The 57,671-nt window shown below is 51.2% G+C and carries 47 protein-coding genes and 1 pseudogene (2 of these 48 running past the window's edge); 10 read left to right on the top strand and 38 right to left on the bottom strand.

Annotation, left to right across the window (positions count from 1 at the left end):
* The 5 genes and pseudogenes from LGV68_RS14525 to LGV68_RS14505 all read right to left on the bottom strand — a co-directional run.
* Positions 1–16: the 5' portion of a DJ-1/PfpI family protein gene (locus tag LGV68_RS14525; protein WP_020329780.1), read on the bottom strand. The gene continues 587 nt to the left of window position 1, outside the view; the window shows 16 of its 603 coding nt (coding positions 1–16); its start codon is at positions 14–16; the stop codon falls past the left edge of the window.
* A gap of 61 nt (positions 17–77) precedes the next feature.
* Positions 78–578 (bottom strand): annotated as a pseudogene (locus LGV68_RS14520) (GNAT family protein); the annotation flags it as partial.
* A complete protein-coding gene (locus LGV68_RS14515) occupies positions 575–1,012 on the bottom strand; it encodes a GNAT family N-acetyltransferase (protein ID WP_238829391.1) in 438 nt (145 codons plus the stop codon). The pseudogene LGV68_RS14520 and the gene LGV68_RS14515, both read right to left, overlap by 4 nt.
* A 35-nt stretch (positions 1,013–1,047) precedes the next feature.
* Positions 1,048–1,446 (bottom strand): SRPBCC family protein, encoded by a 399-nt coding sequence (locus LGV68_RS14510; RefSeq protein ID WP_252535543.1) that lies wholly within the window; start codon positions 1,444–1,446, stop codon positions 1,048–1,050.
* Positions 1,447–1,522: 76 nt separating this feature from the next.
* On the bottom strand, positions 1,523–1,855 hold the full coding sequence (locus tag LGV68_RS14505) for a YggL family protein (RefSeq protein WP_020329775.1): 333 nt from the start codon (positions 1,853–1,855) through the stop codon (positions 1,523–1,525).
* A gap of 236 nt (positions 1,856–2,091) precedes the next feature.
* Here LGV68_RS14505 and LGV68_RS14500 point away from each other — a divergent pair, with 236 nt between their 5' ends.
* Positions 2,092–2,511, top strand: coding sequence for a universal stress protein (locus LGV68_RS14500; protein WP_024374906.1), 420 nt, complete (start codon positions 2,092–2,094; stop codon positions 2,509–2,511).
* Between the two features lie 94 nt (positions 2,512–2,605).
* On the opposite strand, the gene arfB is transcribed toward LGV68_RS14500, so the two are convergent.
* Together arfB and LGV68_RS14490 are read right to left on the bottom strand one after the other, a co-directional pair.
* Positions 2,606–3,019 (bottom strand): alternative ribosome rescue aminoacyl-tRNA hydrolase ArfB, encoded by a 414-nt coding sequence (gene arfB, locus LGV68_RS14495; RefSeq protein ID WP_020329773.1) that lies wholly within the window; start codon positions 3,017–3,019, stop codon positions 2,606–2,608.
* Positions 3,020–3,023: 4 nt separating this feature from the next.
* Positions 3,024–3,239, bottom strand: coding sequence for a DUF3820 family protein (locus tag LGV68_RS14490; RefSeq protein WP_222776902.1), 216 nt, complete (start codon positions 3,237–3,239; stop codon positions 3,024–3,026).
* Positions 3,240–3,345: 106 nt separating this feature from the next.
* Here LGV68_RS14490 and LGV68_RS14485 point away from each other — a divergent pair, with 106 nt between their 5' ends.
* Complete coding sequence (locus LGV68_RS14485; protein ID WP_222772145.1) at positions 3,346–3,750, top strand: cystatin domain-containing protein; 405 nt, start codon at positions 3,346–3,348, stop codon at positions 3,748–3,750.
* 48 nt (positions 3,751–3,798) lie between these two features.
* Here the strand turns inward: LGV68_RS14485 and lhgO are convergent, their stop codons facing one another.
* The 8 genes from lhgO to mngA form a co-directional block, all read right to left on the bottom strand.
* Positions 3,799–5,034: an L-2-hydroxyglutarate oxidase gene (lhgO, locus tag LGV68_RS14480; RefSeq protein WP_252535541.1), complete on the bottom strand. Its 1,236-nt coding sequence runs from the start codon at positions 5,032–5,034 to the stop codon at positions 3,799–3,801.
* A 9-nt stretch (positions 5,035–5,043) separates the two neighbouring features.
* A complete protein-coding gene (locus LGV68_RS14475; protein ID WP_020329769.1) occupies positions 5,044–7,164 on the bottom strand; it encodes a TRAP transporter permease in 2,121 nt (706 codons plus the stop codon).
* A gap of 101 nt (positions 7,165–7,265) precedes the next feature.
* The gene (locus LGV68_RS14470; RefSeq protein ID WP_020329768.1) at positions 7,266–8,273 is read right to left on the bottom strand and encodes a TAXI family TRAP transporter solute-binding subunit; all 1,008 of its coding nucleotides are present in this window, start codon (positions 8,271–8,273) and stop codon (positions 7,266–7,268) included.
* 363 nt (positions 8,274–8,636) lie between these two features.
* Positions 8,637–10,025: a sigma-54 dependent transcriptional regulator gene (locus tag LGV68_RS14465; protein WP_020329767.1), complete on the bottom strand. Its 1,389-nt coding sequence runs from the start codon at positions 10,023–10,025 to the stop codon at positions 8,637–8,639.
* 193 nt (positions 10,026–10,218) lie between these two features.
* Positions 10,219–11,406, bottom strand: coding sequence for a mannose-6-phosphate isomerase, class I (gene manA, locus LGV68_RS14460; protein WP_222734555.1), 1,188 nt, complete (start codon positions 11,404–11,406; stop codon positions 10,219–10,221).
* A 1-nt stretch (position 11,407) separates the two neighbouring features.
* Positions 11,408–12,556, bottom strand: a complete 1,149-nt coding sequence (locus tag LGV68_RS14455; RefSeq protein ID WP_252535539.1) for a glycerate kinase — start codon at positions 12,554–12,556, stop codon at positions 11,408–11,410.
* A 43-nt stretch (positions 12,557–12,599) separates the two neighbouring features.
* The gene (gene mngB, locus LGV68_RS14450; protein ID WP_252535537.1) at positions 12,600–15,239 is read right to left on the bottom strand and encodes a mannosylglycerate hydrolase; all 2,640 of its coding nucleotides are present in this window, start codon (positions 15,237–15,239) and stop codon (positions 12,600–12,602) included.
* A gap of 134 nt (positions 15,240–15,373) precedes the next feature.
* The gene (mngA, locus tag LGV68_RS14445) at positions 15,374–17,311 is read right to left on the bottom strand and encodes a PTS 2-O-a-mannosyl-D-glycerate transporter subunit IIABC (RefSeq protein WP_222744511.1); all 1,938 of its coding nucleotides are present in this window, start codon (positions 17,309–17,311) and stop codon (positions 15,374–15,376) included.
* A 241-nt stretch (positions 17,312–17,552) separates the two neighbouring features.
* On the opposite strand from mngA, the gene LGV68_RS14440 reads away from it, so the two are divergent.
* Positions 17,553–18,272 (top strand): GntR family transcriptional regulator, encoded by a 720-nt coding sequence (locus tag LGV68_RS14440; protein WP_252535536.1) that lies wholly within the window; start codon positions 17,553–17,555, stop codon positions 18,270–18,272.
* Positions 18,273–18,340: 68 nt separating this feature from the next.
* Complete coding sequence (locus LGV68_RS14435) at positions 18,341–20,422, top strand: ATP-binding protein (RefSeq protein ID WP_252535534.1); 2,082 nt, start codon at positions 18,341–18,343, stop codon at positions 20,420–20,422.
* Between the two features lie 48 nt (positions 20,423–20,470).
* Here the strand turns inward: LGV68_RS14435 and LGV68_RS14430 are convergent, their stop codons facing one another.
* Positions 20,471–21,640, bottom strand: coding sequence for a lytic polysaccharide monooxygenase (locus LGV68_RS14430; protein WP_252535532.1), 1,170 nt, complete (start codon positions 21,638–21,640; stop codon positions 20,471–20,473).
* Positions 21,641–22,036: 396 nt separating this feature from the next.
* On the opposite strand from LGV68_RS14430, the gene LGV68_RS14425 reads away from it, so the two are divergent.
* Positions 22,037–22,384: a DUF3316 domain-containing protein gene (locus LGV68_RS14425; RefSeq protein WP_020329758.1), complete on the top strand. Its 348-nt coding sequence runs from the start codon at positions 22,037–22,039 to the stop codon at positions 22,382–22,384.
* A gap of 70 nt (positions 22,385–22,454) precedes the next feature.
* On the opposite strand, the gene LGV68_RS14420 is transcribed toward LGV68_RS14425, so the two are convergent.
* Positions 22,455–24,002, bottom strand: a complete 1,548-nt coding sequence (locus tag LGV68_RS14420) for a PAS domain-containing methyl-accepting chemotaxis protein (RefSeq protein WP_032081823.1) — start codon at positions 24,000–24,002, stop codon at positions 22,455–22,457.
* 303 nt (positions 24,003–24,305) lie between these two features.
* Here LGV68_RS14420 and LGV68_RS14415 point away from each other — a divergent pair, with 303 nt between their 5' ends.
* From LGV68_RS14415 to glpQ, 3 genes are all read left to right on the top strand, one after another.
* The gene (locus LGV68_RS14415; protein WP_233939779.1) at positions 24,306–25,547 is read left to right on the top strand and encodes a diguanylate cyclase; all 1,242 of its coding nucleotides are present in this window, start codon (positions 24,306–24,308) and stop codon (positions 25,545–25,547) included.
* A gap of 312 nt (positions 25,548–25,859) precedes the next feature.
* The gene (glpT, locus tag LGV68_RS14410) at positions 25,860–27,230 is read left to right on the top strand and encodes a glycerol-3-phosphate transporter (RefSeq protein ID WP_020329755.1); all 1,371 of its coding nucleotides are present in this window, start codon (positions 25,860–25,862) and stop codon (positions 27,228–27,230) included.
* 167 nt (positions 27,231–27,397) lie between these two features.
* A complete protein-coding gene (gene glpQ / locus LGV68_RS14405; RefSeq protein WP_172566600.1) occupies positions 27,398–28,453 on the top strand; it encodes a glycerophosphodiester phosphodiesterase in 1,056 nt (351 codons plus the stop codon).
* 86 nt (positions 28,454–28,539) lie between these two features.
* On the opposite strand, the gene xapA is transcribed toward glpQ, so the two are convergent.
* A complete protein-coding gene (gene xapA, locus LGV68_RS14400) occupies positions 28,540–29,370 on the bottom strand; it encodes a xanthosine phosphorylase (RefSeq protein ID WP_171934567.1) in 831 nt (276 codons plus the stop codon).
* Between the two features lie 107 nt (positions 29,371–29,477).
* Between xapA and LGV68_RS14395 the strand changes: the two genes are divergently transcribed.
* Positions 29,478–30,383 (top strand): LysR family transcriptional regulator, encoded by a 906-nt coding sequence (locus LGV68_RS14395; protein ID WP_222738293.1) that lies wholly within the window; start codon positions 29,478–29,480, stop codon positions 30,381–30,383.
* Here LGV68_RS14395 and LGV68_RS14390 read toward each other — a convergent pair.
* The 6 genes from LGV68_RS14390 to rbsD form a co-directional block, all read right to left on the bottom strand.
* The gene (locus LGV68_RS14390; RefSeq protein ID WP_020329751.1) at positions 30,380–31,384 is read right to left on the bottom strand and encodes a substrate-binding domain-containing protein; all 1,005 of its coding nucleotides are present in this window, start codon (positions 31,382–31,384) and stop codon (positions 30,380–30,382) included. The two genes, LGV68_RS14395 and LGV68_RS14390, sit on opposite strands and share 4 nt — an antisense overlap.
* 16 nt (positions 31,385–31,400) lie before the next feature.
* Positions 31,401–32,318: a ribokinase gene (gene rbsK, locus LGV68_RS14385; protein ID WP_044363153.1), complete on the bottom strand. Its 918-nt coding sequence runs from the start codon at positions 32,316–32,318 to the stop codon at positions 31,401–31,403.
* Between the two features lie 173 nt (positions 32,319–32,491).
* Positions 32,492–33,370 (bottom strand): ribose ABC transporter substrate-binding protein RbsB, encoded by an 879-nt coding sequence (gene rbsB, locus LGV68_RS14380; RefSeq protein WP_252535530.1) that lies wholly within the window; start codon positions 33,368–33,370, stop codon positions 32,492–32,494.
* Positions 33,371–33,431: 61 nt separating this feature from the next.
* A complete protein-coding gene (rbsC, locus tag LGV68_RS14375) occupies positions 33,432–34,415 on the bottom strand; it encodes a ribose ABC transporter permease (protein WP_020329748.1) in 984 nt (327 codons plus the stop codon).
* A complete protein-coding gene (rbsA, locus tag LGV68_RS14370; protein ID WP_032081818.1) occupies positions 34,412–35,917 on the bottom strand; it encodes a ribose ABC transporter ATP-binding protein RbsA in 1,506 nt (501 codons plus the stop codon). The genes rbsC and rbsA overlap by 4 nt, the downstream gene beginning before the upstream one ends.
* Before the next feature lie 31 nt (positions 35,918–35,948).
* Entirely contained in the window at positions 35,949–36,368 is a 420-nt protein-coding gene (gene rbsD / locus LGV68_RS14365; RefSeq protein WP_024375408.1) for a D-ribose pyranase, read from the bottom strand.
* A gap of 409 nt (positions 36,369–36,777) precedes the next feature.
* Between rbsD and LGV68_RS14360 the strand changes: the two genes are divergently transcribed.
* Entirely contained in the window at positions 36,778–37,044 is a 267-nt protein-coding gene (locus LGV68_RS14360; protein WP_024375407.1) for a DUF3012 domain-containing protein, read from the top strand.
* Positions 37,045–37,152: 108 nt separating this feature from the next.
* Here the strand turns inward: LGV68_RS14360 and LGV68_RS14355 are convergent, their stop codons facing one another.
* The 14 genes from LGV68_RS14355 to tssF form a co-directional block, all read right to left on the bottom strand.
* Positions 37,153–37,536, bottom strand: coding sequence for a hypothetical protein (locus LGV68_RS14355; protein ID WP_206384114.1), 384 nt, complete (start codon positions 37,534–37,536; stop codon positions 37,153–37,155).
* Positions 37,533–40,571, bottom strand: coding sequence for a type VI secretion system tip protein TssI/VgrG (gene tssI / locus LGV68_RS14350; protein ID WP_252535528.1), 3,039 nt, complete (start codon positions 40,569–40,571; stop codon positions 37,533–37,535). Before tssI ends, LGV68_RS14355 begins: the two co-directional genes overlap by 4 nt.
* A 186-nt stretch (positions 40,572–40,757) precedes the next feature.
* On the bottom strand, positions 40,758–42,035 hold the full coding sequence (gene vasL, locus LGV68_RS14345) for a type VI secretion system protein VasL (protein ID WP_222738297.1): 1,278 nt from the start codon (positions 42,033–42,035) through the stop codon (positions 40,758–40,760).
* A gap of 52 nt (positions 42,036–42,087) precedes the next feature.
* Entirely contained in the window at positions 42,088–45,588 is a 3,501-nt protein-coding gene (gene tssM, locus LGV68_RS14340; RefSeq protein ID WP_171934570.1) for a type VI secretion system membrane subunit TssM, read from the bottom strand.
* Between the two features lie 63 nt (positions 45,589–45,651).
* Positions 45,652–47,052, bottom strand: a complete 1,401-nt coding sequence (tssA, locus tag LGV68_RS14335; RefSeq protein ID WP_252535526.1) for a type VI secretion system protein TssA — start codon at positions 47,050–47,052, stop codon at positions 45,652–45,654.
* Between the two features lie 9 nt (positions 47,053–47,061).
* On the bottom strand, positions 47,062–47,673 hold the full coding sequence (gene vasI / locus LGV68_RS14330; protein ID WP_233921442.1) for a type VI secretion system protein VasI: 612 nt from the start codon (positions 47,671–47,673) through the stop codon (positions 47,062–47,064).
* A gap of 44 nt (positions 47,674–47,717) precedes the next feature.
* Entirely contained in the window at positions 47,718–49,313 is a 1,596-nt protein-coding gene (locus LGV68_RS14325) for a sigma-54 dependent transcriptional regulator (protein WP_208593183.1), read from the bottom strand.
* 2 nt (positions 49,314–49,315) lie between these two features.
* Positions 49,316–51,928, bottom strand: a complete 2,613-nt coding sequence (gene tssH / locus LGV68_RS14320; RefSeq protein ID WP_238776916.1) for a type VI secretion system ATPase TssH — start codon at positions 51,926–51,928, stop codon at positions 49,316–49,318.
* A gap of 26 nt (positions 51,929–51,954) precedes the next feature.
* Positions 51,955–52,728, bottom strand: coding sequence for a type VI protein secretion system protein VasF (vasF, locus tag LGV68_RS14315; protein WP_020329735.1), 774 nt, complete (start codon positions 52,726–52,728; stop codon positions 51,955–51,957).
* A gap of 2 nt (positions 52,729–52,730) precedes the next feature.
* On the bottom strand, positions 52,731–54,065 hold the full coding sequence (gene tssK / locus LGV68_RS14310) for a type VI secretion system baseplate subunit TssK (protein WP_020329734.1): 1,335 nt from the start codon (positions 54,063–54,065) through the stop codon (positions 52,731–52,733).
* Between the two features lie 6 nt (positions 54,066–54,071).
* Positions 54,072–54,548, bottom strand: coding sequence for a type VI secretion system lipoprotein TssJ (tssJ, locus tag LGV68_RS14305; RefSeq protein ID WP_020329733.1), 477 nt, complete (start codon positions 54,546–54,548; stop codon positions 54,072–54,074).
* Between the two features lie 2 nt (positions 54,549–54,550).
* The gene (tagH, locus tag LGV68_RS14300) at positions 54,551–56,029 is read right to left on the bottom strand and encodes a type VI secretion system-associated FHA domain protein TagH (RefSeq protein ID WP_252535524.1); all 1,479 of its coding nucleotides are present in this window, start codon (positions 56,027–56,029) and stop codon (positions 54,551–54,553) included.
* A gap of 3 nt (positions 56,030–56,032) precedes the next feature.
* Positions 56,033–57,049, bottom strand: a complete 1,017-nt coding sequence (gene tssG / locus LGV68_RS14295; RefSeq protein WP_020329731.1) for a type VI secretion system baseplate subunit TssG — start codon at positions 57,047–57,049, stop codon at positions 56,033–56,035.
* Positions 57,013–57,671, bottom strand: partial view of a type VI secretion system baseplate subunit TssF gene (tssF, locus tag LGV68_RS14290; protein WP_252535522.1) — the 3' portion only. The gene runs 1,111 nt beyond the window's last position; the window shows 659 of its 1,770 coding nt (coding positions 1,112–1,770); its start codon lies off the right edge, out of view; it ends in the stop codon at positions 57,013–57,015. The genes tssG and tssF overlap by 37 nt, the downstream gene beginning before the upstream one ends.

The raw sequence follows: 57,671 nt of genomic DNA, 5'->3' as shown, positions 1-57,671 counted from the left end.
GTATCGCGACTTGCATGAGTTTCTCCCTGTGGTGTGATTTCAGCGGTGTGATGACCGTGATGTGAGCCCTGTAGCGGTAACGTTTTTTCCATGCGCACCAAATTCCAGCTGTGGCCGTTGAACGAGCGCGTGCCTTGCTCCCACTGTGTTTCGACAAACCCCAGTTGCTGATAACAATGACGTGCCACCGCGTTGTGTTCAAACACGGCGAGGCTCAGCAAACCCGCATTGAGTTGCTCTGTAGCGACGTCGATGGCCAGTTCGATCATCGGGCTGGCCATCCCTTTACCACGTTGAGCGTGAGCGATAAAAATGCGACATAACCGCACGTGCCGGCTATCGACCTGATACAACTCAATAAACCCCGATGCGACACCCTGAACGTGAAACAAAAACGGATGCACCTGTGGCTGCGCGCAATGCGCCTCGATTTGTTCGACCGTCAGCGGAAACTGATAATTCGGCCCGCCCCACAAATAATTGAGTTCGTCACTGTCGATCCAGTCGATCAATTGCGGATAATCGGCCGCTGTGAACGGGGTCAGTGTTAGGGATGATTGAGCGACAACATCATTCATGCCGGATACACCATGTCGTATTCAAATTCAGACTCGCCAGTGCGCTGAAATCCAAGCCGCGCATACAGGTGCTGCGCCGGATTACTCTTCAACACGCTCAAGCCAACGCTGGCGCCTTCTGTTTTGGCTTGCTCAATTAATGTGGCAATCAGGCGGCTGCCGATTCGGGCATTCTGAAAATCGGGATGTACCTGAATTTGCACCAGATACCATTGATTGCGATTGGGTATGAAGGTGGCTTTGAATAGCCCGGCGGGTTGGTCATCAATGAGAACGATTTTGGCGTCATCAAAATGGTAGTGAATTCGCTGAAGAAAGGCCTCGCGCGACGTGGGCGCACCGACTTGTTCAAGGTAATGGCGCATGGTGACATCACGCAGCGTCAGCAAAAATTCCATATCGTTTGGGGTGGCCTGCCGCAGGCTAAAATCCATCGTCGGCTCCTTGACTGATAGAAGAAATGAAAATGTCAGTGGTTTTCCATGCGCTCTTTTAACGCGTTGAGATCGTTGATGACCGCCATTTTATCGCGAAAGAAGGCTTCATCGCTCATGCCATCGCGGCGAAATAGGGTGAAGGTGAATTCGCAGCCTTCACCATGGGGCACAACGCGCATCGGGTTATACACCCGCTCGCCGTCTTCAAGTTCGACCGTGTGGTCCATGACGCCAAAGGGATTAGCCGGAGCGAATTCAATCCGCTCCCGGCCAAACGGCGCCTCAACCAACCAGAGGTTGCCCTCTTGAATCACGTTGGACTGCGCCAACCCAGCCGCCCACAAAGGCAGATTGACGGGGTTAGACGCAAATTGATACACCGTCTGCACTGGGCAGTCGATGTAAAGACTGAGGTGGTGCACTTCGTTCATACGACGCCTTTCAGAGCTGACTATTTTAACGCCAGTCTAAGGGGTAAAAAGTGCACAAAGCAAGATAAGAAAGTGCTTACTCGCCGTGGTTGATGTCAACCAAAGCTTCCACCTGAACCTGTGAGCACATCGCCTGTTCGCTCAGCCACTTTTCAACCGCTGCACGGTCTTCATCCGTTGCTGAATCGTAGCGGCCTTCGGCAACCACAAACCCATCAAACGACTCGTGATTCGCGCCGCCGCCCATCACCAGATTGCGGCTCTCAATGAAATCGATGAAGCTGTCGAGCAGCACGTCGTATTGCGTGTCATCATCGGTGTTCACCTTGCACGAAAACGCGAAGCCCAGTACCTGAAATTCGCCCACGTAAAGTTTCTTTCTCAGTCGTTTGCTTCTGTTGGTTGTCATTGTTATTTCCTCGTTACTATCAAAAATGCAATGCGCTCGTTGTCGCGGTTATCGTAGTGATAATCGCTGTTTTATCGAGCATTTTTTTCAATCTGTTACCGCTGCGACACAATTTTTTTTCGCGCGTTCTATGATGACTTTATCGCCCGATCACTCCCTCTGCGGAGGTTTGCAAACCGACTCATGGTGCGCAATCTGGTGATTGGCAAACCGTGTCTAAGCATAGGAGTGTAGTGATGAAATACCAACATATCCTGGTCGCGCTCGAACTCTCAGACGACAGCAAACCGCTCATCGATAAAGCGGTGTCGTTTGCCGAGGTAACGGGCGCGGATGTGTCATTTATTCATATCGATGGCACCATTGGCGAGATCTACAAAGAGCTGATCGACATTCAGGCCGATCCGAACCAGAAGCCGCTCAATGACCGTTCAAACAAAATGCTCAAATCGTTGCAACAATACAGCGATTTTCCGATTAAACATTTCTATGTCGGCACCGGCGATCTGAGTGACAAACTCGGGATGATCATCGCCGATAACGGTTTTGATCTGCTGATTTGCGGTCACCACCATGACTTTGTCAGCAAGTTAGTCTCCTATTCTCGCCATCTGATCAACAAATCCCCCATCGATATTCTGGTGGTTCCGATCTAATTCTCGACCTCATTTAAGGTCATCAACACGCGAAAAAAAAACGATAACCCCAAGCAACCTCAACCGACTTGGGGTTATCGTCTCTTCCCTTCACTCAATAATCGACTTTCTTTCTCAATACCTTGGTTTCGCCACGTTTGGATTTACCATCCATACGGCGGCGTTGTGAGCCCAACGTCGGTTTGGTAGCGCGGCGCTTTTTCTGCACCACCATCGCGGACAAGATCAACTCTTTGAGTCGCTCCAGCGCGGCCTCTTTATTTTGTAGTTGGGTGCGAAATTCCTGCGATTTAATCACGATTACGCCATCTGATGTAATGCGACTGTCGGAAACTTTAAGCAATCGTTCTTTGTAAATAGCTGGCAGCGACGAGCGCTGAATATCAAAGCGCAGATGAATCGCGGTGGCGACTTTATTAACATTTTGACCGCCATTGCCCGCCGAACGAATCGCGTTGATTTCGATTTCCCAGTCGGCCAGCGTGACGTTGTTTGAAATAACCAACATGTCGCTACATCCGTTTCAGTGGCTTGACCACACTGTCGAGACCTTCAATTTTCAGCGCCAGGCACAACCGCAGCAGTCGCCCCAGTTCGCCTTCCGGAAAGCCTTTTTTATCGAACCACAACAGGTACTCTTCCGGCAGGTCAATCAGCACGCGTCCGGCGTATTTGCCAAACGGCATCTGCACCCGAGCCAGTTTCAGCAAGTTTTCTTTTTCTAACATAAGCTTGACGGCCTTTTGTCTCTGTTCCGATATTGAGGGAGTACAACGTAATGGAGCGAAGGACGCAAGTCTAACCCCTAATGATGTGTAAACCAAAAGGTCTCGTATGAAAAAGTTCGTTATCCCTTGCCTCGGTCTGATTCTGCTGGCCGGGTGCGATCAGGCTCAGCAATCCGCTGCAGAAGGCAATTCGCCCCAAAACGCAGCACCGCAGGTGACCGACAATGCCACCAGCGCCATGTGCAGCAATGAGAAGCTGGCTGGAGGCTGGCACGACGCCGACGTCTCTCCGGAAGCAGAACAAGCGGTAGACGCAGTGCTGGCTCAGATGGGCAACAATGTGCGGCTGAAATCGATTCTTGCGGTGAAAACGCAGGTGGTCAACGGCACCAACTATGCCATTGAGTTTGATACGCAAGATGGTCAGGTTTGGCACGCGGTGGTGTATCGCACCCTCGATGGTGAGTTCACCATCACCCAAGGCGCAACACTGGGCGATTTGTGTGGCTAAACACGTGTGAGGCGACACAAGAAAAAGGGGCGAAAGCCCCTTTTCATTTTACGCGGCCTGAGAGTGCTCGGGCGGCTCTTTATCTGCGATTTTCTGGCAGATGTATTCCCCAATCGGCATTGCCGAGGTCGCAGCTGGCGATGGCGCGTTGCACACATGCAGGCTGCGCGGACTTTCCGCAAACAGAAAATCATGCACCAAGGTGCCATCCGACAGCACCGCCTGAGCGCGAATGCCCGCCGGATAGGGTTGTAAGTCCGCCAGTTCAATGCTCGGGCAATACTTGCGAACCAGTTGCAGATAGCCGGGCTTCCACAGCGAGTTTTTCATCTCCACCAACCCGGTTTTCAAGTTCTTCGCGGTCACTTTCCAAAAACCACTAAAGCGAAGCATCTCCCACACATCGCGCACGCTGATGTTCACTTTGCCATAACCTTCGCGCTTAAACCCTTGCACCGCATTCGGCCCAACCGTGACCGAACCATCAATCATGCGCGTTAAATGCACGCCCAAAAACGGCAGTTCAGGATCCGGAATCGGGTAAATCAGGTGTTTCACCACCTGATTGTGTTTTGGCGCAAGGCGATAGTATTCACCGCGATACGGAATGATCTGAAAATCCGTCGCCAGCCCCAGCATCTTGGTCATGCGATCAGCCATCAGGCCAGAGCACGACACCAGAAACTGGCTGTGGAAGGTGATCGGCGAGCCTTTGTAACGACAGTGTACGCTGATCTCCTGCTCGGTTTCATTCAGCCCCACCACTTCGGTGCTCAGGCACACTTCACCACCTAATGCTTTGAACTCTTCCGCCATTTTCTCGGTCACTAAACGGTAGTTCACGATGCTGGTCGCTTTGACGTAAATCGCACCAAGGCCAGTGATGTTAGGCTCCGCCAGTTTCAGTTGCGCGACATCGAGCAGTTCCACATCGAGTTCATTTTTCAGGCAACGCTCAAACAGCGCCTGCATACGTTCAAACTCAACCTCGTTGGTGGCGACCAGAAGTTTGCCGCAATTCTCCACCGGAATATCGTGTTTGGCGCAGAACGACAACGTGCGCTCCACGCCGCGTTTGCAAAAATCCGCTTTGAGGCTGCCGGGCGCGTAGTAGACGCCCGCATGGATCACCCCGCTGTTGTGCCCGGTCTGATGGCGAGAGAAGCCTGCCTCTTTCTCCACCAGCAGAATCGACTTATCCGGATATTGCTGTTTGAGTTGCCAGGCCGTCGAAACACCAACAATACCACCGCCCACAATCACATAATCAAAATGGGTGTTCATTTGCGTTCCTTATGCTGAAGCCGTTTTCATGGCGACGTTCGGACGTCGGCCACTGTAGATGAAAATCGCAATAAACAGCGCGACACAAACTACGCGAACCAGCAACGGAATGTTTGGCCACACCAATGCGATACCAATCACCGCCAGCAGTGCGCGTATCGGCCAGTTGAGCGGGCCTTCCAAAAAGCCTTCAATGGCACCGATCATGGCGTACGTGCCAACAATGGCGAAAAAGCCAATCGTGATAACGGTCATTGGATCCCAGTCGATCAATTGGGTATAGGCAATCAACAGCGGCACCAAATACAAGCCTTTGGCAATTTTCCACGCCGTCAGGCCTGTGCGCATTGGCGGTGTTTTGGCAATCGTTGCCGCAGCAAATGCCGTCAGACACACGGGTGGTGTGACGTTACTGTCTTGCGACAGCCAGAAGATGATGAGGTGCGCAGAAAGCAGCGCCAAGCCCACCGCTTCAAGACCCAAGCTTTGTTGCAGCAGCGTATCGAGGAAGTCTGCCGGTACCAACTCCACCAACTCTTTGGCTTTTTCCAGCGCCATCGGCGCATTGAGCAGTTCCAGTTTATCCGGCGCGGCCAGCATGAAGATCGCTTTGGCCTGTTCAGGCAACTGACCAGCAGCAATCATGTCGACCAACTGGCTTTCTGCAATCAGTTTGTACAGCGCAGGCGCAGAAAGTGTGCCCAATACGATATACGCTGCCGTCACTGGCAGACCCATCCCGAGCACCAAAGACGCCAGCGTGATCAGCACCAACATGGTCAGCAGATCGCCGCCAGACCAGTTATCAATCATCAGCGAGAACGTGTTGCCGATACCGGTGGTACTGATTACGTTAATGACCAGACCAATACCCACCAGCAACACAGCCGTAGTGGCCATATTCTTCGCGCCCTGCTCCAGTGCATCAATGATTTCTTTGATGCCCATGCGGTGTTCTTTCGAGAACCAAGACGCGACAATCACCGACAGAATCGACAAGCCCGCCGCATAAGTCGGGGTGAAACCTTGCACCAGCAGCGTAACCAGCACAAACAGCGGGATCAGGTTATGCCAGCCAGACACCAGCACTTTGAGGAACGATTCGTCACTGGTGGTTATCTTCTGTACGCCGCTGCGTTTGGCTTCGATACGGACGAAAAACGCCACCGACAAGAAGTAGATCAGTGCCGGAATAAACGACACCGCGACAATATCGACATACGGAATTTGGGTATAAGACGCCATGATGAATGCCCCGGCGCCCATTACTGGCGGCATCAATTGCCCCCCAGTAGACGCGGCGGCTTCAACACCGGCTGCAAATCGCGAAGGGAAGCCCGCTTTTTTCATCATCGGAATGGTGATCACGCCCGTCGATACGGTGTTCGCCACACTGGAACCCGACACCGACCCCATCAGGCCGGAAGCCAACACGGCGATAAAGCCCGGTCCGCCAATGACTTTGCCCGCAGCGGCGCGCGAGACGTCAATGATGTAATCGCCCACGCCGGAGCGCACCAGAAAGGCGCCAAACAGGATGAACATGAAGACAAAGCTCCAACTGATACGGGAAATCGACCCGAACATCCCTTCAGAAGAATAGAAGCTGCGATACAGCAGGGTTTCCATGCTCAGGCCCGGGAAATGGAAAATGCCCCCTGCCCATTTGCCCCACAGCACCACGTAGCTCAGGCAGACAATAATCAAGATGGGAATGAACCAGCCCATGGTGCGGCGAATCATTTCAATCGCAATCACAATCGCCATAATGGCAAACACCCAGTCGCTGGTGACGAATTTCACGCCGCGCGCATAAAGTGCATCTTCCGCCAGAGGAATGTAAATCAGGCACGCTAACGCTGCCAGGGCAATCATTACGTCAACGCCGAGCGCAATTTTGCTGTCACGCCAGCGAATGCTGGCCGGGTACCACAGCGCGCAGATCATCGCAAAACCGACAAAGTGGGTGGCGGAGATCCACAGCTCCGGCAACGTTGAAAAAGTATTAAACCAGATGTGGGCGAGCGACAGCAGCACACCGAGCACAGCAATGGTTTTCGTCACCCACGGAAAGGCATCGCGGGTTGGCAGTTCATATTTTTGTAGTTCTTGATCCAGTGGTTCACTCATATTGATACTCCACGGCTCTACAGCTAATGCCCGTCAAATGCCGGACACAATTAACCATAGAAAATGAGAAATGCCGCCTCAAGTCGAGGCGGCTTGCAGCATTACTCAGCGATTAACTGAGCCGGGATGTTGATGCCCACTTCTTTGTAGTAACGAGCCGCACCAGGGTGCAGTGGCAGAGGCAGGCCAGCGATGGCTTTTTCAATCGCCATGGCTTTGGTCGCTTTATGGATGCCTTGCAGGAACGCCAGGTTTTCGTACATGGTTTTGGTCAGCTGGTACACATCTTCTTCGGAGATGTCATCACGCACCGCCAGGAAGTTTGGCTGCGCGATGGTGGTGATTGGCTTATCCAGACCTGGGTAAGTGTTGGCTGGAATCACGTATTTGGTCCACAGCTCATAGTTGCCGTTCGCCTGTTTGATTTGCTCATCAGTGAACGACAGGATTTTGATGTCGTTACCCAGCGCCGCAAACGCCTGAGTCACCGCACCGACAGGGACACCCGCCGGCGTGTTCATGCCATCAATCGTGCCGTTTTGCAGCGCACTGGCACTGCCGCTGTAGCCCAGATACGCCAGATTGAAGCTGTCCGGATCGATGCTCAGACCTTTCATGATCTGGCGACCCGAGTACTCTGTGCCTGAGTTTTTCGAACCGATTGAGAATTTCTTGCCCTGCATATTCGCCATATCGGCAATGCTGCCGTTTGGCGCTAAATCAGAACGTACAATGAAGTGTTCGACGTTCTGCCACAGCATAGAAACCGAGCGCAGTTGTGTCTGACGCTCTTTGTATGGGCCTTCACCCGCCCATGCCCAAGCGCCGTACAGGCCTTGCAGAATCGCAAATTGCGCTTCATTCTCGTTGAGCATTTTGACGTTTTCGCCCGACCCCGCAGAGCTGATAGCAGAAAGGGAGAAGTGGTAAGTCGGACTCAGTTTAACTTTGCTCAGTGTCGCCAGAGCAACACCAACTGGGTAGTAAGTACCACCGGTTGAAGCGGTCGCCAGAATGTAGCTGCGTTCTTCAGCAGCGTGCGCTCCTGCCAGCAGACCAAAAGAAGCGGCGGCGGCCAGTAGGGTTTTGGCCAGGCGTTTGTGTTTCATCTTTACTCTCCGTGTCATTATTGTTGTTCGCCGGAAATAGCGAGTAACCCTTCCTATCGACAGTGCGGAAATTGGTTGGAAGCGAATGTCCGCTGCCCTAGCCGATTGTTTAGGTCTATCCCTATAGAGCAAAGACAATGCCAAAAACTAAGCGATTGAATTTATTTGAAATAATAAAAGTCAGTCAACGAAATGAGCAAAAATCCGCTTATTCGCCCGATTAGGCATAAGCAAAATTTCGCCGATGGTGACGAGTAAAAAGCGGTGCTTATTGAGGTTTTTGATCACAACTCATTAACGAATTGTGATCAATGTTAATAAATGCCATTGAATCCTAATGAGCAAAATTTTGCCTATCCCAAATTACTTGCCGCTGGATTGGGAACGCGTCTCCTCGTCATCCTGGGTGTAATCGCTGCGATTGAGCCCATACTTCTGCATTTTCTGATTGAGGGTGCGACGCGGCAGATCCAGCTCTCTCATGGTGTCGCTGATGCTGCCGCGATGCCTGGTCAGCGCATCGTGAATCACCTTGCGCTCGAACGTTTGCAACTGAATCGACAGCGGCAATCCGGCGCTGGCCTCTTCGGTGGTGGCATTCGGGCGACTGGCCAAAATTTCCCCGACTGTCAGCGATTCATCCAGTGCGAAACGAATGGCCACGTTCCGCAGTTCACGCACGTTGCCCGGCCAGGCGTAGCTGAGCAGTGCATGCTGATCCGCTTCGCTGGCGACGCGGGTTTGCGGATTGGCTTGCAACGTGAAGTGTTCAAACAGCAACAACGCATCTTCGTCGCGTTCACGCAGCGGCGGCAAATAGAGCTGCGCCACGTTGAGACGATAGAACAAGTCCTGACGAAACTCCGGATGCTCCAACAGATCTTCTTTGGCCGCCGCAATCACACGCAAATCGATCGCCACTTTCTGGTTGCCACCAACGCGTTCCACCACATGCTCTTGCAGCGCCCGCAGTACTTTGACCTGCATCGACAGCGGCATACTCTCGATTTCATCGAGAAACAGCGTTCCTTTGTCGGCAAACTCCAACTTCCCGATACGCTTTTTCACCGCGCCGGTAAACGCGCCCGCTTCGTGGCCAAACAGCTCGCTTTCAAACAGGCTTTCCGGAATAGCGCCGCAGTTAATCGGCACAAAATTGAAATGTCGGCGCGGACTTTCCTGATGCAGACAGGTCGCCACCAGCTCTTTACCACAGCCAGTTTCGCCGTAGATGATGACGTTGGTGTCAATCGCCGCCACTTTGGCAATTTGCTCACGCAGTGCCGTCATCACTTTGCTGCGCCCGATCAGGACTTGCTCCAGCCCTTGCAGCGTGGAGAGATAATGGCTTCGGTCTTGCGACTGCGCTTCACTGTGAAACTTGTTCACCGCCTCTGCGACGGTGCTCGACAGGCGCTCCGGATTAAACGGCTTTTCAATAAAGTCGTACGCGCCTTTTTGCAGCGCTTTAACCGCCATGTCCACATCGCCATGACCAGTGATCAAGATCACTGGCGTATGCGGCTGCAGGCTTTTCAGCTCAGACAACATTTCGACGCCATCGTAATCCGGCAGGCGAACATCACTGATGATGGTCGCAAAGCGCTGCGCCTTTAATCCTTCCAGCGCGGCTCGCCCGTCGGCGAACACACATACATCAAAGCCCGCCAGTTGCAGCCACTGACTGGTGGCCTGACGGACAATGTCATCATCTTCAATTAACGCGATCGGTAATGCGTCCTGACTACTCATGCCATGCTTCCTTTTCCTATCTCGCGATACGGTAAGGAAAAAAGCGCCGCAAAGAAAGGAGCTGCTTCTCACTTCTTTGTTACCAGATACAAAGCCGCGAATCACCCATCACTTACAACAAAAAATGCCCATCCGAAGATGGGCCTGGCTAACGAGGGTTAGGAGCGTAATTTAGCCACAAAAGACAAACCGATTAGTTGTATGCCCGAGCAAGTGTTCCCTGGCCGGCATAACTGAAACGTAATGCATCATTGCTGATAAATGCCGACTCACCCGCCGACAGCACAATCGTGTGTTCTTCGCACGTCACATTCACTTGCCCGTCAATGCAGAATAGGATCTCTGCGCTGCGGATGTACTGCTCTCGGATTTCATCGGTCACCGTTAAAATATCGAAGGCAAAATCATCCACCGGAACCGGATAGCTTTGTTTGCCATCTTTGTGAACCGGAGCCAGTTTGATCTCTTGTGGATTCATCGGGTTAAAGCTGGTGTTACGAATCAACTCTGCAACGTCGATATGTTTAGGCGTCAACCCGGCTCGGAGTACGTTGTCGGAATTGGCCATAATTTCCAACGCCGTTCCTCGTACATACGCATGGGGTGTTTCTGCATGCAGGAACATCGCTTCCCCCGGGGCCAGCTCTACAGTATTGAGAAACAGCGGAGCAAGCAGGCCGATATCATGGGGAAACAACTGCTCAAACTCTTCGATATACTGCAAAGCTTCACGCAGTTGTGACGTTTTAGCCGGACGCAACATTGACTGTTTAAGTTGCTGCAATACTTCAGTTTTTCGCTCATCGTTCATCGTCATTAACGTGGTAAAAAAGACTTTTAACCCAGCGTTAGTTGGCTGGCTCTCAAGCCGTGCCAAATCTTGTTCTAGCGCTTGAATACTGATCTGACCAAATAATTCGATGATGTCCGGAATCGGACGAAAGCCATTCATCGCACGATAAAAAGTGAGCGCGTAAACTAACTCTGGTTTGTGATTCGCGTCCTTGTAGTTTCGCTGCGGCGAATTCAGCGCAATTCCTTGTTGATTTTCGCGTTCAAATCCGATTTCCGCATTGCGCTTATTGGGGTGAACCTGAATCGACAACGGTGCCTCAGCGGATAACACTTTGAGCAAAAACGGCAGTTCGGCAAATCTTGCTGCCGTGTACTCCCCCAGATAGCGTTTGCCATTCTTCGCCAGAAGATCCGCCAACGACTCGCCCGTACCATGTACCTTGGCACAACCATTGGGGTGTGCACCCATCCAGATTTCGGCCTGAGGTTGCTGCTGTGGATTGGCGATTCCAAACATCTCCGTCAGAGCACTTTTGCTGCCCCAAGCGTAGTTCTGAATGACATTATCCAGTTTAAACAGTGCCATCTTAATGTCCTCCTGTCAGATTCGTGCCCAGTTTCAGCATCGCCGCGACATTACGTGCGGTACGTTGTAGGTTCTCACTCGCTTCAGAGAGCACTTGCTCCAATGATTGCGGTGCGCGGACTGAGTCGAAAACCCCTGCAAAATGGAGATTCAGAGCATCCGTCTCAGCCCCCAGAGAACCCGCAATACCAATCACCGGAATGCCTAGGTTTGCCGCCCTTTGCGCAATACCAAACGGGGTTTTGCCTTGCAGAGTCTGGTTGTCCATCTGCCCCTCACCGGTAATTACCAGGTCAGCATTTTTCAGAACGCTCTCTGCATCAAGGGCATCCAACACCATCTCAATGCCCGGTTTCATCTCAATGGGAAACAGCAGTGACAACCCTAGTGGTGCACCGCCAGCGGCCCCAAAGCCGGGCATGTTGCCGCAATGAGTGCCACACTTTTTCGCGGCCAGATCAGCAAAGTGAGTCAACGCCTCATCAAGTTGTGCCACATCCTCTGGCGTTGCACCTTTCTGCGGACCAAAGATATGGCTGGCTCCTGCAGGGCCAGTCAGAGGATTCGCCACATCACAAGCGATCACCATGTCAACGTGAGCGCAGCGACCATCGAGTGCCGCCAGGTCTATTTCGGCAACATCAGCAAGCGCCCGCCCACCTCGGCCGATGACTTCTCCGTTGGCTTTGCGCAGCACCCCGCCAAGCGCTTGAATGATCCCAGCACCAGCATCATTGGTCGCACTGCCGCCTAATCCTATGAGGATTTTTTTCACACCGAGATCCAGTGCCTGCTGAATGATTTGCCCTGTACCGTAGGTTGAGGAGATCAATGGATTACGCTGCTGCATAGGCACTTTATCGAGCCCGGATGCCTGAGCAATTTCAATGAGAGCTGTACGCCCATTATCCAAAAGCGCCCATTCGGCGGCGATGATGTCGCCGAGCGGCCCCTCAACCCGAGAGACGATTTTCTCGCCATTGAGCGCTTTCAACAGCACATCGACCGTTCCTTCTCCTCCATCGGCTAAAGGCATCAGATGATAGTCAGCATTCGGAAAGACGGCAGAGAATCCATATTGAATGCACTGACACACCGCCAGTGCTGGCAAGGACTCTTTGAAAGAATCAGGCGCGATAACGATTTTCATGAAAGGATCCTTACCCGCTCCGAAGAGCGGGTATTGCAGAAAATTACAACGTGAAACGGAAAGATTTCACCTGACAGGGCTTGAGTACGCCAAACGACTCGGCATCTACATCGTTCGAAATGGCTTTTTCATCCAAACTCACCGCCAGCCAAGACGTCACACCACCATGAATTTGCACGGCATCTTCAACTACGGCTGATTCCGATGGGTTGTAAACCCTTAAAATTAAGGCATTTTCATCTTCTGCTTTTTTCAGCACACTCAGTACCGCGCCGCGTTTATCTTTGCTAAGCAGGCTATGGGTCAATGGCAAATTCTGCTCACCGACATTAAGTTTCATCGCGTTGTAAGGAATTTTGTTGTAACACTGAATCGGCGTCACATTGTCACGGGCAGCCGCCATCACATTGGCGTCAATGTGGTTACCCGCAAAACCAAACAGAGTAAATTCGCACACCAGCTTGCCTCTCACCTGAGAATCCGGCGTTGGAATTTTGATCCCTGAAGGACGGCCCGGGCGCAGCAACAAATTCTCTTTACCCAGCACACCAACACCACGCACTAGTGTTAATGCAAAGGTATCGCGCTGTTCATTGCCTTGAGCGGAAATTACTTCAAATTCACGTAGGCCATTGCTCATAATGGCCATTCCACCCTGAGCATCTTCCAGCGCAGCAAAGTTCATCAGTTGATAAACCGGAACCGGAGCTTCTTTCCAACCATCGGCTTCCCAGTTGGCCATTTCCGGATCGTTGGTAGGCCGAGTGATCAGACCAAACTGGTTGTCGGCCACGACCGTTTCAGACACAAACGGAGTAGGAACCAACACGCGAACACGGTGGTCATCCGCCTGGTTATCCAGCACCATCCGTACTTCAATGCGGCGCGAGCCCTGTTTGAGAACCACCTGACAATCAACATCCACGAAACCATTTTGACCGCTACGCGCTTCGCGTTCGCTCAAATCCTGCGGTACATTCATTCGCAGCATGATGCTTGCGACAGATTGGAAGCCTTCATGTTTCACATTCACGTCAGCTTTAAATTCATCTGAATACAACAGCCATTCGTGACGAGATGGAGAATAATCGTACTCATCACCATCATCGGAACCATCTTCAATGCGCAGTACTTGCGCGTAGGTATGCTTGGTCTCTTTATCGAAGATATCCAACGTGCCGTTGCTGTTCACATGGATGCGGTAGTATTCGTTCTCCAGCAGAAAGTCTTTTTGCTCTGCGACTTTTTTCACACCTTTTTCATGTGCTTGAATATGCAAAGTGGTAAAGCCCATTGCAGGGACTGAATGTTTGATTTGAATGTCATATTCAATGAACGGATCGTAATTTCCGTAATGCACGATCTGGCGGTCAATTTTGCCAGGGTCAATGACGCGTTGATCCTGAATGAAGTATTCAACGGGCGTGCCGTGCTCATCAAACAGATTGAATTCTTCTGCGCGAATGGTGATGGTGGTATTAATCACTTCATCGCGAGCATAAGGAGACAGGTTAAACAGCGCCAATTTGTCGCAGCCTTCGCGAGCAGGCATGTGGTCAACAATCTTGCGCTTATAGAAGTTAATCAGATTGGTCGCCATATCGTCAGCGAGAATGTAACGATTGAGAATCTCCGCGTGCACTTTGTCTGAGCAACAGCAGCCGATTGAATCGTGCGCATGGTTCTTCATGCTCTCTTTCCACATCTTCTCAATCAAACCGTGGTGATACTCAAAGCCCAGAGTCCAGGCAATCGACGCCAACGGCTCAAGAATATTGACGATCTTGTTTTCTACTTGGGCATGGATCAGCTTGATGTCCATGCGAGTCGAAGAAATCGTGCGGTGAACACGCATGTATTTGCCATCGTTAAACTCACCTTTCACGGTGTCCAGTTGTTCGCGTTCAGCTTCAATGCGTTCAAACACCTCTTCGAAACGGCTCATTTGGAATGTTTTGTCCGGGTAGATTTCACGCAGTGTAGTCATCACTTCAAAAATGTCTTTTTGAATCGGCATCTGGTCATGGCCATTCGGCAGCAAAATATCTTTGGTTACCGACGGTTTTTCCAGCACAGGGAAATATTTGTCCAAGCGAGCACGCAGGCCAGCTTCATCTTGTGGCAGGTATTTACCAATCGCATACCCGAGCGGCAGTACTTGCGCCGTCACTTCGCTGCCATCGTTTGACTGCCACACAAATTCTGTTTTGTCTGTGCCATGGCGTTCAGAACAGCCGCGCCAGAACATCGCACGCTGAATGCCAAAGCCGTTATAGATGGCAGGCAGTTGAGAACTCATTGAGAACGAGTCCGGCAGATAGCCAATTTTCATGGGCTCACCCAATGCCAGACAATCTCGCAATCCATACAACATATTGCGTACAATCGACTCACCAGACACTTGCATGGTGTCGGTTTGCGAATACCACGGGCCAATGATGAGTTTGCCTGCCTCCACCAGAGCTTTCACTCGTTGTTTGTGTTCAGGTTTAATCGCGAAGTAGTCTTCAAGTACAGCGGTCTGTCCATCAAGCACGTAATATTTGTAGTCCGGATCGTTTTCCAGACGAGTCATGATTTCCTCCATGTTGTTCACCAACAGAATGCGTGACTCTTCGGTCGTGAAGTACCATTCACGATCCCAGTGCATGTGAGGAGTGATATGAACGCGAGATGTAGTCATAACGGTTTACCCTAATTAGCCATCGAGGCCAGTAATGAGTGAAAATGTGGTTGCTTTTTATTCGTTCTAGCGAATTCGGGGCGCAGAAATCCTGCGCCCAACAGTGGTATTGAGCGAATGAATCCATGCTCTGATTAGTTCTGAGTGACAGCCTCAGTGGCAAACTTGCCCTTTTTTACTGCATGAGCTCTCCATGCAACCAAGGTCAAGGTAGAAATAGCCGTTCCGACCAATGCAGCGCCAAACCAGATGGCCGCCGCGGTAAACGCGCCAATACCGGCGTCGTGAAGTAAGAAGATGGAGAAAATGCCCGCTCCTGGCGTCGACAGACCGATGCCTGCGGCACCAACCATGGCACCCGTCACCACAGAACCCAGCAGGAATGAGCCAATGACGCGGATTGGATCTTCAATTGCCATTGGAATCGCCCCTTCGGTGATCCCCGCCAAGCCCAATAGCCAGGTGGATTTCCCCGTCTCGATTTCAAAGTCTTTAAACAGTTTAGGGGCCAACATGGTTGAAGCGGTTACGGTAAACGCCGACACCATTTTCACCGAGCCGAAGATGGCGTAAGGGCCATATACACCGTTAGCCATTGCACCCAGACAGAATGCGTAAGCGGCTTTATTCACCGGACCGCCGAGGTCAAATGAGACAAATAGCCCAATCACAGCCCCCAGAAGCAATGCATTGGTCCCCGACATACCATTCAGCCAATCTGTCAGCCCTTGGTTCAACCAAGCAACCGGTTTACCAATCACAAACAGCATCAGCGAGCCCGCCACCAAAGTGCCGATCACCGGATACAAATAGAAAGTCAGGAAGCCGTTGAATGCAGGGCTTAAACGTACATTCTCTTTAACCCAGCGCATGACGTAACCGGCAATCAAACCACCGACAACACCACCCAGAAAGCCCGACCCAATCAGGTTCGCTGCGATACCTGCTGCAAAACCAGGGCCTAATGCTGGTTTATCTGCCAGAGAGTAAGCCGTGTAAGCAGCCAGCACAGGAACCATCAACGTCCCCAACAAGCCGCCTCCCAGTTTGCGATACATCCACAACCACGAGCCTTCTTGTGCATATAGATCCTGCAAATTAAACATTTGCGCGAGGAGCACGGCCACAGCCAATACGGTACCGCCAGCAACAATCAGAGGAACAGCGTAAGAAATGCCGGATAACAGCGCCTGTTTGAGTTCCGTTTTTAATGGCAGTTTCTTCGGCTGATGGTCATTCGCAACCGTGCGATTCGCACCTGAGCCTGATTTGCCCACTTCAACCGCTTCTTGCAAAATACGTTCTGCGTGTTTAATCGGCTCCGCCACAGGCACTTCGACACGTGGAATACCATTAAAACGCTCCAGTTCCTTGATCGCCACTTCCGCAGCAAACACGACTGCTGTTGCTTTATTTAATTGCTCTGCGGTCAGTCGATCTTCAATACCATTCGCACCCTGCTTTTCTACTGAGACGTTATATCCCAGCTTTTTACCTGCTTTTTCCAGATACTCCGCAGCCATGTAAGTATGCGCGATCCCTGCCGGACACGCCGTCACACAGACAATCGTAGGCGCATCTTTGAGTTGATGAGTCTCTGATTCTGTATTCTGTTCTGCTTGGTTATCAAGCAATTCGAAAATTTGTTCTACATTTGTAGCATTTAATACCGCTTCTCGAACCTCATCATCCACCAATGTTGTGGTCAGTTCAGTCAGCAGATGCATGTGGGTCGAACCTGCTTCGGCGTTAGGAATCGCGATGAGGAAGATAAGGTTGACATCTTCCTCATCATCTATGCCTTGCCATTTCAGATCTTCTTTAAGTGTCGCTATCGCAAAAGCCGCTTCCTTTACAGCATCGGTTTTACCATGAGGTACAGCCAAACCTTCCCCAAGCGCTGTCGGCCCTTGGGTTTCACGGGCGAACACCGCCTGTAGATATTCGTCTTTGTTGTGCAATTTTCCCTGCTGATCCAACATCTCAGCAAGTGCACGAATCGCTGCGTCACGACTTTCAAATGTCGTTTGTAATGTTATCAGCGACGGATTGGTTAGAGAGGTAAGTTTCATAATTTGTCCCATTGTCACGTTTACATTCGTTGTCCGTCCAACAACAATGGAATAATACCTTTTAAATACATCAATACCATGATCAAGATCTCAGTTGTATTAATATATGTATTATAGTTGTATTTTAATTTATCACAAGAACAGCAATGTGCACTTGTCATATTGAATCACTTTCGTATCATACAAATAACTATAGACAGCGTTAAAATCCCTGTTAAGCATACAGTTACTGAGAGAAAGTATGGCCAGATTACCCATGTATCGGCAGATCGCTGATGCCATTAGAAAAAAGATCAGTTCGGGTGAGTATAAGGTAGGTGAAGCCCTGCCGACAGAAGCACAATTACGTGAAGAGTTTTCAGTCAGCCGCGTGACGGTTCGTCAGGCAATCAAATTATTGGTCGAAAACGAGGAACTGGAAAGCGTTCAGGGCAGCGGTACTTACGTTAAAGCCAACAAGGTCAATTACGACATTTACCAACAAAGTAGCTTTTCTGAAAAGTGGGAACACCTCAACAAAGTGACCCACAGTGACGTTGTGGCTTTTGAGATTCAACGAGCGGCTCTGCATATCGCAGAACATCTCAACATTAAAGAAGGTGAACGCGTTTACTTTGTCAAACGAGTTCGCTACATCGACGACACGCCTATCACCGTTGAAGAGACTTGGATGCCGACCAACTTGTTTCCAGATCTGACTTATCAGGTGATGCAGGGCTCTAAGTATGACTACATTGAAAATCAAAAAGGATTGGTGATTGATCGCAGTGAGCAGGAGATTATTCCCATTCTGCCATCTAAAGAGATCGCGGACTTGTTAAAAATAGATGTAACCGCTCCGATCATTGAAAAACGGACGATTGGCTATCTGGAAAATGCGACGGTATTTGAATACAGCCGTAACTACACCAGCCCAACCGAATACAAGTTCACGTTAGTCGCGAAACGTAACCGCGGGTAATCCATAAGCGCGGCCAACAGTGCTGCGCTTTTTTGAATCACCGACTAGGGAAAGTACAGGTGTCATACATGACGTTAGCGCAGAAAAAGTTTGGTTTGACGATGCTCGCTCTATTGCTGATTTTGGGCGTTAAGTCGGCATCGACCAACATCGTCAAGCAGTGGCAGCTGGAGCAGGCACAAAGTCACGGTGAGCAGCGTCTGCTGGACTACATCGGCGATGTGCGCAAAACGCTGCGCCGCTTTTATCATTTGCCCTATCTCATCACCAATGAGCTGATCAGCCAACAACTGCTGAGCGGTAATACTTCCGTCATGGATGAAATGCAGGCGACGCTGGGTAAACTCGACAAAGCCGCCAACACCAAAGGCTGGTACGTACTTTCGTCCAGCGGCGACGTGTTGGTTTCCAGTAAAGATGCGGAGAACTGGAATACTCATGACGGCGATGCGATCGTGGCCAAAATTCACGAGCAGCGCGAAGGGATTTCCATTGTGACCAAAGCGATTGGCGCAACGCCAATCTATTTCCTCGCCGCGCCGATTTACATCGATCTTGATATTGTCGGCATTGTAGCGGTGCAAATTGATCTCAGCGTGCTGGCCGACCAATGGTTTGCTAATGATGAACTGATCTTGTTTCAAAACGCCAGCGGCCAATACTTTCTCTCCAGCAGTCCACAATACAGTGCCGACTGGCTCAATGCCCATCCGCACATCACCAACGCCGCACAGCCGATTCATTTGTACAACGGTACCCGTTTGGTGCTGTGGAATTTGCAGTCAGAGCCGTATCTGGCCCAATCGGTCACGCTGGATGATTTGAACTGGACGCTGACCTATCTGACGCCGATGAAATCGCTCTATCAGACGGTCAACTGGATCAGCATGAGTTGTGTGGTTGCCGTGCTGCTGCTGATCTTACTGGGTACGTTGCGCTACGAGCAGTACCAGAAACAGATCAGTCAGCGTAAGTTGCAGGAGATCGTGCAGGAGTCAGAGCGGCGCCAGCGCAACATGATTCAGAAGACTCACGTCGGGCTGCTGCTGCTCGATGAATCTGGCCGGATTGAAGAGATCAACCCGATGGCTAAGCGCTATTTCAGCCTGTCAGAGTTGATGGTGAAAAACGTGCGCGCCTGGGAGCTGTTTGATATTGGTAACCCCAACGCCACCATTCCTTTGCTGCTGGAAAACTTGGCGCGGAATCAGGAACTGGCCGACATTACCTCCGTGGAAACCATGGCGCGGCGCAGCGATGGCAGTTTGTTCCCGATTTTGTTCTCTCTCACCTCTGTTCAATGGAAAGACAAGCGCCACTATCTGGTGACGATCCTCGACATCAGTAAGCGTAAGAAAGCCGAAATTGCGCTGCAGACGGCAAACCAGGAGTTACAACATCGGGTCGAAGAGCGCACCGCTGAGCTGAAGTCAGCGCAGCAGGAACTGATTGATGCCAGCAAAATGGCAGCACTGGGCCGCATGTCGAGTGCGATCACCCATGAGCTCAACCAGCCGCTGACCGGGCTGCGCACCCTCTTGTCGAGCAATGAATTGCTGCTGGCACGCGGAGAAACCCAGCTCGCGCAAGCCAACATGAAGCTGGTACACACACTGATCGATAGGATGGCGAATATGACTACGCAGTTAAAGTCTTTTGCCTTTAACCGCCCGGAAACACTGACGCCAGTATCAATTCCCGATGCGCTGCAGGAAATTTTGCGCGTTCATCAGGCGCGCCTCGATCGTGTGGATGTGCGGGTGCGTATGTCATCCGAGCTCCCCTTGGTTCGCGGAGAGGAACAGCGCCTCAGGCAGGTGCTGGGCAATCTCATCACCAACGCGCTGGATGCGATGCAGGATCAACCGGAAGCGAAACTGATCATCAGTGCCTCAGATGAAGCCGGCAAAGTGATGATTCGCGTGCGTGACAATGGCTGCGGTATTGATGAAGACAAGCTGACCACCATCTTCGAGCCGTTCCAGACCAGCAAAAAAATGGGGGAAGGCCTGGGGTTGGGGCTTTCCATCACCGCCAACAGCGTACGTGATATGCAAGGCACCATTCGCGCGGTGAACAATCCGGAAGGCGGCATGACATTCGAAGTGACGCTGAGCGCCAGCGCCGAAACCAGCAACCTCGCACAATAAAAAAGAGGCGATGCCGCCTCTTTTTTATTTTCTCATTGAATCCAACACCTAACGCCACACTCCCCACTCGCCGGTAGTGCCCGGTTCGTCACCTTGCGTCCACCATTGCGCAGTCCATTCGCGGCCATTGTGGCTGACCACATCGCCCGCATTATAGATAGTGTCGTTGCTCCATGCGTTGTCAGGTCCGGTCGGCGGAGTCGTTTCACCTTTGATCAGGGATAGCTGATAGCTGAAGGTCGCATTCGGCGCGAAAACTTGGTTTGCAAACAGGTTACTGGTATCGAACATGTAATGCCCCATCTCTTCATGCCAGATGCCGATATACCAAGCCCCGTTAGTCAGTTGATTAAACTGCCCCGCCAGTTCTGCCGCCCAGGTCGAGCTGTTATTGGCAGAAATAGCAAGGTTGATGTCTGACTGTTCATTACCATTGGCATCAAAGGTGCGAAAACGCACGGTATCACCCGATTCGACCGGGCCAAATCCCTGCGCAATAAAGTAACCCAGCGCCGTCAGGTCGACGGGTTGCGGGGGATCGGTGGGATCTGTTAGCGCCGTGCCGCCATCAAAGGAGATATCACTGCAGTTGTAAAACCCTTCACCAGCCGCATCTTCACGCTGCCAACGGGTATACAACACGGCATCGCCACTGCGCCCAGCGGGGAACGTTACTGCAATACGATACTTTTTATCTTCACCTACCGCGACATTACCTGCGGTATCGATCAGTTCCAGATCCGCCCACGTGAGCGGCGCAGCGTGATTGTATTCCGGCTTCGTCAAATAGAACTGCCAGTATGATGGGCTGTGCGGCGCGGTGGCGTTGAACACCAGTTCAATCTGCTGATTCGCATCCAGCGTAATGGCGGTTTTCTGCCAATAGGGGGACGGAATGTTTAAGCCAGATTTGGCACTGTCAGCAGCCGAACACAATGAACCGTCGCGCACAATGGCTTGCACATGTGCCATATCCTGATAGTTAGGCACGTTGGCTGAAATTTCATTTCGCTGTACAAACGGAAAGGCACCGGATTCATCAAACGCGGCCTGACAGGCAGCGTTCGGAATCGTATTGTCCCAAAAGCCTCCATCCTGATAACAGGTATTCTGGCGGGCACTTGGGTATTCCACCCAGCCATGAGCGGCCACCTGAAACGAGGCAACACTCCCGATGATCAGTGCGCTTAACGCACTAAACTGCAACACTTTATTCATGATTTATCCTTTTTAACTGACATTGAGAAGCAAGGCGTAAGAAGCCGCTTTTGCTCCACAAAGCTAGCAAGGATTTATCTTTTCACGGCGCGCAAGGTGGGGTTTTCACGCCATTCAATCGTCAAACTGACGAGCCGTTTCCAAAGCCAGCCGCCAGTTTTCGTACCATCACATTTCCCTTCGAGTCACTTCAAATTTTCGTATGTCGGACAAACGTCAAACGGCGTTCAATCTTTGGTCAGTCAATTAACAGTGTTAGAGAATCCACCACCAAATCATGGATTGTCAGAAATCCCCGACAAAACCTATCGCAAGCTTTACTTGGGCTGACGGACTCTTTACAGAAGGTTGCGTAATATGAAACTGTGCATGTCGCACAACAACAGGAGAAAAGTTATGAAGAAAGCACTTGTTATCTTAACGACTATGACCCTTAGTGCTGGTGCATTTGCGTCAATGGGCACCACCCAACAGGAAACCACGCTAACCACGGATGCGTATGCATCGAAACAACAAGCGTATGATGCCGGTTTCGCGAAAGTGAGCGAACTGAAAAGAATGCCTTCAAACGAGCTGGCCAATGAGCTCAATGTGTTTGATACCAAACTGGTACAAAACAGTATGAAGGTGAAAGATGCGGAAGTGAAAGTCGAACCCTTTGCCAAACCGGATGGTCAGGTTCAGTACCGCGCGGTGGTCGATGTCGATTACCAGTACACCGTTCGTGAAAGCAAAAACAGCTAATCTCTCGATCAACAGGGTGAGCGGAGATCTCACCCTGTTGCCTTTCTGTTATTGCCGCAATCGAAGCGGCTTAATGTCGTTCAAACTGATGAATCAGGCGCTGCAACTGTTCTAAGTTGTGCACCAGATGTTGCGTGCGCTGCACTGAAGAAGACGCCGCAAGGGAATTTTTCTCGGTTAACGTCTTAATATTGACGGCATTGGCAGTAATTTCGCGCGTCGCACTCGCCTGCTGCTCCACCGCGGCTGCAATCTGCTGGCTTTCATGGGTCACCTGACCGAGCTTGGCCGCAATATCCTGAATCACACCGCCAGTTGAATCCGCCGTTTGTTTGCATTGCAGCGAGAGTTCCGAACCGCGTTGCATCGAAGAGACCGCCTGTGTCGCGAGCGATTGCAACTCCGCAATCATGGCATGAATTTCACTGGTTGAATCCCCGGTTTTGGCCGCCAGTTTGCGCACTTCATCAGCCACCACCGCAAAACCACGCCCCGACTCTCCGGCACGCGCCGCTTCAATAGCAGCGTTCAGCGCCAGCAAATTGGTTTGCTCAGAAATGGCAGTGATCACTTCCAGAATGGTTTCCACCTGCTGACTGTGTTGAGCCAGTGTGGTCAGAACCTTCTGACTCTGCGCCAATTCACTGTCCAGTGCGTTTACCTGAGCCACCGTGGCACGAATCCGCTCCAGGCCACACAACGAATCGCTCTGGGCAATTTCAGTTAGTTGTGACGCGGCCGATGCACTCTGGGCAATGTCGTTGATCGAATAGGTCAGCTCTTCCACTGCGGTGGCCACGAGTTCCGTTTCCTGCTGTTGCTGGGCCAATGCCTGTTCGATTCCACGCATATTGTCGAATTCACGCTGCGCCTCTTTCAGGATTTGTCCGGACGTTTCGCTGCTGCGTGCAACCACCGCACGCAGCTCCGCCTTACGCATCATCAGCGCCAGCTCGACGGGCGAACATTCATCGCAATAGCCGGTATACACTTTTTCCATCAGCGGGTTACTGTAAGCTTCGCTGGCCAGTTTATACAGCTGAGCATGACGCCGATGTAAGTAGCTCATTCCAGCCAGCGTGATCATTTGCATCAGCACCACCAAACTACCCGGCAACCACGCCTGCTGTTGCCACATCCAGCCCGCGCTGATGAGCGTGCCTGACAGCACTGCGCCTTGCATTATGCGCATCATCGGCCAGCGACGCACCGTGACGGCTTGCCCCTGATTGAGTTTGGCGTACAACGCCTCGGCGCGCGCGACTTGTTCTTTGCTTGGTTTGGAGCGCACCGATTGATGCTCAACGATGTTACCCTGCGCATCCTTTATCGGTGTGACAAACGCCGACACCCAATAGTGCCTGGGACCTTTGCAACGGTTCTTCACAATCCCCATCCAGCTTTTTCCCTGATTGAGATACTGCCATAACTGCTCAAACGCAGCTTTGGGCATTTCAGGGTGACGAACCATGTTGTGCGGCTGAGCCAACATCTCATCAAGTTCATACTCTGCAACATCGCAGAAAGCTTCGTTGGCGTAAGTGATATGACTAGAAGGCTGGGTGGTAGAGATAAAACTGATATTCTCCGGATAATCTTTATTCTCGGTCGCGGCCATGCTGAGCAAGCTCTTAATTAATATGAATTTAGTTGAGGATAGACTTTTAGCATGCTCACTTTATGGTCACTTTGATACGCATCAATTCTATCAATAAGCTGCGAAATTTATCTCATTTATGAAACAAATAATGCAAGGTTTACATATTTGACGTTGAAATCATCACGCTAAACTGAGAAAAAGCGAAACAACGAATCCGAGGCAGCGGTCCGCAGAATAAATGGATTAAACTTAAACCGACTCAGTCACGTAAACAGAACAAGAATAAAAACAAACACAACGGGCTTTCACGCCCACGAACTTATGCCGAAAGAACAACATCAAATTCAGGATGTGCCGATGAATGAGCTGAAACAGTGTTACTTTGACCAATCACCCGCGGGTATTGCTATCACGGATCTGAAGGGTCAGATTGAAATTGCCAATCAGCGCTTTTCTCAAATCACGCGGGCCAATGAGCAGCAGGACATCGGGGCGATTATGAATCCCGCATTGCCAATCAGCGTCGCAGAGGTCATCGATGATCTATTGCAGGGTAAACAGCATATGCACATTTTTGAGGTCAAGCACGCCTTCAGTGCTGACACTTTAAGTTGGTGCATCATCAAGGCCAGCCTGCTGGATAAAAACGCCAAAACTCACGTATCGTTTGTGATTGAAGACATCAGTCTCAACCGACAGCTCAATCCACGCATGAATGTGCACCTCAATGCCATTGTCGACAGCCTGCCCGTCCTGATCGCTCAGATCGACGCTCAGAACCGCTATCTGTACGCCAACAAAACTTACGAAGAATACTTCCATACCACACTGAATGAAGTCATTGGCCGTACGATCGAAAATCTGATCGGCGAAGAAGCATTTGCGCGCAGCGCGCCGTATATCGAACGAGCTCGTCAGGGTGAAACCGTCACCTTCGACAATACCTTGTTTTTCACCAACGAATTACGCGTGCTGCATCTCAAACTGGTGCCGGATGAGATGCATCAGGGTGGGTTTTATATTTTCGGTCAGGATGTCACCGAGTTGCGGGCGTTTCAGAGCAGCTTGGAGTTCAAGGCTTATCATGATTCGCTTACGGGTCTGCCTAACCGTAGCTTTTTTATGAAATCGCTCGCCAACGTGCTTAAGTACAAACAACAAGGCTCAGCACTGTTGTTTATTGATCTGGATGGCCTCAAATTAGCGAACGATCGCTACGGCCACCACATCGGCGACGGCTTACTGAAGATCTTCGCCCGGGTGCTACAAGATGCCATTCGTCCGCAGGATTTCGTTTCGCGCTTGGCGGGTGATGAATTCACCATCATTCTGACGGAACTGGAAGACCCGCTCGTCAACATGCAGGAAATCTGTCAGCGCATTCAGGAACGGCTGCCCGCCAGCGTCGAGATTGAAGGCCATTGCATCCCCTGCAGTTGCAGCATTGGCGCGACACTGCTCGATCACACCCAACATCTGAGTGAAGAAACCTGGCTGGCGCGTGCCGATGCGGCCATGTACAAAGCCAAAAGCTGTGGCAAAGGCGGTTTCGTCATCGAATAGTTTTTCACCGTTTATCCCGTCCTCACACTTTCGAATGGGTATTTTTAAGCAAATACCCGCTTTTATACTACGCCTTTTCGAACAAAAACAAACATTTATCAGTGTTATCTAAAACACGATTTTGGTGCAAAACTTTGAAGTAACCCCATAAATTTGCAATCTAATCATTTGTTTTTATGTTCAAATTAATTCACATGCAACATTTATCACAGAAATAAGTATACGTTCGAACAACAATCCACGAAATTTCGAACGAAACAAACTTTTTCTCGTTCGCACTTAAAAACCATCGCAAAACAAATGAGGTCACCAATGTTTGGGATTTTCAAACCACAAGCTCACATCGAACGGCTGTCGCCGGATCGGGTTGAGAGCGCTTATACACGTCTACGCTGGCAACTTTTTATCGGTATTTTTGTAGGCTATGCAGGTTACTATCTGGTTCGTAAGAACTTCAGCTTGGCGATGCCATATCTGATCGAGCAAGGCTACAGCCGCGGCGATCTCGGTGTCGCACTGGCTGCGGTTTCGATCGCTTACGGCTTATCTAAATTCTTAATGGGCAGCGTGTCTGACCGTTCCAACCCACGTTATTTCCTCAGTGCAGGCCTGCTTTGCTCTGCGCTGGTCATGTTCTGCTTTGGCTTTATGCCATGGGCAACCGGCAGCATCACGGCCATGTTCATCCTGTTGTTCCTGAACGGTTGGTTCCAGGGCATGGGTTGGCCAGCCTGTGGGCGAACCATGGTGCACTGGTGGTCGCGCAAAGAGCGTGGTGAAATCGTTTCAGTATGGAACGTTGCGCACAACGTCGGCGGCGGTCTGATCGGTCCTATCTTCCTGCTGGGTTTGTGGATGTTCAACGACGACTGGCGCACTGCATTCTACGTGCCTGCCTTCTTCGCGGTTCTGGTTGCAATCTTCATCTGGATCACCATGCGTGATACACCGCAATCGTGTGGTCTGCCACCAATCGAAGAGTACAAAAACGATTACCCGGACGACTACGACACCTCACACGAAAAAGAGATGACGGCCAAAGAGATCTTCTTTAAGTACGTGTTCTCTAACAAGCTGTTGTGGTCTATTGCGATTGCCAACGCGTTCGTTTACCTGATCCGTTACGGCGTGCTGGACTGGGCGCCGGTTTACCTGCGTGAAGCGAAAGAATTCACCGTTGATAAATCGTCTTGGGCGTACTTCTTGTACGAATGGGCGGGCATTCCGGGCACACTGCTGTGTGGTTGGATCTCGGATAAAGTGTTCAAAGGTCGCCGCGCACCTGCTGGTATCTTGTTCATGGTACTGGTTCTGCTGGCTGTTCTGGTTTACTGGTTCAACCCGGCTGGCAACCCAGCGATTGACATGGCAGCACTGGTTGCGATCGGCTTCCTGATCTACGGCCCGGTTATGCTGATTGGTCTGTACGCGCTGGAACTGGCTCCGAAGAAAGCAGCAGGGACTGCGGCTGGCCTGACCGGTCTGTTTGGTTACCTGGGCGGCGCTGTAGCAGCGAACGCGATTCTGGGTTACACCGTAGACCACTTCGGTTGGGACGGCGGTTTCATCATTCTGGTTGGTTCTTGTATTACCGCCATCGTGTGTCTGATTTACGCATTGATTGGCGAACGAGCGCACCATAAAGCGAAAGCCGATAAAGAAGCCAAACAAGCGGTCGCATAATTCCCGCGACCCACACTGAAAACGGGCAGCTCCTCCGATAACGCCCGTTTTCAGATTGTCACAATGTCTCCATTTAGGTGTGGTTTACTCCCCCATTCATCGCGCTCTTCCCCCGATTCAGAGCGCGATTTTTTCTAACCACGCCCTGCAAAACACAAGGATTCCACATGAAAAAGATTCTGACCCTTTCTCTGCTCTCTCTGGCTTGCAGCGCGAGCGTATCTGCCAATCCATTGGTGATTGCCCACCGCGGCGCATCGGGTTACCTGCCGGAGCACACGCTGGAAGCCAAAGCGCTGGCCTATGGCATGAAACCGGATTACATCGAGCAAGACGTGGTGATGACCAAGGATGACCAGTTAGTGGTTCTGCACGATCACTACCTCGATCGCGTGACCGACGTTGCCGAGCGTTTCCCTGGCCGCGCACGTGCTGATGGCCGTTACTACGCCATCGACTTTACACTGGCGGAAATCAAAAGCCTGCGCGTGACCGAAGGGTTCAACATCGATGACAAAGGCAACAAAGTGGCCGGTTTCCCCGACCGTTTCCCGATGTGGAAATCAACCTTTACCGTACCAACCTTTGCTGAAGAGATTGAGCTGATTCAGGGACTGAACAAATCGCTCGGTTATGACATCGGTATCTATCCTGAAATCAAAGCGCCGTGGTTTCATCGCCATGAGGGCAAAGACATTTCTAAAGCGGTGTTGGACGTGCTGAAACAGTACGGCTACGACAGCAAAGAAGACAAAGTCTACCTGCAATGTTTTGATGCCAACGAGCTGAAACGCATTCACGATGAGCTGCTACCTTCCATGAAGATGGATCTCAATCTGGTACAGTTGATGGCCTACACCGACTGGAATGAAACCATGACCTATCAAGGCGACACAGCAATGCCTTACAGCTACGACTGGATGTTTGAGCCGGGTGGCATGAAGAAAGTCGCGCAATACGCCGATGGCATCGGCCCTTGGAAACCGATGCTGGTTGACGACAAGAGCACCAAAGACAACATCATCATCAAGCCGTTGATGGGTGAAGCCAAAGCCGCCGGTCTGGTGGTGCATCCGTACACCTTCCGAGCCGACAAAGGCCGCATCGCGCCGTATGCGGAAAACTTCGATGGCATGCTGGATGTGTTCTACAACCAAGTAAAAGTCGATGGCCTGTTTACCGACTTCCCGGACAAAGCGGTGTCGTTCCTGAATCATCAGTAACCGACGTTGCGCTAAATATAAAAATGGATAACTAAAAAGGGACGATCATGGATCGTCCCTTTTCGTTTTCACGCTATCTGCGATTGTTACGCGGCATAATGATGGCGCATAAAGGATTTGATCAACGTGATGAAGTCTTTCTCCGCCAGTTTTGCGCAGCGCAGTGTCTGCTCGTGAGACAGTTCTACATCGCCCAGCCCTTCCGCCATGTTGGTGATGGCGCACACCGCCAGCACTGGCAATCCGCAGTGCGCAGCCGAGATCACTTCCGGCACCACCGACATACCGACCACGTCGCCGCCGATGATTTGCATCATGCGGATTTCCGCGGCGGTCTCAAAGTTCGGGCCAGTGTAAGAGACAAAAATGCCCTCGTTGAGGTGGATGTTCTGCGCCTTAGCCACCGCCAGCGTTTCTTCACGCAGTGTTTTGTCGTAAGCATTGGCAAGGCTAAAGAAACGCGGACCGTACGCGTCATCATTCGGACCCGTCATCGGCGATTCCGGCATGGTATTGATGTGATCGGTAAACACCACCAGCGAACCCACATCAATGCGTTCCGGCCGCAGTGAACCTGCTGCGTTGGTCACCAGCATGAATTCACAGCCAAGGCGTTTAAAGGTACGCACCGGATTGGTCATCACTTTCATGCTCTGGTGTTCGTAGTAGTGACCACGACCTTTCATGCACACGACTTCGATACCAAACAGAGTGCCCAATACCAGCTCACCAGAGTGGCCTTCCACAGTGCTGACCGGGAATCCGGCTAACTCCTCGTAAGGGATAGCCACCTTGTCTTCCAACTCATCAGCGATAACGCCAAGACCAGAGCCAAGAATAAAAGCGGCCTGAGGCTTAAAGCCAGGCTTGCGCGCGTAGATAGTTTCCAGAGCTTGATTAACCGGATCGGACATGATGTTCACCTCGTTATGTTATTTGCTTCACTCTAGCGCAATCACTGTGCTGACAAAATCTCAAAATTTGGCACAATTATGTGATTATCCAGCACAATTAAAGAGCCACTATGTCTACTCTCAGCCAACGTATTACGCTGAAAATGCTGCGCTATTTTCATCAGGTCGCACAGTGTCAGCAGTTCAGTCAGGCCGCAGAACAACTCAATATCACCAAATCACCACTCAGCGCGCAGATTAAAGATCTGGAGCACGCTCTGGGCGTGGTGCTGTTTGAACGCGATACGCGCAATGTGCGCTTAACCACGGCAGGCAAACAACTCAGTCAGGAGTGTGAACGCATTTTTGACGTGCTGGAAACATCGCTTAATCGAGTAACGCAAAGCGCGCGCGAAGAGCAGGCAACCTTGAACCTGGGTTTGATGAGTTCGATTTTCTGGGCTGGGTTTGGCGATGCGCTGCATCAGTTGCAACAGGCCAATCCATCCCTGACGCTCAATCTGCTGGAGCTGTCGCCGGAGAAACAAAAACAGGCACTGATGCAGCATCAAATCGATATCGGACTGGTGCGTTTTGCCGACACCACACAAATAGCGCCGCTCCAAGCGCGCAGTTTGTATCAGGAGAAAATGGTGGTGGCGCTGCCCGCACAACACCCTTTGGCGTCCCGTAAACAGCTCTCCTTGCAGGAGTTGCGTGACACGGAATTTGTGATGCTTCGCCAGGAAAATTCTGCTTCGACCGCACTGATTCGTCAGCACTGCCAACAAGCGGGATTTGAGATGACGATTTTGCAGGAAGTGGTCGAACCCAATACTCTGCTGGCGGTGATTTCCACCCGTGGGCTGCTGTCAATTGTGCCAGCCAGTTACGCTAATCTGGTCTGGCCGCACGTGCGTTTTGTTGCGTTGAAAGAGACGATTCGCGCCGATATCTGCGCGCTGTACACCAAAGCTTCGCACAGCCTGACCAACACGCTGCTGAACCAGCTTAGTCAGGCATTACAGAAAGGTTAGTTGAGGGTTTTGACGCTCTTTCTCACCACCAGCGTCGGCTCCAGCTGCACCACTTGTGCTTCGTTGGTCTCTTTGTCGAGTTTTTTCAGCAGTGTTTCCACCGCCGCTTTGCCGAGGCGATATTTCGGCTGGTGAATGGTGGTCAAAGCGGGTGACATAAATTTTGCGATGTGGATGTCATCATAGCCAATGAGCGAGACATCTTGAGGAATACTCAGACCGTGTTCGTTTGCTGCATTGATCGCGCCCATCGCCATCATGTCGTTGCTGACAAAAATTGCACTCGGAAGCGCGCCACGTTCGATCATTTTGTTCATCGCTTCATAACCGCCCTCGCATTCAAAGTCGGCTTCGACAATCCATTTCGGATTGATCTCCAGCCCGGCTTCAAGAATGGCACGTTTGTAGCCTTCATAACGCATTTGCGCCTGCTGGCGAATCAGCGGGCCGGTGATACAACCAATCTCTTTATGGCCGCACTCAATCAGATGCTTGGTCGCCATATAGCCGCCCTGCAGTGAGTTATCCTGAATCTTGTCGCTGGCAAACAGCATCGGACCCCAGTCCATTACTACCACCGGAATATCCGGATAGCGCTCGAACATGTCGATACGCTCGCCCGCCAGCGTGGAACACATCAAAATCACCCCGTCGACACGTTTTTGCAGCAGCGTATTGATGGAGGATTTCATGCGTTCATGGTCGCCTTCGGTGTTACACAAAATGAGGTTGTAACCCTGGTGATAACAGCTGCGCTCCACCCCTTTCACGACTTCGCCGAAAAACGGGTTGGTGGAGGTTGTCACCAACATACCGATGGTTTTGGTGCGGTTCATTTTAAGGCTACGCGCCAGTGCAGACGGCGCATAGTTCAGGTCTTGCGCGGCTTTGTTGACCCGCTCGGCGATTTCATCACTGACAAAACGGGTCTTGTTAATGACATGGCTGACGGTCGAGGTCGAAACCCCGGCGAGTCGTGCAATATCCTTCATGGTTGCCATGTCATTGTCTCCTTGATTAATGATTGGCCAAAAACGCGTCCACTTCCGCCCGGTTTGGAATGGAAGTCTGGGCACCAAAACGAGTGACCGAAATGGCTGCCGCCGCATGAGCAAACTTAATCGCTGATTCTAGAGGCATTTCTTCTAACAAACCAGTGACCAGCGCCCCATTAAAGGTATCACCCGCTGCGGTCGTGTCCGTTGCCTGAACGCGGAAACCCGGGATCAACGTGCCACGGCCATTCTGGCTCAGCCACACGCCTTTTGCACCCAGCGTGATCATGACAATTTCAATCCCTTTGCGATGCAGTGCATCCGCCGCCAATTGCGCAGACTCGTCGTCGGTAACCGTAATGCCCGTCAGCACTTCCGCTTCGGTTTCATTGGGCGTGATGACATCCACACAGCTTAACAACTCATCCGGCAGTTCACGTGCTGGCGCAGGGTTAAGAATCACGTTCGTGCGCGCTTCTTTGGCGACCTGTGCGGCTTTGACGATGCCGTCAATCGGCGTTTCCAGCTGCATCAACAGATACTTAGCTTCGCGAATGCGGGCAAGATCCGGTTCAATCGCTTCGGCAGTCAGTCTGGCGTTGGCTTCGGCAGAAATACAAATGCTGTTTTCACCGCTGTCCGAGACCTGGATCATCGCGATGCCTGTCGGGCAGTTCGGCTGCATTTTCACACCACTGATGTTCATGCCATCAAGCTTAAAACTTTCACGAATATTGATGCCAAATGAGTCGTCGCCGACGCAGGCAATAAAGCCGATATCCGCTTTTAAACGCGCGGCGGCGACCGCCTGGTTGGCGCCTTTGCCACCTGGGATAACTTGGTAATTGCGACCGTGCAGCGTCTCGCCTGGGCGAGGAAATGAAGGCACTTGAAGAACATGGTCAGCATTGACACTACCTAATACCACCAACTTGTTCATAAGGGTTATCCTCAGTTTGAATGGAATACAATGTGATAGGAAATTCAGAGAGATTTGACGCCTCACTCAGGGACGTAAAGCGTCAAAGCTGTCTCATCCTGCCCTACCGTCACTATCCGTTGCGGTAGGAACTGCTCTCTCCTGAGCCTGCCGGAGAGAGCAGAGAGTCTCGCTTATTCAGAGATGATTTTCAGTGGTACAGGAATGTACTCGTCCACTTTTTCGCCTTTCAGCATCTGGTCAGCGGTTTCTACACCCAGCGCACCGATCATATCCGGTTGCTGTGCCACGGTTGCCGCCAGCTTGCCACGTTTTACAGCTGCGATGCCGTCATCCGTGCCGTCAAAGCCAACGATAACCACGTTTTTGCCTGATGCCTGAACTGCGCGCAGTGCGCCCAGCGCCATCTCATCGTTTTGAGCAAATACAGCTTGAACATCTGGGTTCGCAGCCAGCAGGTTTTCCATTACGTTCAGACCTTTAGTACGGTCGAAATCCGCAGGTTGGCTGGCAAGTAGTTGCATTTCGCTGCCTTTAACGGCATTCATGAAACCTTCGCCACGCTCACGCGCCGCAGAAGTACCCGCAATGCCTTCCAGTTGGATAACTTTGGCTTTTTCACCCACTTTTTCCATGATGAAGTGACCCGCCATTTCGCCGCCCACCACGTTGTCAGAAGCAATGTGGCTCACCACTTCGCCACGGCTTGCACCACGGTCCAAAGTCAGCACCGGAATCTTAGCGTTGTTGGCAATGCGAATCGCGTTTGATACCGCATCAGAATCGGTTGGGTTGATCAGAATCGCTTTCACGCCACGTACGGTCAAATCTTCCACGTTTGACAGTTCTTTGCTTGGGTCGTTTTGCGAATCGAGTACGATCAGGTTGTAACCCAGCTCTTTCGCTTTCGCTTCAGCGCCGTCTTTCATGGTCACAAAAAATGGGTTGTTCAGCGTCGACAGCACGATTGCCATCGTGTCCTGTGCATGTGCTGACACAGAAACGGTGGTAGACAGCAGCGCAGCGGAAATCAAAGTTGCGAGTTTTTTCATGTTCATCGTCCTTTATTGTAGGGGACCGGGTCAGGAATCCTGAACCCGGTGGTTTCACTGTTTACTTGTTTTTGTTGTCTACCAGTACCGCGAGCAAAATCACGACGGCTTTTGCAATCATCTGGTAGTAAGAAGACACATCGAGCAGGTTCAATGCGTTATTCAGGAAGCCGATAATCAACGCACCAATCAGAGTGCCCATGATGCGACCTTTACCGCCCATTAAGCTGGTGCCGCCCAGTACTACGGCCGCGATCGCATCCAGTTCGTATCCCATCCCCGCCGTAGGTTGAGCAGAAGAGAGACGTGAAGTCACGATGATGCCAGCCAGCGCTGAGAGCAGACCACAGATGGCGTACACACCAATCTTGACGCGATCCACGTTAATACCGGACAAACGCGTCGCTGATTCGTTTCCGCCCAGCGCATACACATAGCGCCCAAAGCGCGTGTGGTTCAGCAGATACCAAGCCGCCGCAAACACCACCACCATCAGCCAAACAGGTACAGGAATACCCAGCGCATAACCTGTACCAAACCAGGCAAAGGCATCAGCGGTATCGGTAAAACCGGTCGAAATTGGTCGGCCATCGGTGTACACCATGGTGACACCGCGCAGCAAAGTCATGGTGACCAGCGTGGCGATAAACGCCTGCACTTTCCCTTTGGCAATGATGATGCCACTGATACCACCAAGTACCGCGCCCGCCAGCAGCGCGGTAGGCACTGCCACTAACACTGGTACTTCCATCGCAATCAGGCTGGCAGCAAACGCGCCGCACAATGCCAATACCGAGCCCACGCTCAGATCGATGCCTGCGGTCAGGATAACCAGCGTCATACCCACCGCGATGATCGCGTTTACTGATGTCTGACGCAGAATGTTCAACAGGTTATCGACGGTAAAAAAGTTCGGGTTCAAGAATGATACGACGACTATCAAAAACAGCAGTGCGATCAATGATTTTTGTTCAATCAGCCACTCTTTGCTCAGCAGCTTTCTGCCGCCTGTCGGGGTTGGTTTCGTCATGGTCTTAGTACTCATGCTGCTTCCTCGTTCAGCGTTTTGCCAACGGCACACGCCAGTAGATTTTCTTGGTTGGCATCTTTAGCATCAAATTCTCCGCTGATGCGGCCTTCGTGCATCACCAGAATACGATCGCTCATGCCCAGCACTTCCGGCATTTCAGAAGACACCAAAATGATGCTCATGCCATCGGCTTTAAATTTGTTGATCAGTTGGTAGATTTCTTTCTTCGCACCGACGTCCACACCGCGGGTCGGTTCATCCAGAATCAGCACCTTAGGACGCGTCATCAGCCCTTTGGCGATTGCCACTTTCTGTTGGTTACCGCCAGAAAGGTTGCCGATGATTTGATCGCGACTTGGCGTTTTGATGTTGAACAGCTGAATGAAATCTTCCACCGCCATCACTTCATCGCTGTGCTGAATTTGCACGCCTTTGGTCAGTTGATCGAGCGCGCACAGCGACATGTTCTCTTTCACCGACAAACCGAGGATCAAGCCATCGCCTTTGCGGTCTTCCGAGATATACGCGATGCCATTCGCCAGTCCGTCCTGCGGGCTTACCGGATTAATGGTTTTGTTATTGAGGTTGATCACGCCGCGTTCAGAAGGCAGCGCGCCATAAATCACTTTCATCAGCTCCGTGCGGCCTGCGCCCATCAGCCCGGAGATACCTAGAATCTCACCGCGTTTGAGCGTAAAGCTGACATCGTGGACGCCCGAACCCGTCAGACCAATCACTTCCAGACAGACATCGCCGTGCTTAACTTCCACTCGCGGGTACTGCTCTTCCAGTTTGCGGCCAACCATCATTTCGATCAGGCCATCTTCATTGGTATCTGCCACGCGGCACTGGCCAATAAATTTGCCATCACGCAGCACTGTGATGTCATCACAAATCTCAAAGATCTCTTTCAGACGATGCGAGATGTAAACGATGCCGCAACCTTGCGCGCGCAATTCATTGATCACGTTAAACAGTGATTCGGTTTCGGTGTCAGTCAGCGCGTCCGTTGGTTCATCCATGATGATGACTTTGGATTCAAACGACAGCGCTTTGGCGATTTCCACCATCTGTTGCTCGCCGAGACTTAAATCGCCGAGCAGAGTTTTTGAACTGTGTTTGACATTCAGACGCGCCAGCAGTTTGTCGGCTTCGGCATACATCTGCGACCAGAGAATGCGTCCCATCGCGCTGGTTTTCTCGCGTCCCAAGAAGATGTTTTCAGCAATCGTCAGTTCCGGGATCAGGTTCAGCTCTTGGTGAATGATACTGATGCCCGCATGTTGCGAATCACGCGGACCTTTAAAGCTGGTTGGCTGGCCCTGATACTCGATGCTGCCTGCATCTTTGGTGTAGATGCCTGTCAGCACTTTCATCAGCGTCGACTTGCCTGCGCCGTTTTCGCCCATCAACGCCATCACGCGTCCCGGGTAGACGTTCAGGCTCGCTTTATCCAGCGCCTTCACGCCCGGAAACGCTTTTTCAATGTTGCTGAGAGCCAGAATTGGTTGAGTCATAGTCAGTCCTCAATCGAGTTTAAGAGCGGCGTTAAAACACCACCCCAGCTTGGAAAATCACGTTTGCGTAAGGCGTGCATTCTCCGGTTCTCACTACAGCGCGACTGTAATGAGTACGAGCTTTGAACTCTTCGTGAGAGACGTAAGCGATGGCGATGGATTTGTTGCAACGTGCTTCTTCCGCTTTCAGCTCGTTAAGCAACGCGGCGTGCAGTTCCGGGCTGACTTTGGCAAATTCTTCCGCCATCACCACACCTTCAATTTGTGATTCCGACAAAATCACGCGCACGGTGTCCATAAAACTTGGAACACCATGGGTCAGTGCTAAATCAATACGTTGTGTTTCATCAGCAATCGGCAAACCCGCATCACAAATGGTGATTTCATCGGTATGACCAAGCGTCGCGACCAGGTAAGAGAGGTCGGCGTTGAGTAGAGTACTTTTTTTCATCGTTTTACCTTCGTGTTCGCTCACGTTCGAATTTTTCCGAGTATTTTCTGGGGCAGAAAAGTAAGAAAAAATACTCATCGAAACGTTTCGATGAAATCCTAACGCAAGTTTGTTGATTTGCACTAAGGTAAAAATCAGAGTGTGAGTTCGATCTCCGAAATCGATTCACAACGCCTGCAAAGGGTGAGAGTGATCACTGAGTTTTCTATCATCAAGGCCATTCTTTAGTCGCCAACAGTGGTGCGACATCGGTTGCCCTATAAGCACTCACATGCATTTAAGTGCGCCATTGTTCCATCCGATAAAGTCTGGTCGAGCGCAGATATTTGGCCTAGATTTAACAAAGCTTCAACCAATTTGGGTATAGTGGCGCGCATTAAGCACTTGCAGCGGAAAAGGATTGTTTATGATGAAGAAAATTGCACTGGTCATGCTAAGCGCACTCGCCCTCACCGCGTGTGAAAATGAGGTCGGCAGCGCGGGCTGGTGTCAGGATATGCGTGAAAAGCCAAAGAATGAATGGAGCGCGCAAAACGCCGTCGATTTCGCGAAGCACTGCTTGTTCCAGGAAGAGATCGGAACACCACAATGGTGTGAAAGTATGGATGCCAAACCAAAAGGCGACTGGACCGCAAACGAAGCCACCTCCTACGCTAAGCACTGCATCTTTCAATAAGTTCAGTTCGTTCTGTAATAAAAAATCAGGCCGTGTGGCCTGATTTTTTATTACATTTCTAGTACGACAGATGATTTGAGGAGGTGTCTATGACAAGGGAAACCAAACCTACTTGGCAAAGTCTTCACAAACATCAGAATTCATTTTAATCGCAACGTACTCATCTGCATATTTTCGAATGATCATAGGCGTTTGAGTATCATAAGTTCCCCATTTAGCTTTATCGACAAAGCAAACGTGTATCCCACTATCATCTTCTTTTACAAACTGCATCTCGTACTTCCAATACTCACTTTCAATAAGAATGGCGTCCTTAGATATAACAGGATTAGGTATTTTCAGATCTGAAAAGTGTTTCTGGCCTCGAGCTGCTTTTTGAATCAAAGAACTGTTAAAGGAGGTGATATCCAAATACGCATATACCTCATTTGTAGGAAAAGCTTGGGCACAATAAGTAACCCCCCATAGAAAGACTAAAAGCAGTTTTTTCATTTTATTTCCTTGATTAATCCAGCTTCTTTTTCTCTGCGAGTTGGATATTTATCACCAAATTTCATTAAGTTATTGAACATTGCAGACCAGTCTTGTTCAATCGCTTGTTTCCAAAAATTCTCTGTTTCTGATGGTAGATAGCCGTATTGATACGAAACAGAAGCAATCACAGTTTGAGCTTGCCAAGGTAAGCATTCAAACTTAGTTATTTTTGACGTCCGGTTATACAGTTCAACAATACGTCTCGTTTCAGACTCTTTGACTTTAGAAATGAGCAGTTCTAACTCTTGCTCATTTACTGACAATGGATGTTGAGCTAAAAATTCTACAGCCTCGTCCTTTTTATATCCTAGATAAGGAGTGAGTTTATCAACTAATGTTTGAGGTAGCCCCAGCGCCAATAAATCTGATTTAGATCTAGCACCAAGATCAAAACCGGATGCGATAGTTACTCCGCTACTACTATTTTTAACATCAGGAACATAGCCATTTTTCTTAACCCCCTCCAGTTCTTTAATGAATTCAAAATTGATCATTAACTTACATTCATGCTTGTAGACCCACCCGTCAACCAAGGCTTCATCCAAGCCCAGTAAGGTTCCTTGACCTACAATGCCATCAGCCTTGCCGACTTTATAATCGGGATGTGTCGAATGGGACGGCGTATAGCTTTGCTGGAACATTTTGACCTGACGTTCCGTAGTACTGCCAAAACTGCCATCTGCGCCGTAGGTACCGAGATCAAATCCCAGTTTTATCAGTGCTTTCTGAATCGATTCAACTTCTTGACCTTTTGAACCCGTTTTGTAGGAAGCAACTTCACGGTCCGCTAATTTATTGAGCGTTTCGGAAGGTTTCAACAAATCAGACTTCAATCTAGGTTCTTTCGTTGATTCAACGTCGTTCTCCGCTTGCGGCTCGGCTTGCGTTGAATTTACCGCTGAACCCGATGCCGCCTGAGATGATGCGCTCTGCTGTTGAGCGCCCTCGCCTAAGACGGGAGCCACCAGTTCAGACACAGTCACGACATTTGCCTCACCAGCGACTTGCGTGGATTGAATCGCTGCCTGTTGCAATTCTGCTGGCGATTCCAAACTGACAAGGTCCTTCGCTAACAGGGCCGTCTTGCCGCCATAACGGCTCCCACTGCCTGCACTTCCACCGGCATTAAGGTTAATCGCGGATCCTGAAAGGTGAACGCCACCAGCGTCGACCTTAACAAAGCTTCCTCCTGCCTTTAAGGTGACCTCTGCACCGGCTTCGACCACAATTTTGGTGCCACCTTTCAGTGAAATTTCACGCCCGGTTTGCACAGCAATCAGCTTCGCGACTTTGTTTTGTGAAGCGCCAGCAATCTCAACACTACTGTCAGCCACGATTTTAGTGCGGCTTTCTCCACCCACCGTCAGATGCTGATTGTTTTTGATTTGAGTAAAGCGGTCGTTCTCCACCGTGAGGTGTTTGTCGTGCTTAATCACGCTGGTGTGGTCGTTTTCAATCAGGCCATCAAAGTCTTTCTGTGCGTGCAGGTAAATTTTCTCACTGCCCGCTTGGTCTTCAAAACTGAGTTCGTTATAGCCCTGCCCCTGATGGGTTTCGGTGCGCAGCACGGTTTTGGTTTTGTTGTCCGGTAGTGCATATGGCGCAATGTTGGTGGCGTGATAGGTACGGCCGGTGACAATCGGCTGGTCCGGGTCACCATTGAGAAACGACACAATCACTTCATGGCCGATGCGTGGAATGGCAATCATGCCATATTGGCTGCCCGCCCAACCTTGCGAGACGCGCACCCAGCACGAGCTGTGCTCATCACCGTTGGAGTAGCGATCCCACGGAAAATGCAGTTTTACTCGGCCGTGTTCATCGCAGAAGATCTCTTCGCCTTGCGGGCCAACGACAGTGGCGATCATCGGGCCATCAACCTGAGGTTTGGCTTGCGGCGTGGCGCGCCAAGTGCGATGCGCCGGGATGAGCGAAAATTGGTTCGCGTAGGTGGTCGCGCCATTACCTCCGGCTTCTTCCAGCGCCTGAGGCTGCGTGCCTTGGCTGGTGACACTCACCACCAACCAGTCTCGGTTTAAGGTGTCGTCGAGGTGCTCTTGCAGGTCAAACTTCACCCCCGGACGCAGCAACGGTTGGTTGCTTTTTCCCGTCGCGGTGTGCGCGTTGCGGCGCAGGTAATCAAGGCGGATCTGGCTGAACGCTTTACCGCTGACATCGTCTTTATAGCGCCCCGGCGCATCGAAATGTTCGTAATCTGGCTGCTGGTAATCCATTTCGGTCCCGACCGCTTGCTGGGCAAAGGAGTACGCCGGTTTTTTGAAGCTGTAATCCTGCAGCGCGGTCTGGCTCACCTCCGATTGGGTGTGCACGCTCAGCGCCGAGATATACGGTGATTCAATCATGCCGCCCGCCAGCGTGTTGTACGGAATTGGCTCACCGAGTTTCGGTAGGCTCTCTGAGGCGTCGCTGAATATCAGCGTGTGTTTGCCCTCTTCATGGATAAAGCTGTACACCAGCCCTTCTTCGGCCGCTAGGCGATGGAAAAAATCGAGGTCGGTTTCGCGGTACTGAACGCAGAATTCACGCTGCGCGCAGTCGCGGGTCAGCGCAAAGGCGTAGTCATTAATGCCCATTTCCTGCAACAGAATGGAGAGGATTTCCGGCACGGTGTTGAGTTGGAAGATGCGGCTGTTGTGGCGCAGAGACAAACGCTCTAAAGCAGGCACCAACGTGAGTGAATAGAAGGTGTGGTGATGGCCGGTATCGCCCTGCGTAAAGCGGCGCACAATGCCGTTCACGCGCTGAACCAGCATATCGTCGCGATAGAGCGTCAGCTCCGCGACTTTATCCACCACCATCTCCGGCGTTAAATTGGCAAGCCGACTGACGAGCTCCAGTTGATAACGAAAACCGTGGCATAGCTGCCCATTTATGCGTTCGCTGGAAAGCGTTTCCAGTCCGTCGAACCCACGCACCACCAACGTGTCGTCTTCCAGACCTTCCACATGAAACTGATACTTTAACGTCGCCATCCTGCCATTCCTATTACGTCACTGACTTCACTTTATGAGCCGGATATTCAGCAAGCTCAGTGCCAGTTTATTTTTATTGATATTCAAAGAGTTAAATTGAGATTTTTACTCACTAGGGCAACTATCTGCCAGCTCCAAGCAAGAAGCTGCTTTTATCGCAACTTCTTGCTTCTTGGTCTTGTTTCACTATTGCGCGATTGGTTGCCCACTCAACGATTCTTCCAGTTGAGCCATCGTCCAGCTCAAATTGTTGAGACGGGTTTTCAGAATCTCCAGCTCTTTGCGCGCCAATTCCATCTCACCCTGCTTGATTAGATTCTGTACATAGTCGACCCGCCCATACACTGGCGATAAACTCACGGCAAAATCTTCCAACGATTTAGTCTGACGCTGTAAATCACTCCATTTTTCTCGCTTGGCTAACAGAGCAATGTTGGCCATCTTGGTGCGAATTTCGCCAAATCGCTGCACAAACAGTTCGGTTTGCTCCAGTGCTGCCCGCTGCTCTGCATTGAACGCTTCATCGCTTGCTTTGATTTGCTCATCGTCTGGATAAAGTGTGCGTAGTGTTGCCATCTCATGCATCGCTTCGCGCTTGCTCTGTTCCATTGAGATGGCGCTTTTTTGCATAATCGACCGCTCATAGAGTGGTACCAGATCGCTTTTCCAACGAGAGATTTGGTGTTCAGAAGCGGACATTTGAAAATGACGACGCGCATCGTCGCTGCTGAGCGTCGCGACCTCAACACGCGTGGCGTAATCGTTGGTGTGAAACCACGGGATCACCTGATATCCCCACAACGCGCCCACAGACAAAACACAGCCCGTAACAAAGGCCAGCGACAATCGCGTGCGATGCACGCGTCGCAGCACCTGAGGTTCGGCTTCTAAGGCCTGCTGATGCCGGCGTTTCACTAAGCTGTGATATTGCGTTTCGATGCGGTCAATGTGTTCAAAAAGCGCAAACCCGACCCCTTCGAAATCCACCAGATATTCCGGTTGCTGACGCTCAAGCTGATGATGGATACGTTCGCAAAAACGTTCGCAACGATATAAGTCGCGTAGCGATTCGTAGTTAGGCTTAAGATCTTTGAGTTCCTGAACCACACGGGCATTGACCCAATCCAAGACCTCTTTACGCATCTTGGCGGTTTTTACATCCGGCTTACTTTGATTGCTCAAGCAGACGCTCAGCAACTCCAAACCATTGGCGTAGCCAGCCAACCCCACCGTTTTCAGATTGGCGACCGCAAAGTAGCCACACATCAACAGATCCAGCCCGGCACTCTTTGCCAAAACATCGCAAGATTCGCGCACGGCTTCCCAATCGGTTCCACCCGCTAACGGATTGAAACGACGGTTAATTTCATCTCTGATCTTCTGATAGACATCCAGTTGGCGAATGGCATCGGTGTCATTGGTCAGACGATAGTAAGCGTTATCAATAAATAAAATGTTGGACATTTACGACTGCGTCCTAAATAAACAGGAGCGAGTTTCCCCGCTCCTTTACTTTTTAATACAAGGTTTTAGATAGCTTGAACGATCTGAACAAACGTTCTGTGAACGGGTTGGCATCCGCTTCTGAGTTGATGCGGTAAATCATATCGCCGCCATCCACCGCGAACTTGTAGTCCACTGACGTGGTGCTCGCAGCCACCACATCTCCCTGGTCAAGCAGACGGAAGAATGCCCATGGTCCCTGAATGTTGATGCTGCGTGGTGACATGTTGGCTTTGGTCGGAACCAGAGTCACTTTCGATACCGCCGAGTCACGCAACGTGTTTGGCCAGATCAACTCCACGCTATCGCGTGGGCCATGGCTGTATGCCAGATATTGGCCGTCGACATTCAGTACACTGCGGCGTTTGTTGCCACTCAGACGCAGAGGCTCAACCGAGAAACTGACATCCAGAATGCCTTTGCGGTTAAAGAAGGCTTCACGGATTTTCTGCGCCTGTTTGATCTGACTCAGTACGTCTTTGCGAATGATCGACTGTGAGGTATCGTCGTTATTCACAGCGATGTTCTCTTCAATGAACATGCGCAACTGATTGTTGTAGAAGCTATCCAGCGTGCCGTTTGGTGCAAAGAAGGATTCAAAATCCTCCAGTGACGCATCTTTTTTCGATGCCGTATTAAACGGATAACGACCCGCCAGTTTCTCTTCAAACGTCTTGTAGACATCTTCATGCCAACGTACTTCAAGATGTTTGATCGCCTCTTGCTTGACTACATACCAGCTCTCATCCGCCAGTTTGGCAACCATCGTATCAAGTGGTTTTGGCAAGCCAGAAGAGATGCGCTTCAAGGTATAGATTGGGTCCGCGTTGACGAGCTTCACTCGAGCCTTGGTTGCATCAAGCGCTGCCATGCCAACATCCGGCGCATCCTGAATGGATTTCAGATAGTTCTTCAGCTCTTCCACCGATGCCAACACTTCATGGAGGTACGCAGGCTTGTCTCCAACCGGTTTGATCATATTGTTCAAATCAGAGAACGGCGCTTCGATCATCGAGGCCACTTTATATTTGGGACTCTTGAGCAACTCTTTCTGAGCGCTATCGTCTTTTGGCAGCGCGGCAAACATCTTGGTGTTGTCGTCGAGTGTGCGCAGCAGACGTTGCAGCGGTTCAATGTTGCCGGTCAGGTTGTCTAACACCGTGACGGCGTCGTTGATATCGCTGAAATATTTCATGTCGATTTCATTTAACGCCGCACGCCAGGTGTTGGTGTAGTCCGCGACATACAGATTTCGAATCTTATCGCGCAGCGCTTGCTTGTCCGCTTCACTGAATTGCGCCGACTTTGACTGTCCCAATACCCAACTGTCAATCAATGCCAGTTCCGACACCGATTCAGACTGCGGCATAAAGTAATCTTCAAAGCCGCGCTTGGTGAGCATCTGCGGAATATACAGCGTGCTGCTGTTCATCACGCGCTCTTCGAACACCACATCAAATACCGGCCCCACCAGATTACGCAGGTTAATCGCTGGGCCAAGCACCGTTTGCGCATTCAGCTTCAGGTTACGATAGACGCGTTGGTCGTTTGGCATCGAACCCAGATCGCTCTGCACTTTCGCGATGGTCTTATCATAAGGCTTCATCACCTGATTCGCGACTTTGTCACCGCGTTCACGTTCGCCTGCCAGATCGGTATGACGCATGGCGTAATCGAGGTGACCCAGCAGTTCCTCCTGAATTTCACGACGGCCCGAGAACTCTTGCTGCCAATGTTTCGCGAAGTAATCCATCACGTAATCTTTATAGCGACCGCTTTTATCCACCATCATGCGATACACCCTCAGCACCGCCAGCTTCTCTTCATCCGTCTGCGCCTGATTCAGATCGACCACCACGTCCGCCATCAAAAGAGGCAGAAAGCGGCTTTCCAGCAGGTTCAGATACGTCGCTTCCACCATCGGCCCGATGGTATGGCCCTGATAGAGACCAAAGTCAGAAATAAAGCGGGGTTTTTCACGGAAGAAACCAAATTCCAACGTGGCTTCACGAATCTTGTTCAGCGGCTCCAGCACATCCTTTTGCGACGCCAGATAGACATTGGACGGATACTGATCTTTGTACTGGTTGACCTTAGCCAGAACCGCATCGGAATGCTTAATGTTAGCCAGGTAGTTGCGATGCCATGTCCCCGCCAGCAAAACGGTCGCAATTGAACAAGTGAGAAACGACAACGCGATCAAGCGGCGCTTTTGGCGCGCAATCCGAAAGTTATCCGAAGCCAGTCCGGCTTCCGGGTAAATGATGTTACTGAACAGTTTCTGGGTGAAATAGATGGTCGAGTTTTTCGCGTGCTGAGCAGTATTGATCGCATGCGACAGGCCGTAGCGGCGAGACGCCGCATCATCGAATGCGTTGGTTGGTACACCTTGCTGATACACCGAAGTAAAGTAAGCCCCGCGCACCAGTGCCGAGGTTGAGAACTGATCACTCGCCAAGGCATCTTGGAAAAACTGCGTCAGGATCTCTTTCAAACCGGAGATCTGGCGAGTAAAACTGTAGATGGCATTACGTTCATCCAGCGACATTGGTGCCGATACCGCATGTGGCAATACCCCATTAATACGCTCGACAAACTCGGCGTATTCTTTGGCAAACTCTTCCAACCAGTGATCCAGGTTATCAATTGAATCCAGCGAGAAAGTAAAGCCCAGCACTTCTTCACGCTGGCTCTTGGTATAGTGTTTGAAAAACGGTTCAAAGCCGTACAGAAGATCAAGCTTGGTCAGCGCAATATACACTGGTAAACGCGTTGAGAGTGTTTCCATCAACTCACGCAGACGGGCACGCAGCAAACTGGCGTAAGCTTTACGCTCCGATGCCGTCGCCGTCGCCAAATGCGACACATCCAACGCCAATACGATACCGTTCAGCGGGCGGCGACTGCGGGTTCTGTCCAGCCAGTTGACAAAATGCAGCCACAAACGGCGCTCCATCGCACCGTCGTTGTCTTCACTGCGATTGCCCTGAGTCAGCAGCTCACCATCCGGGTCAATCAGTACCGATTCATCGCCGATCCACCAGTCGAACGAGTACGGGTTTTCGCTTTTTTGTCCCGAAGCACGCATCACTGAAGAGAACACGAATTTCTGGCCGGAGCGGTTGATCAGGCTGGTTTTGCCTGCATTTTCTAACCCCAAAACCAGATACCACGGCAGCGCATACAAATAATTGCGCTTATTGAGGTTCTGCTTCATGTTGACCATGACCTGATTCAGTTCGACTTCCTGACGTTCTTCGAACAGCTGAATCGGGTCTTGGCGCAGTTGCTCATCACGTTTCTGCTGCGCTTTATAGCCTTGCAGTTTACGCCATTGCCAGAAGCCCCACACGGCGAATGCGCCCAGAGTAAACAAGCTGCTTGCCACAGCACGAGCAGCCACAGACTCGAGCGGCTTGTGACCGGAAACCTCTAGCCAAGGGCCCGCCCACCAAATTGCGACGTTCAGTAAAATGAACGTGGTGAATAGCAAAATCGGTAAAGCGGCCACCATACCTGGCTTAAGCTTTCTCACTATTCCAACAATAAATTTCCACATGTGAATTGTGTCCTTCGTTTACTCTGACGTTGTATATCGTTCTAGTTGTTCCACCAGCGACGGCTCCCAATCGGTGACCTGCATGGTGGTGACTTGATTATGTAAAGTTTGGTACTGCTCTTTCGCCATCGCATCGAGATGATTGGCGTTGAGCAGATCGGCAGAGAGCATCCGCCAGTAAAATTTGTCGCGCGGTTCCGTGGCTGCCACCAGGCCATCATTGAGCATCGACAAAGCGACCGCGATGCCGCCTTCCTTAGCCAAAGCCATCGCTTCTTTACGCTTTTCCTGCCAATCACCGCCCACACTGTGCCCGCCAGTCGAGCCGCTGCCGGATGCCAGCCACTCCTTCACGCTGTCGGAGACAAACGGTTCGCCCCCTTTGAATTTGAGTTCCAGCAGCGAAGGCATACGGGCGAGAAATTGTTGCGTTTCTTCGGTGATAGCCAGACACCAGCTCTCTTTACCCAAGTTTTGCGCAATGGTGAAACTCATCAGTTGGCCGTCAAACCAGTACGGGGAGAGCGTGAGGCTCTGCTCGACCTTGCGCCAGAGCGTCAGATCCGCAAGGCGCATCTGGTCCTGATAATTTTTAATTCGATCTTGCTGCATACCGCGCAGCATGGTTTCACCGTCGGCTTTGTGATCCGGCAGCGTGGTAATCGAACCCCAAACGGCGTAACGGCGCAGGCGAATCGACAGCGCAATGCCAAACTCCTGCTCAGCAAGAAAATCCGCAACTTTGAGCAGCGTTTGCTTGGCCGCTTTGTCACTGGAATTATCCACCGACAAGGCTGAGTTGGCCGTGGTCGGGCGCGGCGTATCTGCAGGCTTGGCCGTTTGCTGCTGCTCGGCTTGCTGACGCGCTTCCACTTTATTCAGTTCACTCTGAACCGAGCGAGCGACCGCTTCGACCACATCCGAACTCAGCCCTTGCGCTTCAATGACTTTTTGCCACGCATCCACCGCCTCACCTAATGCTTGGCGGTCCTGTGCATCAAACTGATTAAAATCGATTTTTTCAGTCGCCATCGAAAAACGCTGCGCAATCTGACTGAAAAATTTGCGTCTTGGCAGATTGCCGCGCTTGCCCGGTGCGGGGTAACTTTCTTCCCAGAAAGACGCCATAAAATCGCTCATCAGTTCAAATGAGAGAATAAAACGGGAAGGCGAAAGTTGGTTGTGAAGACATTGCAGCAGATACACCATCAGCTTGATGTCTTTGGTCTTGTCCTGCAGTAATTTCAGCGCGCTGTGTTCCACTTCGTCCCACTGCACGCTGCTATGCGACAGTGAGCCGACTTTCATCATCTGATCTTCAATGAAGTCAAACAGGGGATCGTCAATCAAACGTTCACCGACCGGATTATCTCCGGCAATCGGCTGTGCTACACAGCGGCGGTATTCGGTTATTTCCATTCAGGCCTCCTACCAACCACAGCGTTCACGCAGTGCCGACAACGCGTCGTTAAGTTCACTCGCATCAAACTGCAAACCGTCCGCAAATGGTGAGTTGGAGCGCAGCACCAGACGCGGTTCTCTTGCCATCGATTTCATCATTTCAATGGCGGGAATGCCGCGTGCCGACGACATCAGGACACCGTTATCATCACTGCGCAGATACTCCGGCTGTGCATTGGCCACCGATATCTGAATGCGCGCATCTTCTACACTGCTTGGTAGCGCCAGTTCAACGCGGCTCAGGTTATCAATGCAGCTCACCATCAGGACGGGTTTTGCATTATGCTCAAACGGTGTGGTGCGATTGAGTGCTCTGAGAGCAACCCAAGCGTTGCTGCCCTTACCTTCGCCTTCGGTCACTAACACCATCGCCGCTTCACTGCCAGCGACAGCCTGCATGGCTCGCTGCCAAGAAGGTGGCACGTTCTGCTTAGGTGCGATCACCACTTCATCCACGGGTGTCTGAAAAATGCGGTCAAAACAGGCCAAACGCTCTAGTCGCCCCGAGATGACGCGACACTGCTCAGCCTGCGTCACTAACTCATTGGACTCTTGAGCCCATACAGAAGCCGAGAACATCAGCAGCAGTGAACTGGCCACAGAAAGTGTATATAGCGATCTTGTCATAACGCCTTGATCTCCAGCTTCTGGCATTTGTATGCCAGCGTGCGCTTAGGAATACCAAGGCTCTGCGCCGCTTTGGCGCGGTCACCCGAAAAATGGTTGAGACGTTCGCGAATGATTTTTTCTTCAAAGTCGCTCAGTGCTTGTTTGAGATCGTTAATCACCGAGTAGTTGTGATCAGCCGCCGCTCTGGTGTGCTGAGCCTGAGGTTGATTAACCTGCGGAATGATTGTCTCGTCGTGAACGGACACCGTTGGCGACAGCATCGCCATGGAAGCAATGCGGTGCGTAAAACAGTGCTCTTCAACCTGCGTACCATCGGCCGTTTGCGCGCAGCCAAACTCAATCAAGTGCTTGAGTTCACGGACGTTGCCCGGGAAATCATGCTGTTTAAGGCAATCGATCGCGCTGTAGTGCAGGCCGCGAATGTTTTTGCCATGCTGCTGATTGAACACACGCACAAAATGCTGCGCCAGAAGATCCACATCATCCAGACGGGAAGCAAGGCGCGGCAGGGTAATCGGATACTGGAACAGACGATAGTAAAGATCCTGACGAAACGCTTTGCGGCGCACCTGATCCAACAAGTTGACATGCGTTGCCGACACCAAGCGAAAGTCTGATGTCAGTTCTTGTTTGCCCCCGACCGGACGGAAGGTTTTCGATTCCAGAACCCGCAGCAGCTTCGCTTGCAACGCCAGCGGCATATCACCAATTTCATCGAGAAACAGAGTGCCGCCGTTGGCTTGGGCGATCAGCCCCTGTTTATCACCGTCTGCACCGGAGAAGGCGCCTTTACAGTAACCAAACAGTTCACTTTCAAGCAGGTTTTCCGGAATGGCGGCACAGTTAATAGCCACAAACGGCGAATGTTTGCGTGATGAAAGATCGTGCACCGCTTCGGCTGCCAGTTCTTTACCCGTACCAGTTTCACCTTGCACCATCACCGACAGATTAGAGCTGGCTGCACTGACAATTTGCTCACGCAGCTTTTGCATCACCTCACTGTCGCCAATCAGTTTGCGTGACAGATCGCTCACCAACACACGCTGCACGGAGTCACGCTGAATGTCACACAGCGACTCTTTAAGCACGCGGCGATTCTGCTCTTCACGCTCCATGTCATGCAGCAGTGACCACTGCTGCGAGAACACATCGATGAATTTAAGGAATGCGTCATCCTGGAAAATGTTCGCCACCACATGGCTTTCGCCAATCAGCAGCAAAATCGATTGCACATGACGATGTCCCATCGGCAACGGTTGAATCCACACGGAATCAAACATTCCCACTTTTGACACCAGTTGGCTAAACGTGCGGTTTGACTGCCAGAACACCAGCTCTTCTGCGGTCAGATGCATGGCTTTCGACGATTGCAGTACATGAGCAAACGGATTATCAAAATCCGTTACTGCCCACGAATAGGTCAGACGTTCATCATGAGGAACCAATAGACGACCATCGGAGCTGGGCATCAACAGCATTGCATTTGAAAGCCCAAGCTCCTTTGCAATGATGTCAACAAACCGGGTCGCCAGCTGGTGCGGCTTTCGAAGGCCCACCAGATCGGCGGTGAAAGCGAGCCAGTTACTCATGATTACTCTACCTCTCCTTTGAATTCACCGTCCTGCGCATCAAGATGAATACGATGTACCGGTTGCTTCTCCGCCAGTTTATTTAACAGCGCCAGCGATACGGGCGGCAACAATTGACCTTCAATGATGGCTTCAAGCATGCGTGCACCGTTTTCGCTGCGCGTGGCGCGATTTAAGATCTCTTCAATCAGGCGATCTTCAATCACCACCTCAGCGTTGTAGCGATCACGGAACAGTTTCTCCAGACGCGCCAGTTTGCCTTTGACGATCAGCTCAAGAATCTCTTTGTTGAGTGGCATATATGGAATGACTTCCATACGCGCCAACAGAGCTGGCTTAAAGAATGCCGCCAGTTCTGGATACAGCGCTTCATCCAGAGCTTTGGGATCATCAGCAAAATCAACGATGGTTTGATAACCAAGGTTGGACGTCAGGAAGAACACAATGTTCTGGCAGTCGATTAAGCGCCCTTCGCCATCGGCCAGTTCACCTTTATCAAACGCTTGGTAAAAAATGTTCAGCACTTCAGGGTGAGCTTTTTCCACTTCATCCAGCAGCACAACGGAATATGGCATTTTGCGAATCGCTTCGGTCAGGATGCCTCCTTCCCCGTAGCCCACATAGCCTGGAGGTGACCCGATCAGACGCGAAACTGTATGCTTCTCTTGATATTCTGACATGTTGATGGTGGTGAGGAATTGCTTACCACCGTAGAGCTGCTCGGCAAGCTGTACCACCGTTTCGGTTTTCCCTACGCCACTGGGTCCCACCAGCAAGAAAGCGCCTTTCGGACGTCCCGGACGACGCAGATCCGCACGTGCCGTCAGCAGATGGCGATGGACACGCTCAATCGCAGTGTCCTGACCTTTGATTGCCGCGCCGAGAATGTCCGTCAGGTGGGTAATTTTATACAGCTCATCGGTGTTCATTTGATCAACCGGAACGCCCGTCCAGTCGGCAATGACTTCGGCGATTTGCTCTGCATCGACTTGTGGGTGCATCAAACGCTCATGGTGCGCTATTGCCTCCAGTGCCTGATATTGCGCTACGAGATCCGCCTGCAGCGCAGAGCGTGCGTCCTCATCCAAATCATCTGCCGTCGACATGGCCATCAGTTCCGCTCGCAAAGCGATGATCGATTCAATCAGTGCTTTTTGTTGCTGCCAGCTTGCGGTCAGCGAGGCTTTTTCCGCTTCGTCCGCCAGTTCCTGAGTGCGCAGCTCATCCAGACGAGCATGATCGACTTCCCGACCGAGGTATTGCGCGCGCTCCAGCATGTCAATTTCCAACTGACGTTGGTGACACGCAGTTTCGAGCAGCGCCAGACGTTTGGGTGGCGTGGTCATGTTGATGGCGATACGGGCACAAGCGGTGTCCAGCACATCAATCGCTTTATCCGGCAGCTGACGACCTGAGATATAACGAGCAGACAATTCCGCCGCCGCTTTTAACGCATCATCGGTGATCAACACGTTATGCGCTTTTTCATACACACTGTTGAGGCCGCGCAGAATGTCGACCGCTTGGTGAATCGTCGGTTCTTCTAACTTCACCAGTTGGAAACGGCGCGTCAATGCCGGATCTTTTTCAAAATATTTTTTGTACTCTTTCCACGTTGTCGCCGCGACGGTGCTCAGTTCGCCGCGCGCCAAAGCGGGTTTCAGCAAGTTTGCCGCGTCACTGCCGCCTTCCTGATTTCCGGAGCCGATCAAGGTGTGCGCTTCATCGATAAACAGAATGACAGGCTTTGGCGAGCTCTTAATCGCATCGATCACGCCTTTCAAGCGTTTCTCAAACTCCCCTTTCACCGAAGCACCCGCTTGCAGCAAACCGAGATCCAGCGAGAGCAGCTCAACGTTTTGGAGCTGTGTCGGCACGGTGCCTGCGACCACACGCAGCGCCAAGCCTTCAATCATGGCACTTTTACCGACACCCGCATCCCCGACCACAATCGGGTTGTTTTTGCGGCGGCGGCAGAGAATGTCAATCATCAGGTTGAGTTCGTTCTCACGACACAGTACCGGATCCAGTTCTTGATTACGCGCCTGTTCAGTCACGTTGGTGCAGTACTTGGTCAGCGGCGAATTGTTCCCTTCCAGACGGTTGGCGGCACCCTGCGTTGCTGCTGGTTTGCTCACTTCAGTTTCTGCCGAATCAGCCACAATCACATCAAAATGTTTTTTCAGATTTTCACGGTTGATGCTTTCAAACAGACTGATCAGTTTGAAAGGCAGATAGCGATCAGCGCGTGTGATTGCCGCGAGGAAAATTGCACCCGAGCGCAATTCGCTTTGGTTCAGTTCGGTGGTAGAAAGCAGCCATGCTTCTTGCAGCAGTTCGACCAGCAGCGGTGAAAATGCCGGATAAGTATCGAGCACCTGCTCGCGCGCATAGCTGGCGGCCAAAGCCTGTTTCACGGTATCCAGATCCAGATTGGCTTGTTTGAGAATCAAGCGCACATCCGACAGCGGGTTGTCCGTCAGCACATCCAAATAATGCTCAAACGTCACTTCCGGATGCTGACGTTCGATACACAGCGAAGCAGCCTGCTCAAGGGCCAGCTTGCTTTGGGCGTTTAATTTTGAAATCAGAGTGGGTAGTTCAATACGAATCACAGCGATTACCTAGCCTTATAATTTTTTTAAAGTATTTGATTGAGTTGATTTAATACGTCGCTTGATTTGCTGTGCAGCAAATAGGTATAGCCGAGAAAGAGTCCTACCCACAGCAGGGCAAAACCGGCAAAAATCGACCAGATTGGCAACTGACGGCTCAGTTTATATTTGGCGCGCACAACATGGTCGGTGGCACGCGTGAGATCCTGTGGCTCTTCCTCTTCAAGGCTCGCCAGAACGCCGTGTAAGCGGGCAATGACCTTTTCACGTTCCAACTGGCCACCGTCCATCACGCGGTATTTGCCTTCAAAGCCCAACACCAAACATTGATAAATGAATTCCAACAGCGCCTGATAACGCTTCGGTTCGCCTTCCAAACGGCTCAGAATAGTGAAGACTTTTTCGCCGCCCCACGTTTCATTGTGAAAACGCGACAGCATAGAATGCTCCGCCCAAACACTGGATGCGCCCCATTCGGTGCCCATCACCGCTTCATCCAGAAACGCGCACAGGATGTAGCGATACGCCATCAGAATCGCGTGTTCAAAACCTTGTTCAGCCAGCTCAATCTCGATAGCTTTGATCTCTTCAATGGTCTGGTTGTAAATTTGCTCAATGTTGTCACAGGCCGCCAAAGAACGGACGCGCAGTGACAAGCCAAACAACGGCGTCGCTGCATCGATCAGTACATTGGGATTATCGCCACGCAGTTGGAACCAGAAGTCCTGATCATGGTTGATCTGCTGCACGTCATCGAAGAGCAAGCTGCTGTATTGGGTCTCTTTTTTACTTAACGCCATGATTAACTCCTAATCGCCCAGAATTGCAGGTCAAGATCATCAAATGCCGCAGCGACGTGGAACGCAAAGCCGCTCGAATGATTCAGCATCGCCCAAGCTGGGCTGGTTTTATCCAGCTGGTAATAGGTATAACCTGCGTGATATGGCAACTGACGAGGAGCCACAGGCAATGAAATCAACGGAATGCCCGGCAGTTGCAGGGAAATGAGTTCGCGAATTTTCTCCACCGACGACACTTTGGTTTGCTGTGTAAACAGGCGACGCAGATCGTCGAGCGGCATCCGCGCTTTCACCGCAATGATAAATTCGGCGCTGTCCATCAACTGCGGATCGTGCACTGGCGCGACCATCAGGCCGTACTTGCGCTTGTCCAGTTGAATCGAAACGGCGCGAGGCTCCAGCACCACGCTCAAACTCTGACGCAGATTGCGAATTAAGGGGCCAAAAGATTGGCTGGGCATGTCGTGGTTGTAACTTGGCAGTGCTGGCGGCAGACGGCTTTCGTCCGTAAACGTCGCCAGTTCACCACACACTGACGCCAGGCACTCAAACAAACGTTCGGGATGCAGGCTACGCAACTCTGCCAAATGTTGCATCTGTGGCTGTAGGCGGTTCAGTGCTTGCAGCAGCATAAAATCCGACACATCGGCAACGCCGCCCTGAGACGGCGAGCTGATACGCTGCGCAATGTTCTTGGCGCGCTCGCGCATCAGACCGGACATTTCGTTGATGAAACGGTGCAGCGCAGCATTGCCCACCACGTTGAGGTGACAAGGGATGAAATCCGGATCCATCACCACGCTGCCGTCCGGACGTTTTTCCAGAATGCGTGCAATGGCGATGGAGGCAAACGAGCTGCGATCTTCTTTTTCCAGCATCAGTTGCATGCGCACTGGCGAGACATCAATGGTCGTGGTATCGCCTTGTACTGTGTGCACATCACGCACTTCCAAGCGGCGACTGACATAGCGCCCGGTTCCCCTTTCTTCCGGCCAGTTCACTTCCATCAGCGATTCACTGCGCAGCGGAACCGCCAGATACACCAGTTGATTAGCGAGCGACGCGTCTTCGATTTCTAAGGCATCTGGCATCGCGTCTTCCTGAGGAATGCGAAACGCCGTACCATCAGGCATGATGCCGACCGCGCGTTCAATGGCAATGCGACCAAAAGACAAATATTCAGGATTGAGTGACAGCTCAGACACACCGTACAGATAACGGCTGACAGCGGTCATGCGCTCGTCGATGTGGTACTCCACATAACGTTGCTGCTGCTGGAAATGTTGCGGCTTGATAAACAGCCCCTCATTCCAAATGACACGGTTACGCGCAAACATCTTTTGTTATTCCACCCTATCCAATTTCACATCGTAATCTTTGAAAAACATCAGCAGGTGGTATTCCCTGCCTTTGTTCAGCACTTTGACGGCCTTTTTCCATTCACTGATTTCCGGATCAGAAAAGTGCGCCATCACGCCGATGTAGTTTGTTTCTTCATCCACTTCAAACGCATTCACAAACTTGAACTGGTCCGGCATCAGCACGTAGTCGTAATTTTTGACGAAGTTGCTGCGAAGCGCCTTTTTGTAATCCGCTTTCAGTTGGTCGTAATCGGCGGACATGAACATCGAGTCATCTTTGAGTTCAAACACCTGAATCTCGACCGGAGACGCTTCACCCCAGATACTAGGGTTGACCCCGTCATCAGCGAGCAGACTGAACGTGACTTTCGTCGGCTGTTTCGCTGGCTCGTACGGTTCCGTCGAACTGCAGGCGGTCAATACCAGCAACGAAAGCAGCATAAACAGCAGTTTGTTCACGATTAGAGCTCCAGTTGCTTCTCACGAATTTTCTTGTCGTAAGTCTGTTCGAAAATTTCCCAGAACAGCTTTTCAAAACCGCGTTGACGGTTGGAAGTCAGCTCTTGGTAGTAGTTGCAGTACATGTTCCACGCCCACGCTTCATCCGAGGTTGTGCTGCTGTCTGTATTGCGTTTGTAGTGATGGAAACGGCGCAACAACACTTGCGGAGAGAACGCGTTAAGAATCTGATTCAGCGCTTCCGATGTCGCATGTTGCATCGCTTCGTTGTGGTCGCGTACGTTCTTCAGGCTTTCTGAAATCGCTGCTGGTGCAGAGAGGTGAACCAAGCTCTTGTCGGCATCGTACATGGTGCGGATAGTTTGCTCGTAAGACAGCCCCAGACGCAGTGGGTTATCTTCGATAGGTTGCAGGTTACGGTTCATGGTACCAAAGCGACCCTCACTGACTTGTTGATGCAGTTCCAGCAAGCCTTTGACACACGCCTGCAGCGACTCACCCAGTTCCTGAGACAAAAAGTGCATGCGTTCCATGTCAGTGTCCTGACTAAGATCGATTCCCAGTCCCTGCAGCATTGGGCCAGTCAGCAAATGTTTACCGCCAGCAGAACTTGTGGCACTTTCTGCCTTAGCTGGTTGCAGACTTTTGGCGACTTCTTCTTCAAGAAGATCCAATACTTTTTCATCCATTATTAAGCCCTCTGATACGTTGTGAGTATTGATTTGTAGTGATGGTGCTGTTGTTTGTTGTAGCGGCTGATGCTCAGGCTCAATGTCGCGTTGCGCGGCATCATCTTTGCGCTGGCCAAAGCCCAGAATTTTTTTCAATCGGATTGATGACGTCATTTCGTATTCGCTGTCTGCCTGCGGAGTAAATTTCAAATCATGAAGAACCAAGTTATCTTCCGGCACCAAGGATTGTGGCTTGTCACTGTCTTCTTTCAGCTCAACATCACGCAGCAGTGCATCAGCGTCGTCTTTGGCCTCAAGCAGCGCATCAAGTGCCAGTAGTGGATCGGCATTAACAGCAGGTTGATCGTCGTCCAACAGTTCTTCATCATCGAAAGGTTCATCCGCCAGCAGATCGACCTGATCGGCTTTAAACATCGCATCCAGCGGACCAGAATTACGCTCATGATCGTCCGCATGACCAAATGACACGCGTAACTGGTAAGGCCCGACGGTGATTTCGTCTTTGTGTTCCAGCTTCGCCAACTGATCTTTACCCAGCGGCATGTGTGATCCATTCACATAGGTGTCACCACACAAATCGCGAACACAAAACGCACCATCAATCGAGACAATCGCGCAATGCTGCGGTTTCACGCGGCCTTGAGCATCTTTCAGTCGCCAGGTTGCCCATGATTCAGATCCGATGTTGCCGCCTTCTGCAGTCCAGTGTGACTGAGCGGTCAGGCCCGATTCGAGCAGTTGTACGTTAGCCACCTGAAGGATCAGTGACGTCTGAGTCATTGCGTTCATCTGTTATTGCCTCACTTGAATCAGCACGTGTTGGTCTTGCGCGTTGTCACCCAGAAACGAAGTCCATCCAAGAGCCACACCACTGTCAGCGGCCAGGCTCAGTTTTGGCGCTTCATCTTCATCCATGGTCAGCTCTACGTCGTAGGCCATCTGCTCACGCAAAATAAATTCCACCAATTTACACAGCGGTTGGTGTTCCTTACCGGAAGGAAGAAAATCGGCGAAACGCTCGCGCGACAACTTACCGATACAGATGACAAACTTACCGTTGCAGTCCATCACTGATTCACCCACCATGCTGTCAACGCCCAGTTGAGCGTTCTGCTGCCCCAGCGACAATTGCTGGGATTTGTCGATATGCACCTTACGGCGCACCCACTGGCGAATTTGCACATCCTGCAAATCGAAACAGTGGGCGATGATGCCGGCCACCACCTGCGGTGAGCGGCTACGTCCGGCCAAAGTGCCAGCGTAAGCCAGCATCTTGCACCAGTTGATGGGTGTCTCACCGCGCAAGTCGGTATCACCCAGCCCGACCAATGCAAACAACTGAGCGGAAAAGGCGTCTTTAGCATCCGGCTGAAAGCGCACGTAATAGCGATACTTTCGCCAGATGCGATACACGAGGTTGATCAGCCGATTGTTAAAAAAATCGAGAAATGGCTGCTTAAAACCACCCGGTTCTTCATTCACCAGTTGCTCGATGATGAATCCTGGCAAGGGTGACTGCGCGCCAGACAAGCCAAAAAAGTTGGTCAGCATCACCAGGCGTTCATCTGCGCGCTCGTGCAGGGAATTCACGTCTGATGGCGAAAAACCAAGGCTTGGGTTTGCACTGAATACCAACTGACACTGACGCTCCCACTCTTCCGACTCTGGGTTGAATTGCTGCAGTTTTTGTAACAATTCGACCAACTGATAGAAGTTGTAAGCACGTACATCACCAGGCAAGTGCGATTGGGGCACCAGCTGGCTGTCAGCCGTCATATCAACGGCTGCATTCCGGTCTGTGTTCCCCATGTGTATTCCTCTTGGTTACTAACGTTGATGACGACCAGCTCATGAAACGAATTGATGCTGGCGTAGAGCGCAAAAAAATGGCTCAGTACCGTGCCAAACAGATACAAATCGCCTTCTGAACCAAAACCAGCCTGATCAATGTAGAGGGTCGATTGCAGGCCGCGCACGGGTAAGCCTCGCAGCATTTTGTCCACCGGTTGTGATTCGATTTTGCTGATGCCGTCCATGCGCAGACGCGCCACACGCTCTGCCTGACGATCGACCAGCGCGCGAAAATCGTAAGCACGCAACACACAGCTGAGCGCATCTTTGGACAGCAGCGACAAATAGTTGAGTGACAAGTTGGAAATCAGTGTCCACAGCAGGCTGCCATCAAGAACCGGACGCAGTGACTGCGACGGCACGGTGATGTTGCGAAACGTCGCATACGGCGGCGAGGTATCGGTCGGCTCACAAATGTCACCAATGCCCAGTTCCAACGGTAACAGACGGTTGGTGCAGGTCAGTTTGATTGACACCGCTTCATCAACATCTACCGACAAGGTTTCATCACCACGAATAAAGGACACAAATGAGTCAAAGCCGTCACCGCGAATGCTTTCTTTAATGCGTGTGCGGTAAT

This window comes from Vibrio sp. LQ2 (assembly GCF_023920125.1).
Classification (GTDB): Bacteria; Pseudomonadota; Gammaproteobacteria; order Enterobacterales; family Vibrionaceae; genus Vibrio; species Vibrio fluvialis.
Note: the sequence above shows the minus strand (reverse complement) of the source record. Positions and strands in the feature narration are given on the sequence as shown.

What these genes read in the sequence shown, in the direction of transcription:
- LGV68_RS14515 (WP_238829391.1), bottom strand. Translation starts at nt 1,012, where the DNA reads ATGGATTTTAGCCTGCGGCAGGCCACCCCAAACGATATGGAATTTTTG.
- LGV68_RS14510 (WP_252535543.1), bottom strand. Translation starts at nt 1,446, where the DNA reads ATGAACGAAGTGCACCACCTCAGTCTTTACATCGACTGCCCAGTGCAG.
- LGV68_RS14505 (WP_020329775.1), bottom strand. Translation starts at nt 1,855, where the DNA reads ATGACAACCAACAGAAGCAAACGACTGAGAAAGAAACTTTACGTGGGC.
- LGV68_RS14500 (WP_024374906.1), top strand. Translation starts at nt 2,092, where the DNA reads ATGAAATACCAACATATCCTGGTCGCGCTCGAACTCTCAGACGACAGC.
- arfB (WP_020329773.1), bottom strand. Translation starts at nt 3,019, where the DNA reads ATGTTGGTTATTTCAAACAACGTCACGCTGGCCGACTGGGAAATCGAA.
- LGV68_RS14490 (WP_222776902.1), bottom strand. Translation starts at nt 3,239, where the DNA reads ATGTTAGAAAAAGAAAACTTGCTGAAACTGGCTCGGGTGCAGATGCCG.
- LGV68_RS14485 (WP_222772145.1), top strand. Translation starts at nt 3,346, where the DNA reads ATGAAAAAGTTCGTTATCCCTTGCCTCGGTCTGATTCTGCTGGCCGGG.
- lhgO (WP_252535541.1), bottom strand. Translation starts at nt 5,034, where the DNA reads ATGAACACCCATTTTGATTATGTGATTGTGGGCGGTGGTATTGTTGGT.
- LGV68_RS14475 (WP_020329769.1), bottom strand. Translation starts at nt 7,164, where the DNA reads ATGAGTGAACCACTGGATCAAGAACTACAAAAATATGAACTGCCAACC.
- LGV68_RS14470 (WP_020329768.1), bottom strand. Translation starts at nt 8,273, where the DNA reads ATGAAACACAAACGCCTGGCCAAAACCCTACTGGCCGCCGCCGCTTCT.
- LGV68_RS14465 (WP_020329767.1), bottom strand. Translation starts at nt 10,025, where the DNA reads ATGAGTAGTCAGGACGCATTACCGATCGCGTTAATTGAAGATGATGAC.
- manA (WP_222734555.1), bottom strand. Translation starts at nt 11,406, where the DNA reads ATGGCACTGTTTAAACTGGATAATGTCATTCAGAACTACGCTTGGGGC.
- LGV68_RS14455 (WP_252535539.1), bottom strand. Translation starts at nt 12,556, where the DNA reads ATGAAAATCGTTATCGCGCCTGATTCTTTCAAAGAGTCCTTGCCAGCA.
- mngB (WP_252535537.1), bottom strand. Translation starts at nt 15,239, where the DNA reads ATGACTACATCTCGCGTTCATATCACTCCTCACATGCACTGGGATCGT.
- mngA (WP_222744511.1), bottom strand. Translation starts at nt 17,311, where the DNA reads ATGAAACTTACCTCTCTAACCAATCCGTCGCTGATAACATTACAAACG.
- LGV68_RS14440 (WP_252535536.1), top strand. Translation starts at nt 17,553, where the DNA reads ATGGCCAGATTACCCATGTATCGGCAGATCGCTGATGCCATTAGAAAA.
- LGV68_RS14435 (WP_252535534.1), top strand. Translation starts at nt 18,341, where the DNA reads ATGACGTTAGCGCAGAAAAAGTTTGGTTTGACGATGCTCGCTCTATTG.
- LGV68_RS14430 (WP_252535532.1), bottom strand. Translation starts at nt 21,640, where the DNA reads ATGAATAAAGTGTTGCAGTTTAGTGCGTTAAGCGCACTGATCATCGGG.
- LGV68_RS14425 (WP_020329758.1), top strand. Translation starts at nt 22,037, where the DNA reads ATGAAGAAAGCACTTGTTATCTTAACGACTATGACCCTTAGTGCTGGT.
- LGV68_RS14420 (WP_032081823.1), bottom strand. Translation starts at nt 24,002, where the DNA reads ATGGCCGCGACCGAGAATAAAGATTATCCGGAGAATATCAGTTTTATC.
- LGV68_RS14415 (WP_233939779.1), top strand. Translation starts at nt 24,306, where the DNA reads ATGCCGAAAGAACAACATCAAATTCAGGATGTGCCGATGAATGAGCTG.
- glpT (WP_020329755.1), top strand. Translation starts at nt 25,860, where the DNA reads ATGTTTGGGATTTTCAAACCACAAGCTCACATCGAACGGCTGTCGCCG.
- glpQ (WP_172566600.1), top strand. Translation starts at nt 27,398, where the DNA reads ATGAAAAAGATTCTGACCCTTTCTCTGCTCTCTCTGGCTTGCAGCGCG.
- LGV68_RS14395 (WP_222738293.1), top strand. Translation starts at nt 29,478, where the DNA reads ATGTCTACTCTCAGCCAACGTATTACGCTGAAAATGCTGCGCTATTTT.
- LGV68_RS14390 (WP_020329751.1), bottom strand. Translation starts at nt 31,384, where the DNA reads ATGGCAACCATGAAGGATATTGCACGACTCGCCGGGGTTTCGACCTCG.
- rbsK (WP_044363153.1), bottom strand. Translation starts at nt 32,318, where the DNA reads ATGAACAAGTTGGTGGTATTAGGTAGTGTCAATGCTGACCATGTTCTT.
- rbsB (WP_252535530.1), bottom strand. Translation starts at nt 33,370, where the DNA reads ATGAAAAAACTCGCAACTTTGATTTCCGCTGCGCTGCTGTCTACCACC.
- rbsC (WP_020329748.1), bottom strand. Translation starts at nt 34,415, where the DNA reads ATGAGTACTAAGACCATGACGAAACCAACCCCGACAGGCGGCAGAAAG.
- rbsA (WP_032081818.1), bottom strand. Translation starts at nt 35,917, where the DNA reads ATGACTCAACCAATTCTGGCTCTCAGCAACATTGAAAAAGCGTTTCCG.
- rbsD (WP_024375408.1), bottom strand. Translation starts at nt 36,368, where the DNA reads ATGAAAAAAAGTACTCTACTCAACGCCGACCTCTCTTACCTGGTCGCG.
- LGV68_RS14360 (WP_024375407.1), top strand. Translation starts at nt 36,778, where the DNA reads ATGAAGAAAATTGCACTGGTCATGCTAAGCGCACTCGCCCTCACCGCG.
- LGV68_RS14355 (WP_206384114.1), bottom strand. Translation starts at nt 37,536, where the DNA reads ATGAAAAAACTGCTTTTAGTCTTTCTATGGGGGGTTACTTATTGTGCC.
- tssI (WP_252535528.1), bottom strand. Translation starts at nt 40,571, where the DNA reads ATGGCGACGTTAAAGTATCAGTTTCATGTGGAAGGTCTGGAAGACGAC.
- vasL (WP_222738297.1), bottom strand. Translation starts at nt 42,035, where the DNA reads ATGTCCAACATTTTATTTATTGATAACGCTTACTATCGTCTGACCAAT.
- tssM (WP_171934570.1), bottom strand. Translation starts at nt 45,588, where the DNA reads ATGGTGGCCGCTTTACCGATTTTGCTATTCACCACGTTCATTTTACTG.
- tssA (WP_252535526.1), bottom strand. Translation starts at nt 47,052, where the DNA reads ATGGAAATAACCGAATACCGCCGCTGTGTAGCACAGCCGATTGCCGGA.
- vasI (WP_233921442.1), bottom strand. Translation starts at nt 47,673, where the DNA reads ATGTTCTCGGCTTCTGTATGGGCTCAAGAGTCCAATGAGTTAGTGACG.
- LGV68_RS14325 (WP_208593183.1), bottom strand. Translation starts at nt 49,313, where the DNA reads ATGAGTAACTGGCTCGCTTTCACCGCCGATCTGGTGGGCCTTCGAAAG.
- vasF (WP_020329735.1), bottom strand. Translation starts at nt 52,728, where the DNA reads ATGGCGTTAAGTAAAAAAGAGACCCAATACAGCAGCTTGCTCTTCGAT.
- tssK (WP_020329734.1), bottom strand. Translation starts at nt 54,065, where the DNA reads ATGTTTGCGCGTAACCGTGTCATTTGGAATGAGGGGCTGTTTATCAAG.
- tagH (WP_252535524.1), bottom strand. Translation starts at nt 56,029, where the DNA reads ATGAACGCAATGACTCAGACGTCACTGATCCTTCAGGTGGCTAACGTA.
- tssG (WP_020329731.1), bottom strand. Translation starts at nt 57,049, where the DNA reads ATGGGGAACACAGACCGGAATGCAGCCGTTGATATGACGGCTGACAGC.